This window comes from Flavobacterium sp. TMP13, from assembly GCF_050847115.1.
Lineage (GTDB): Bacteria > Bacteroidota > Bacteroidia > Flavobacteriales > Flavobacteriaceae > Flavobacterium.
Genome location: NZ_CP193656.1, coordinates 1,038,084 through 1,095,754 on the forward strand (window position 1 = coordinate 1,038,084; position 57,671 = coordinate 1,095,754).

A 57,671-nucleotide genomic window follows, 5' to 3' on the forward strand; every position below is an offset into this window, starting at 1 on the left:
TAGTATGAATCCTTATTAATTACTTGTTACTACTTACTCCTCACTCTACAAACCCAGCAAATTTTCTCTAAATAAATCCGCATATTCTTTAATGACATTTTTATCAAAATAAGGTTCTTCCTCAATTCTTCCAATGCATTTTATTTGGGTTGAATTTAAGATAATAGCTTCAGTTGCTTGACTTTCATCTCCACTGAAGACAATTCCTGCCACTTGCAAACCTCTATTTTGAAGTGCTTCAATAGTCAATAACGTATGATTGATACTTCCTAAATAGTGGCGTGAAACCACAATCACTTTATAGTTGGGTTGAATTAAATCGATAATAAAATCTTGATCATTTAAAGGAACAAACAATCCACCGGCACCTTCAATAACTAAATGGTTTTGAGTTTCGGGTTCTTTAATCTGCGCTAAATCAATTGTTACATTGTCAATTTCAGCAGCTAAATGCGGACTTGCTGCCGTGTTTAAAGCGTAACTATTGGCATGAAATTGCGATTTAGAATTGGATATCCTTGCTTGTACTTTATGCGTGTCCGAATGCGCTAAATCTCCGGCTTGGATTGGTTTCCAATAATCCGCTTCAAGCGATTCAACAACGATAGACGATACGATTGTTTTTCCCACATCGGTCGAAATTCCTGTTATAAAGATTTTCATTATTTTAATTTTTTACAAAAGTAAAAAACCGATCCTTACGATCGGCTTTAATTATTATTCTTCTTTTAATTCGTCTAAAAGTTTCCGAATCTCTTTGGCATATTTTCCATAAAAATAGTGTACCCACCATTCTAAAAGCAGACCTACTGCCAAAATCGAAATTATTATCATTGCAAACAGAGATATTAAAAGCGAATCACTTACTGTTGCTATTTGAAAATTTACTTTCTGCGACAACTGATAGTACATCATGCCAATTAGGTACAAAGTTAAAAATGGCGTAAGTGCGAAACCAAATGTTTTGTAAAGTTCCATATTGAGTCTGATGTCAAAATAGGTTTCGTATAAGCTGTCTTTTGTTTTCAATGTTATTTTTGACAACCTTTTATAAAATCGAAGCAATTTTATTAAGTAATAGGCACAAACGGGCAAAAAAATACTAAATAAGAGGTAAAAAGGAACAATTGTTTGGGAAGGGAAATCATGTATAAAAGGCACAAATCCTATAAAAAGAACCGAAAGAGTTTGATAAATTAATTCGTTTTTAAGATTCTTTTTAATCTTATCCAGAGGCGTATTTGCTGTCTGTATTTTTTCTAGATTAGTTGGAAGTTTAATCTTTTCATTGGTCTCTTTGTTCCAGGCATCTTGTACATCTTTAAAATCCATAACCTTGATCTTTTATAATTTCTTTTAATTTTTCTTTTGCTCTGTTTAATTTCACCCTCGCATTTCCTTCCGATATTCCTAAATTAGCACCTATTTCTTTATGCGAGTAACCTTCTAATTGATAGAATAGGATTGCTTTATCGATTTTCTCAAGTTTTTGTATAGCCGTGTAGAAGTGCTTCATCTGATCTTCTTTTAATTCCGAATCACTTTCGTCTTCTTTTATGTTTTCTGTAGCAATTGGATCCTTATCTACTTTGCGCTTTTCTTTTTTGAGAAAAACAATCGCGGTGTTTAATGCGACTCGATACATCCAAGTAGAGAATTGGCTTTCATTTCTAAAAGTATCGTATGACTTCCAAAGCTGACAAATAATTTCTTGAAACAAATCTTGCTGATCATCAGCATTGTCCATATACATCTTCGAAATTTTATATAAAATTCCTTTATGCACTTCCATTCGACTCAAAAACTCTTGCTCTTTTTCTCTCAAAACAATACTACTTCAATACTGGTTTAACAACATATCCTGCTTCCTTCAACAAGTTAATTAAACCAGATTTACCGGCCAAATGCGCTGCTCCAACAGCTACAAAAACACGTTGTTGTTGCATTAAAGTTGGCAATTTTGCAACCCAATTTTTATTTCTTTTATCTAACATAAATTCTTGGGTTTTCGTATTCATGAGTTTTGGATCTGTAGTTGATTCAAACAATGCAGCAATATCTTCTTCTTTATAGAGGGTCACAAATTTTTTCATATCTACATTATTTGACTCTTCCAACATCCGAATCATTTCGCTATTAGTATAAGCATTTTTCAAAGTTTCTAACTGAGAATCCATTGTTTCTAGTCCATTAACCGAAATTTTATGTTCTTTTGCTTTTTCTATAAAATCCATTTCGTAAAATTTTAAATCTGCGCAACCAAAAGCCTTTGCCACGATTAAACTCATAACAGTAACTAGACTATAGTTATCTACTTGCGCAATAGTCATTCCAGTTGTTTTATTTAAAACAGCGCTAAGACGAGACAACTCTTCGCTTGTTAACTGTCTGCTAAGTCCTTCTTTTCCCATTACTGCTTTTTGCATTGCGTCGATTTCTTTGGGATCGGTAAGATTAATTTCTAAAACCAATTGACCCGAAGACTCTAACGCCTTCTTTGTTTGATCCGTGATGAAAAAATCGGCAGCACAAATCATATGAATGGTTCCATATATAAATGATGACTTTTTTAATCCGTTCCCTGAGACTTCCCATAATAGTGACTTCTCTAATGGTATTTCCTTATTTTGTGCTTGTGTTTGAAAGTTTAAAAATAGTACAAGGACTGAAATCACTAATTTAATTGCGTTTTTCATTTTTTGATTGATTAAAGTTATTGATTGATTTATTGAAACCTCTAGTTAGTTTTGGTATCTATTTCTTTGTATTCCAGCATCCAAAAAAAGCACCCAAAAATTAAGAGTAGTGAAGTGTTTGGCTTATTTAATACAAATTGGTTGACTAAAGAATAAACTAGTTCTGCGGAGCTTAGAAAAATAAATATAATTGCCCACGTTTTTACTTTTAATGATTTTGAATATGTTTTCAAACTGCTTGTTTTTTGATTACGTGTCGTAAGTACGCAAATAATCAAAACGTTACAAAAAATGAAAGGAAATTTAAAAAACTTAAAAAAATAGACGCGTTTATAGTCACAGCCTTTTTATAAAATCAATATAAAGTACCACTTGTTAAAAAAGCAGCTTCAGTAGTAACTCTAAAATTCGAGTAATTTCTTTTTCAGAATTATAAACGTGTAAACAAAAACGAAGTCGCTCTTGTCCTTCGGGCACCGTTGGTGACAAAATAGCCTTTACATCAAAACCTTCCGCTCGCATTTTCTGCGCAACCTCTTTGACTTTTTCATTACCCGGAATTATTGCAGATTGTATAGCCGACTTGCTGCGAACAAACATCGGTTGCAAGCTCATGAGCTTTTTTTGCTGATTGAAAAAGACAATATTTTCGCGTAATTTTTTGATCGAATTTTTCTCTAAAACTAATTGTCGATAAGCCGTTAAAATAGTGGCGACCGAATGCGGCGGCAGACCTGTTGTGTAGATAAAACTTCTCGCAAAATTAACCAAATACGACTGTAGTTCTTGACTACCTAAAATAACCGCGCCGTGACAACCCAATCCTTTACCGAAAGTCATAATTCGTGCAAAAATACGCTCGTGCAATTGTATACTTTGAAGCAAACCTTCGCCGCTTTCTCCAAAAACACCCAAAGCATGTGCCTCGTCAACGACTACGTAAACTTCATGTTTTTCGCAAAGACTGACCAACTCTTCTAAGTTTGGGCAATCTCCGTCCATAGAAAAAACACTTTCTGTAACGACATAAATATTTGTACTGCTAGTTTTAAATTTTAGAAGTAAACGAGCTAAGTCTTCAAAGTCGTTGTGTTCGTATTTGTATGATTTGGCTTTGGATAAGGAAATTCCGTCCCGAATTGAAGCGTGACACAATTCATCGTACAAAATAACATCTGTACGCTGCGGCACAACGCTAAAGAACCCAACATTGGCATCGTAGCCCGAATTAAACAACAAAGCAGCCTCTGACTCATGAAACTTAGCGATTTCTACTTCTGCGATTTCATAGAGAGAATGATTGCCAGAAATTAATCGGGACCCTGTGGCGCCATTTTGAATGCAGTTGTTCTCAATTAGAAATTGATGCGCTTTATTAAAAATTGTGGCGTTCTTTGAAAAGCCAATATAATCATTAGACGAAAAATCAATTAAAGCGTTTGGTTGTGGCAATTGACGTAAGGCGTTTGTTTGCTCGCGCTGCATTAACTTTTGACTGAGATTTTCGGGTAATTTCATACTGGTAAAGTTAGTATTTAATGCCTAATTTCTGATTTAATTTTGATTTTTAGCCCAGATGGAAGCGGCATCCTATTGTGTGCGCCGCGGCGCACGCAATAGATACAGTGAACAGCTGGAATAGCTTCAAAAAAAAAGCCAAACATCACTGTCTGGCTTTTTATATAAATTGAATTATTTTAATCAACTAAAACAATTACTTTATTGTCTTTCAATTCGACTGTACCCGATTCAATAGTAATAGTATACTCTTGATCGCTTACTTTAGCGAATTTATTAAGAACCTCTTTAGTAAAAGTGAAACTTGGCGCCGCAATCTTTACTAATCCACTGCTTAAAATTGAAACAATTGGTGCGTGGTTGTTTAATATTTGAAAACTTCCGTTTACTCCTGGCAATGTAACCGAAGTTACTTGTCCTGAAAAAAGGGTTGCTTCTGGTGATACAATTTCTAAAATCATTTTCTTTTGGTTATGAGTTATAAATTATATTAAACTTCAGCTAACATTTTTTCTCCAGCTTCGATAGCTTCTTCGATGGTTCCTTTAAGGTTGAAAGCTGATTCTGGTAAGTGATCTAATTCACCATCAATAATCATGTTAAATCCTTTGATTGTATCTTTAATGTCAACTAAAACACCTTTTAATCCTGTAAATTGCTCAGCAACGTGAAACGGTTGAGACAAGAAACGTTGTACACGACGCGCTCTAGAAACAGCCAATTTATCTTCTTCAGATAATTCTTCCATACCAAGAATTGCGATAATATCTTGCAACTGTTTGTATTTCTGAAGAATTTCTTTAACTCTTTGTGCACAGTCATAATGCTCATCTCCTAATATCTGAGGAGTCAAAATTCTTGAAGTAGAATCTAACGGGTCAACCGCTGGATAAATACCTAATTCAGCAATTTTACGAGACAATACTGTTGTTGCATCTAAGTGAGCAAACGTTGTTGCTGGTGCCGGGTCAGTTAAATCATCCGCAGGAACGTAAACCGCCTGTACCGATGTAATAGATCCTTTGTTTGTAGAAGTAATACGTTCTTGCATTGCACCCATTTCTGTTGCTAATGTTGGTTGGTATCCTACTGCAGAAGGCATACGACCTAAAAGAGCCGAAACCTCTGAACCTGCTTGTGTAAAACGGAAGATGTTATCAACGAAAAACAATACGTCTTTTCCTTGATCAGTTCCAGCTCCATCACGGAAATATTCAGCGATAGAAAGTCCAGAAAGTGCTACACGAGCACGAGCTCCTGGTGGCTCATTCATTTGTCCGAAAACGAAAGTAGCTTTTGACTCTCTCATTCCTGGCATATCTACTTTAGATAAATCCCATCCTCCATTTTCCATAGAGTGCATGAAATCGTCACCGTATTTTATAATTCCTGACTCTAACATCTCACGAAGTAAGTCATTTCCTTCACGCGTTCTTTCTCCTACTCCTGCGAATACTGAAAGTCCACCGTGACCTTTTGCGATATTGTTGATCAACTCCTGAATCAATACTGTTTTACCAACTCCGGCACCACCGAACAATCCAATTTTTCCTCCTTTTGAGTAAGGCTCAATTAAATCGATTACTTTGATTCCTGTAAATAAAACTTCAGATGAAGTTGACAAATCTTCGAATTTTGGAGCTTGTCTGTGAATAGACATTCCGTTTTCACCTGTTTTTGGCAAGTTTCCTAAACCATCAATTGCATCTCCAATTACATTGAATAATCTTCCATATACGTCTGGACCGATTGGCATTTGGATAGGATTTCCTGTTCCAACTACTTCATATCCTCTGCTCAAACCATCTGTTGAGTCCATTGAGATCGTACGTACTGTATTTTCTCCGATGTGAGATTGTACTTCAAGAACTAATAATGTTCCGTCTTTTTTAGTGATTTCTAATGAATCATAAATTTTAGGAAGTTCAACATCTTTTCCGTTGAAAACAACATCAACTACTGGTCCAATGATTTGGGCAACTTTTCCGATTACTTTTGACATTACTTATGTATTTATTAAATAGCTATTTAGGTTTAACGAAAATACCTCTTTTTTCAGTGCGCAAAGATAATTTTTTAAAATCTAAAATCAATATTTTTTTTGTAAAATCTGTTAGTTTTTTTAGAACAATTTAAATTTAGCGCACGTTTCGTCTCGTATTTCTTTTAAAATTACCACAAAAAAACCACCACGCTTTACAAACGGGTGGCTTTCTTATTAATAAAATGATATTTTTTACAATTTTGCAGGATATTGAATAGGATATTCTCCTAAATCTACGGTGCGTAATGTGGCACCATATGTTGTATTAATTGCTTCGACAAATTTATTCGCAATTAAAGCATATCCTCTTGCACTAGGATGAACACCATCTAATGAAAATGCTCCACCAGTCACATAAGTTGATGAAATGGTATAATTTCCAAATTTTACTCCACCACTAGACAATTGATTCATAACGACCTTAGAGTCTACAAATGCCAAGCCTTTTTGTTTGGCGATTGCTTCTATTGTGATGTTATAGGCATCTGTTGCTTTTTTTACTTCGGCAATTTCATCTTTCGTCAAAACCCAATTATCAGCTAAAGGAACTGAAACTCCATTTATTTTTGATGGATCACTCCCAACTGTTGTTCCAATAACTGTTCTTGAAGTCAAAACTAATAAATCTTCTTTGGTTGCCATTCGGTAAGAAGGCACTCCAAATCCAGACAAATCTGTCAAATAACTGTCTACCAAAACCACAGCATTTGCGCCTGCTTTAAAAGTGACTGTTCTTCTAGTTGCCTCCTCCGCTGTAAGTAATTTATTAGTAACCATCGCTTGCAACCCTCCGTTATAAGTAGCATAGCCTGTATTTAACTGCGTTGCTGTTGCAGCATCAAGCGGAACTGGATTGTATGGAACAGTTGTAAAATAAGGTAACGTACTTACATAAGGTAAATTTACGATAACTCCTTTTGCACCTTTGCTCGTTAAATTGTCTACTACTGTTTTGTACACATTAGCAAAAACATTTGGATCTGTGATATCGTTTCCACCGTACGTAGCTGGGTTTAAATTACCTGTTTGATCTTTTCCAATTCCGCCCGAAGTAGCGTAGCCTAAAACATCGTTTCCACCAATCCATAAAGTGAAGAACGTTGGAGTTTGCGCAACCGCATCACCTAAAACAGTGGCCGATGGCGAGCTAGCAAACCTAGCATAATACGGATTTGCTGCGCCACTAGCGACACCTGCCACATTACCATAACCAGGAGCAACCAAATGATAACTTTTTGCTCCGGGAACGCCTAAGTTATTAAACGAACCTGTTAGATGTTTTGTCACTTCCGTTGTTGGCATACCACTTACTGTAACGGGCGCTTGACCATTAAAGTAAAGACGAGGAGCTGTAATTACATTTCCACCCAATAATAAACCACCTGTATTATCGTTCATGAATGGCGTTTTAAAAGTACCACCTCCAGCAGCAGCAAATTGCTGTGCCAAGATATTTACATAAGCTCCTTCTTGACCTCTTACAAACAGAGAGCCATCGCTATATCCCGCAGCAAAAGAATCTCCTAAAGCCACATAATTAGTAAAGACTGCTGAGCCAGGTGTAACTGGAACTTCTGGAACTTCGCCCGAATTATCATCACTATTACAAGCTGCAAAAGTTAATGAAACCAATAACAGCCATTTGAAATTTTTTATCATCATTTGTTGATTTTTTTTAAAAGATAAATCTTCTCACTTTTATTTTTTGAGCGAAAAGAAAACCGTTTGATTGTGTTTTTTAAAGTTCAAGTGTCCAAGCGGCAAACCATTGTTGACCGATTAGCCCTGCTCCCACCACTTGAAGATAATCTTCTCCGAACAAATTAGTTGCCCCAACTTTTAAAACTGATTTTAATTTTGTGAAAGCATAATTAACCTGCACGTCTAAAACTGTGTTTTCTGGAATGATACCATCTCCAAAAGAAGATTCCCATAAATATTCAGAATTCCAACGTACACTGACATTAAAACCTAGATCATCAGTTACTTTACTATTTCCTAACGATGCTTTGATTCTATGTTTAGGAGTGTTAAATCCTGCAACAAAACTTGGATCTTGCGTTTGGTCGAACTCAAATTCTGCATAATTATAATTAGCTCCTAATTCAAAATCTTTATATATTTTTTTTGACAATCCGATTCCATATCCAAAAGAATTAATTTCTGCTGAAGTATTGGTGTACACTTGATACACTCTACGATCACCAAACTTTAAAGCAGCATACGTTTGTTGCACATTAGGATCAGCGCTATCTGTTCCAACCTTTCCATAGTACGGAGAGATTACACGAGAGGTATTCATGAAATTAGTATACATATTGTAATAAGCATTGATATCAATAGATAAATCATTATTTACTACCGAGCGATATCCTACCTCAAAAGCCTGTACCTCTTCCGGCTTCACTAAACCAATATTGGCTACCTCTAAAACATTTGGGTTAGAAGTCGCTCCAAAAGCAGTTACCGAAGCTAATGTGTACGCATTTTTATATGCGTCTTGACCAGACAAAGTTACGGTAGCAGGTGCTCCTAAAGCTTGGCTCGCTGCACTCACATTTTTTGTTTCTACAAAGCGATCTAAATTTTCGGGTGCTGAACCAATAAGAGCAAAAGGACCTAAATCTAAACCAATGTACTGATCTTGCGTAGTTGGATTTCTAAATCCCGTTTGATACGACACTCTAAAATTATGCTGTTTTGCATTACCTGCAGAATAAACAAAGGATACTCTTGGCGAAACATTGCCATCAAAGTTTTGACTTTTATCGTAACGAATAGAACCCGTAAATTTTAAACGATCTTCTAACCATTTCTTTTGCAATTGAGCGTACGCTCCATATTCTTTATACTTCAACTCACCATCATAATCAGTAAAAATAGTTCCTTCTGAATTCATTACGTACTGTCTCCAAGAACCTCCTACTTGAATTTCAGCAAATTTTATGAGGTCTTTAAAGTTATAATTCACATCTGCATGATACAATTTTGAATGATCAATAAACTTAGCGCCTTGTGTTAAATCTGGATTATCCACTACATTCTGCAAAGCAGTATTAAACGCTGCGGAACCTGGCTCAAATCTGGCCGAACCAACTGGTGCTGGGATGAAAGAAATTGCAGCTGGCAATGTATTATAATCTGCAAACGTTCTTCCAATCGCAGCTGATTCATTTGCATTTGTTCCCATTACGGCTCCTGATAATTGGTAAGCAGTTGCATAATTAGTAAACCATTCTGTATCTGACTTTGCAGCTCTGTTTACATTCCAACCCGCAAAACGCATGTCGTAAGAATCTCCAGCATCTTCTGAAGTGTTATACACACGGGCGAAAAAATTCTTTCCTTGAACCTCTAACTTGGTTTGAGACATGCGAAAATTATTTAGCGAGTAGCGGTTGGCTCCTTGATAAATCGTTGTACCCAAACCTAATTTTTCTTGAAAGATAATTTCGGCTCCATCATCTCCCCAAGGTCTAAAATGCAAAGAAATATCGGCTTTAATGTTTTTTACTTTGTTGTCATTTAAGTCGCGTTCTTGGTATCCGGTACGACTCACTTGACCGACATTCGGAATAAAAGTCGAAATTTCGTCGCCATAAATATTTAATCCATCATAATTTTGATTAGTCGCGTGACTGTTTCCGCCAATTGTCATACTTCGTTTGTCATCTGCAATCCATTCGGTCGCACTTACGTACGTTAAATTTCCTTTTAGTGCAAAATAGTTAGTTACTGCTTTAGCCACCCTAACTCCAACATCTACATAATTATTAGACCCTGCAGCTACTTGGGTTGTTTGACCATATTTCGCATAGGCACTAACACCTTCACTAGTAAAAGGATTTTTACTATTCATAAATAATATTCCGTTGAATGCATTTGCTCCGTACAACGCAGAAGAAGCACCTGGCAACAACTCCACATTAGCTACATCAAGATCAGACACACCAATTAAGTTTCCTAGAACAAAATTTAATGCTGGCGAAGAGTTATCCATACCATCAACCAACTGCATAAATCGAGTATTAGCAACAGACGCAAAACCTCTAGTGTTTATAGATTTAAACGAAATACTACTCGTATTAAAATGCACTTCTTTTAAGTTTTCCAAACCATCATAAAACGTGGGAGCTGTGGTGCTTTTTATTTCTTTCATTCCCATTCTTTCTACAGTAACCGGCGATTCAACAATTCGCTCTGGAGTTCTAGAAGCAGAAACAACAATTTCATTTAATAAGTTTTGCTCTTCTACCAAAACAACATTAAATTTTTGATTGTTAGAAGTAATATTATACGTTTTAGTTTGAAAACCTACGGCTGAAACTTTAATTGTAAAAGGTGGTTTTGCATTTGTTTCCAAAATGAAAGACCCATCGAAGTCTGCTGAAGCACCATTTGAGCTTCCTTCAACATTAATATTTGCTCCCGGAATAGATTGCTTGCTAACATCGGTAACCGTACCCGATACTGTAGTTTGTGCGAAGGACAAGCTACAGACAAAGAATGTTAATAGAAGTAGTTTAATTTTCATTTAGAATGGTTTAGTTGGTTAATAGTACCAAAATACAAATAATTTTGATATTCGCAATAAAAGTAAAAAAATTATTGTTATTGTATAATAATTAATACTAAACATCATGTAATCAACATTTAATTTTATTAAATAAATGTTAATGAATTTGACTGAGTTGTTCTGAAATTATATGCATACATAACAATTTACAGAATAAACTGATTATTTCGCAAAAATCATAATTTTTAAAAAAACGGCAAAAAAAAAAGAGCGCAATAATAAATTGCGCTCTCTCTCTCAGTACTATATAAGTTATTTTTATTCGTTACTCAACTGTAACCGATTTGGCTAAGTTTCGTGGTTGATCTACATTGCATCCACGTAGCACAGCTATATGGTACGATAATAATTGCAACGGAATTGTAGTAATCAATGGTGATAACGCATCCGAAGTTTCAGGGATTTCGATTACAAAATCTGCTAAATCTCTAACTTGTGTATCTCCTTTGGTAACTATTGCAATGATGCGACCACTACGTGATTTAATTTCTTGAATGTTACTTACAATTTTATCATAATGTCCTTGTTTAGGAGCGATGATAATTACCGGCATTTGAGCATCAATTAAGGCGATTGGCCCGTGTTTCATCTCTGCTGCTGGATAACCCTCGGCGTGAATATATGAAATCTCTTTCAACTTCAATGCTCCTTCCAAAGCAACTGGAAAATTGTATCCTCTACCTAAATACAAACAATTTGGTGCATCCTTAAAAGTTTCGGCAATTTGTTTAGCAACTTCATTGCTTAACAATGCTTCTTGTACTTTTTCAGGAATAATTTCTAATTCTTGCAAGTAACGGTGATAATCTGTACTTGACATAGTTCCTTTCGCTTTACCTAAACGAAGCGCCAACATGGTCAATACAGTAATTTGAGTTGTAAATGCTTTTGTTGAAGCTACTCCAATTTCAGGACCAGCGTGCGTATATGCTCCAGCGTGAGTTTCTCTAGAAATAGAAGAACCAACTACGTTACATACTCCAAAAACAAATGCTCCTTTTTCCTTAGCTAGCTTAATCGCCGCCATAGTATCCGCAGTTTCTCCTGATTGAGAAATAGCGATTACAACATCATTACTATTAATGATTGGATTGCGGTATCTAAATTCTGAAGCGTATTCTACCTCCACAGGTATTCTAGCAAACTCCTCAATAATATACTCTGCAACTAGTCCAGCATGCCAAGATGTTCCGCAAGCCACAATAATGATACGCTCTGCGTTTAAAAACTTTTCCAAATTGTCTTCAACACCAGCCATCTGTATAATACCTTTGTTGGCATTTAAACGACCACGATAGGTGTCCTTAATTACACTTGGTTGCTCGTAGATTTCTTTCATCATAAAATGATCGTAACCCCCTTTTTCAATTTGCTCCAAATTCATTTGAAGTTCTTGAATATTAGGGTTTACCAACGAATCATCTTTGATTTTTCTAATTTTGATTGGTTTGTGCAAACGAATATTTGCAATTTCACCATCTTCCAGATACACTGCATTTGAAGTATACTCGATAAAAGGAGATGCATCAGAAGCAATAAAATACTCACCTTCGCCTACTCCAATAGCCAATGGACTGCCTAATCGAGCTGCCACAAGTTCATTTGGATTTTTGATGTCAAATACTGCAATTGCATATGCACCGACCACCTGATTTAAGGCTACTTGAACTGCTTTACCTAATTTTAGATTTTCTGTTTTTTGAATTTCTTCGATTAGATTTACTAAAACCTCTGTATCGGTATCCGATTTAAAAGTGTATCCTCTTTTTTTTAATTCTTCTTTAAGAGGCGAGTAGTTTTCTATAATTCCGTTATGAATTATAGCTAATTCTCCAGAATTGGATAAGTGAGGATGCGAATTTACATCATTTGGTACTCCGTGCGTCGCCCAGCGGGTGTGCCCAATACCAATTTTTCCACTTGTATTCAATTCTGATTCGGATTTTGCTTCTAGATCAGAAACTTTTCCTTTTGTTTTACAAAGCTTAATAGCATTGTCGTCATATAACATGACTCCAGCACTATCATAGCCCCTGTACTCAAGCCGCTTTAATCCCTTTATTACAATGGGATAAGCGTCTCGATGGCCTATGTACCCAACGATTCCACACATATATTTATTTAATTTGGTTTCGTATAGAAAATCTGAAGTTTTAATCTTTTTTCTACTGGAACGGCTGCAGTACCTCCGTACAAAACAGTTCCAAGAGGATTAGATACCGAAGTTCTTGGTACTTGATTACTTACTTCATTTGGAGTTCTAAGTTTAGCGAACCCCAAAACACTAGCGCTTTGACTAACCACCAATCCTAATTTGACATTAGTAGAATCGGCATTTTTTACCAGATTTCTAATATGATCTGTAATTCGAATTTTATAGGTAGTTCCTCTTTTGGTGGTTGCATCTTTAGCAATACCACCATCGTAAATTTCTGCTGAGAAAAAATCAACAATCTCACGATTATTATTCAAATCATACAAATAAATACGGCTTGGTTCTTTTGAATTTTTCATTTGATCCTCATCAATATGAAAGGTCAGATTGGCTTCATTAATCAACCAACTTTTGCTGCGAATCTCTTCTAATTCTCCTGGTTTACTAAACAAAGAGATCACAGACATTGCACCTACTCCGCCCTTTAAATACAACTTATCGTCACCTTCTACTTTATTAGGAGTAGTGGTGGCAGCAGTATAATTTGCGGTAGCGCTCGTTTCTTCTATTAAACTAATTGTGTTTGCTCTTTGAGGCAAAGTCGGACTAAAATTAATTTCTATGGACTTATCTTCTTTTACCGTATCTTCATCTGTAGTCGAAGCAGTTTTTGCCTTGTACTTTATGGTGATCTTTCCTTTTGTAAAATCCAACATTGCTAAATTACTAGCATTGCTTCCCGATTTCTCTACACCAAAATAAATACCTCTAAAATAATTTGTAAAAGCATCTGCAGAAGATAAATTTGACGCAGTCGCATTTAAGATTTTCTCTTGAAAGAAATCTTTATTTAAGTTCAAGACCATTTGAGGAGCAGTGTACTTCGTAGTTTCCTTCTCTGTATCTGGATCTTTAGTTTTGGTTACAATTTGCGCTTTGTTAAAAAAGAACTCTTCGTTTTCGTTCTTATTCTCAGAGTTATTTAACAAAGTAGTGCTTTTTAAAGCAGCTACGATATCCGTTTTTTGATCGCTGTAATATATTTGATTCTGAAAGCTAGACTCAGGATCCAAATTTCTTAAATAGTAACCTGATTCGTATACGCTCAATTTCAATTTACCCTCTGCAGGTCCAGCAATAGAATCTAATGCATATTCGCTTGATCCATCCTGATTGACCTTAGTAACATGGCTCGAATACGGAATGGTTAGCACTACACTTTCGACAACTGGCGCGTCTCCAATTGTTGGCGCGTAGCTACCCAAGAACACCTGCGTTACAAAATTTGCAGTTGTAGATCCAAAAGCAGGATCATCATAGATACCTAATCCATTTATTGCCTGGTTGTTAGTCTGAACAGCCGTTATTTTTTGATTAAACGCAGCAACATCAGAGTTGTAAGTGGAAAAATCAAAATTGTTATCACCAATTAAATCATCGCCAATAACATTATAATCTTTATCGCAAGAATATAAAAAAACAACTGCCGCTACTAGTAAAATTTTCTTAAAAAAAGAACTGTCAACCATCTGTAAAAGTAAAATTAAAATTTAAAGAACCTCGTTTTTGTAAAATTCGGTATACGCTTCTGCGAAACCATCTTTGGAGGCGAAAGGTAAAAAAGGTTTTCCTGAAGATTCTATAAATTTTGTTAAACTTGGAGAAACGTTAGGCGAAGCAACTATAACGGCATCTGAATGTAAAATACTGGCTTTCATGATGTTTTCGTAATTTGGTGTTTCCAAATCGGCAATTGCTTCTTGTGGAATTTCGTCAAATTTCACTTTATTTATCATTTCACTATTCAAAGTTTCATCAAATGATTGCCCGTAAACAGACGTCACAATTTTTGTTTCAGAGAATAATGCTTCGTTTTTGTAATAATGCTTCATGTAAATTGGTAACATTGCTGCCATCCAACCGTGAACGTGAATAATATCGGGAACCCAGTTTAATTTCTTAACAGTTTCAACCACTCCTTTTGCAAAGAAAATAGCACGTTCATCGTTATCTGGATACATCACGCCTTCTTCATCGGCAAAAGTTGCTTTGCGTTTAAAGTATTCGTCATTATCAATAAAATAAACCTGAATTCGCTCTTTAGGAATAGAAGCGACCTTGATAATCAAAGGCATATCTAAATCATTAACTACTAAATTCATACCCGAAAGACGAATAACTTCATGTAACTGATGTCTTCTTTCGTTAATATTTCCATATCTTGGCATGAAAATTCTAATTTGTCCTCCTTGGTCATTGATCATTTTGGGCACATCGTAAGACATTAGAGAAACCTCGTTTTCTGCTAAATAAGGCACCACTTCAGATGATACATATAATATCCTCTTATCTTTCATAATTGTAATTTACTTAATTCATTGGAAATAAAAACGATGCAAAATTACGAAAATTTATGCAGTTATTAAGTAAAATATTAAGTTTGCACTTAATTTAAAAAATACCCGCATGCAAATTTTTACCGGTAAAGTGGCTTTGATGGACTATTTAAAAAGTATTAGTACTCCAAACTGCACCATTGGTTTCGTTCCTACTATGGGCGCGCTACATCAAGGCCATTTGGCACTCATGCAGCGATCCTTGTCAGAAAACACAGCAACTGTTGTGAGTATTTTTGTCAATCCTACCCAATTCAATAATGCAGAAGATTTAGCGAAATATCCGAGAACTTTGACTGCAGATGTGGATAAAATGGAGGCATTAAACTCCAACATTATCGTGTATGCACCGACAGTCGAAGATATATATGAAGGAAATACCGTATCAAAATCATTCGACTTTGATGGATTAGAAAATCAAATGGAAGGACAATTTAGACCAGGCCATTTTGATGGTGTGGGAACTATTGTTAAGCGCCTGTTTGAGATTGTTCAACCAACAAACGCCTACTTTGGAGAAAAAGATTTTCAACAGCTGCAAATTGTAAAAAAACTTGTCGATAAAAACCATTTAAATGTAACAATTGTCGGTTGTCCTATTTTTAGAGAAGTAAACCAGTTGGCAATGAGCTCAAGAAATGAAAGGCTGACTGCTCAAGAACGCGATGAAGCAACCGTTATTTTTGAGACGTTGAGCGAAGTGAAAGCACGTTTTAACACCGACTCAATCGAACGCCTTAATAATTGGGTAAAAAGCGTTTTTGAAAAAAACCCAACATTTGATTTAGAATATTTTGTAATCGCAGACGAAGCCACTTTGCAAACACAAACTAACATAGAAGCAGGCAAGAATTACCGTGCATTTATTGCAGTTTATGTTAATAATATTCGTTTGATTGATACCATTTCATTAAATTAATTTACTTTTGTGCCATGCAAATTCAAGTTTTAAAATCAAAAATACATCGTGTAAAAGTAACTGGAGCCGACTTAAATTATATCGGCAGCATTACTATTGACGAAACTCTTTTAGAAGCGTCTAACATTATAGAAGGAGAAAAAGTCGCCATTGTAAACGTTAACAACGGTGAACGTTTTGAAACTTATGCCATTAAAGGCGAGCGCAATTCTGGCGAAATAACGCTGAATGGCCCTGCTGCCCGAAAAGTGCAAAAAGACGACATCATCATTATTATTGCGTACGCAACTTTGGAATTTGAAGAAGCCAAAACCTTCAAACCTTGGATTATTTTTCCAAACGAAACTAATAATTCACTTACCTAACATTACCGAAAAAGGACTGAGTTTTTGCTTGTAATCGCGATTGCAGCGCATCTTTCTATGGCAATAAATCCTCCTTCGATTGGATTATACTTCATTTTTTAGCTTCGATAATTTCATATTAAAAAAATTAAATAAAATGGTATATTGCTGCCTTATTTATTCCTTTTAATTGAAGTTACCTTGCCCATTATGAAAAAAATCTACCTACTTGTACTCCTTTTTTCGTTTTCTGCTTTTGCCCAAAAAACAGTTTTCGAAATCAATTCACTTAAATTAAAAGAAAAACGAACCATCTCGGTTGTTTTACCTCCTTCTTACGAAAAAAATACCGACAGAAAGTATCCTGTTATATACCTTTTAGATGGTGATTATTTATTAGATCCTTTTCAGGGAGCACTAACGTATGGCGCATATTGGGATGATTTACCCGAAGTAATTATTGTTGGAATATACCAAGGGAACAATCGCTACGACGATTGCACGGTAGACGGGATTCAAGGCGTTCCTTTTGAAAAAGGAGCACAATTTTTTGAATTTATTGGAACTGAAGTTGTGTCATATATTGATCAAAAATACAGAACTTCTTCTTTCCGAATAATTGCGGGACACGACATCACTGCTGGTTTTATCAATTTCTATTTATACAAAGAAAATCCTCTTTTTAATGGCTTCATAGCCTTGAGTCCAGAACTGGCTCCAAAAATGGAAATGAGAATTCCAGAACAGTTCACTAAAATAAAAACACCTATTTTTTACTACCAGTCCAGTGCCGATGGTGATATCAAAGACATTAGAGAGCCCGTTGAAAAACTGGATCAAAATATTAAATTAACATCTAACAAATTGGTTAATTACAAGTATAATTATTTTAAAAATGCTACTCATTATTCGTTAGTTTTATATTCTATTCCGAATGCCTTATACCAAATTTTTGAAGCATACAAACCAATTAATTCGGCCGAATTCAATACCAAAATAATGACTTTAGAATCTGGATATGCTGATTATTTAACTAGTAAGTATAGCTTTATGGCCACTTCTTTAGGAATTAAGATGCCCGTTCGAATGAATGATTTTAAAGCAGTCGAAACAGCAATTATGAAAAAAGAGGCTTACGACGAATTGGAACCATTAGCCGTTGTTGCCAATACCGATTATCCAACAGCAATGTTAGGCGAATACTTAATGGGAGTGATGTACGAAAAAAGAGGTGATTATAAAAGAGCCGGAAAGCGCTATCAAGTAGCATCTCAACTCGATCCAATTGACAATTTGGACAAAGATTTAATGTATGAGAAAATGGAAGAAATGAAGATCTTAAGCGATAAAAAATAATGTCAAAAGTTAAAACCTCTTTTTTTTGCCAAAACTGTGGCACACAATATTCCAAATGGCAAGGACAGTGCAATGCGTGCAAAGAATGGAACACTATTGCGGAAGAAATTATTCAGAAGCAAGAAAAAGTCGCTTGGAAAAATGAAGCACCTGCAGCCTCTAAAGCGCCCAAGCCATTGCGCATTAATGAGATCGATTCGACTCAAGAAATTCGAATGGATACTACAGACGGCGAATTAAATCGAGTATTAGGGGGCGGATTAGTTCCAGGTTCTTTAACTCTTTTAGGCGGAGAACCAGGAATTGGAAAAAGTACCTTGTTGCTGCAAATTTCGCTGCATCTGCCGTACAAAACATTATATGTTTCGGGAGAAGAAAGCCAGAAGCAAATAAAAATGCGTGCCGAGCGTATTACTCCAAATAGTGCGAATTGCTACATTCTGACCGAAACAAAAACACAAAACATCTTCAAGCAAATTGAAGCCATACAACCAGAAGTAGTAATTATTGACTCCATTCAAACACTACATACCGATTATATTGAATCTACCGCAGGAAGTATTTCTCAAATTAGAGAAACTACTGCCGAACTTATAAAATTTGCGAAGGAAACTAATATTCCAGTTATTTTAATTGGTCATATTACCAAAGATGGAAACATTGCTGGACCAAAAATTTTAGAGCACATGGTTGATACGGTTTTGCAGTTTGAAGGCGACCGAAACCATGTGTATCGTATTTTACGTTCTTTAAAAAATCGTTTTGGTTCGACAGCGGAGCTCGGTATTTACGAAATGCTAGGAAGTGGTTTGCGCGAAGTAAGCAATCCCTCTGAAATATTAATTTCACACAAAGACGAACAGCTGTCTGGAACAGCTATTGCCTCAACTTTGGAGGGAATGCGACCGTTGATGATCGAAATTCAATCGTTGGTAAGTACGGCTGTTTATGGAACACCTCAACGAAGCACCACCGGTTATAACGCCAAAAGACTCAACATGATTTTGGCAGTTTTAGAAAAAAGAGCTGGTTTTCGTTTGGGAGCAAAAGATGTTTTCTTAAATGTTACTGGCGGAATTTCTGTAGACGATCCTGCGATAGACTTAGCGGTTGTGGCAGCTATTTTATCATCTAATGAAGATATTGCAGTTCCTAAAGGATTTTGTTTTGCGGGGGAAGTAGGATTGTCGGGAGAAATTAGACCCGTAAATCGTGTTGATCAGCGCATACAAGAAGCAGAGAAATTAGGGTTTTCGACTATTTTTGTATCTAAGTACAATAAAATATCTTTAAAAAATACTGGAATCAAAATTGAATTGGTTGCTAAAATTGAAGATGTAGCGCGTTACTTATTCGAATAAATACGATCCTTATCAAATGAAAAGCAATCAGCAGAAAATTTTCTTGTTTTTAAAAATCGCAGCTCTTGTCTTGCTGATTTTAGCGAGTGGAATGTATTTTTTTAGAGAAACTTTATTGCAAAAAGCCTTGTCCAAAATAACCTCCAAAATGGAGCGTGAATACCAATGTGCTTTTTCGGTACAAGATGCTCAATTTGAAGGATTATCTGGCATTAAACTCACCGAAGTTGTTTTGGCTCCAAAAAATGCCGACACATTATTAAACATTAAAAAGATACAAACAAAAGTAGCCTTGTTTCCTTTGTTAGTAGGCGATGTTCAATTGGGAACACTGCTGATAAACGATGGTTTTATTCAGTTGACTCGAAAAGGAAAAGTTAAAAATTTTGATGCATTTTTGAAACGTGATTCTACCGAAGTTAAAACCAATACCAAGCGAGATTATGCTGATTTTGCCTACCGTATTATTTCGAAAGTGCTCAATTTGGTTCCGACAGATATGGAAGTCAAGAATTTGGTTTTTAAATTGGATGACAATGGTAAAAAAGCAACTTTAAAGATCAATCAGCTGGTTTTAGTTGATAAAGAATTGGACACGAATTTAAAAGTAGAGACTGCTACTTTTACACAACGTTGGAGCGTAAAAGGTTTCGCCGATCCGAGAAACAAAAAAGCAGATCTTCGTTTTTTTAATCTAGATTCAGGCGCCATCAAAGTGCCTTATTTAGACGAACGATATAATTTAATTGCTAGTTTTGATTCAATTCGATTGAAAATCGACAACATCGAAAAATCACTCGGCAAATTAAATATTGATGGCTTTTCATCTATTGTCAATTTAAAATTAAATCATCCTAAAATTGCCAGTAAAGATGTTGTGATCAAACATGCACGTTTTGATTATCGTTTTTTATTAGGCGAAAATTTCGTTTCCATTGACAGTTCTTCAACCATGCAATTGAATCAAATACAATTACATCCTTATCTTTCGTATCAAACCGAAAAAGATACCATTTATGTATTAAAAGTGGCAATTCCTAAAATGCCAGCGCAGCACTTCATCAATTCCTTACCCGAAGGATTATTTACCCATTTTGAAGGAATGCAAGCGACGGGAAATTTTGATTATACATTAGATTTCTTATTCAATAAGAACCGACCTAATACGTTGGTATTTGATAGTAAACTGAATAAAGAAAATTTTAAAATCACCCAGTATGGCGAAGCGAATTTAAATAAATTGAATGGTCCTTTTACGTATCGCGCTATTATTAATAATGTACCACAACGCGGTATTTTAGTTGGAAATGGAAATTCGAATTACACGCCTTTAGACCAAATTTCACCTTACTTACAAAAGTGTGTCTTAACTAGCGAAGACCCTTCGTTTTTCTCACATCGCGGTTTTATTAACGAAGCTTTTAAACAATCGATTCTAAAAAACATTCGAACTAAGAAATTCTCACGTGGCGCCAGTACGATTAGCATGCAATTGGTAAAAAATGTGTTTTTAACGAGAGAAAAAACGCTTTCGCGGAAGTTGGAAGAAATTCTTTTGGTCTATATCCTTGAGAATAACCGCGTAGCCAGCAAAGCCAGAATGCTCGAAGTCTATTTTAATATTATCGAATGGGGACCAAATGTATACGGTATTGGAGAAGCCAGTCGTTTTTATTTTCAAAAAAGTCCTGCAGAACTCAATTTAAACGAATGTTTGTTCTTGGGATCAATCATTCCGAGTCCTAAAAAATTCATGTATAAATTTAACGATCAAGGTCATTTAAGAGATTTTGCAATCAAAAACGAACAGTTCTTACAAAGAATTATGTTTGGTCGCGGTCTATTAATTTCTGAAGATACTATTGGCCACCAACCCATTTATGTTTCGGGTAATGCTCGCTCCTATTTACGGATTAAAGCACCTGATTCTTTAGCCATTGCTACAGATTCGGTCAAAGAGATTGAGGAATTTGATTTTTAATAAAAAAGAGCTTTGTTAAACGCTTAACAACGCTCTTTTTTACTGGTGTTCGAAAATACATTAATTAGGGCGCAGGATTAGAGATCACAGCATGAACACCATCAATTGCTTTAAGGATTTCTTCGGAAAGAGTTACGTTTATCGAATGAATATTTTCTTTAAGTTGCTCAAGTGTGGTAGCTCCAATAATGGTGCTGGTGACAAACGGTTTTTGATTGACATAAGCTAGAGCCATCTGCGCCAAAGTCAATCCGTTGTTTTTTGCAATGTCTTGATACATTTGAGTCGCTTTCGTGCATTGCTCGCTACTGTACCTTGAGTATTGTGGAAATAAGTTTATTCTTGAATTAGGAGCACTGCTTCCGTTTAGATATTTACCAGACAAAACACCAAATCCCATCGGCGAATAAGCCAATAGTCCAACATTCTCGCGGTAACTTACTTCTGCATTACCAACTTCATACGTCCTATTTAATAAAGAATACGGATTTTGAACGGTTTTAATTCTTGGTAAATTGTACTGTTTGCTTTCTTCTAGAAAACGCATAATTCCCCACGGTGTTTCGTTCGATAGTCCGATGTGTTTGATCTTTCCTTCTTTTACAAATCGGTCTAAAGCAAGTAATACTTCGTTTACATTGTCTTCCCAAGAATCATCTTGTTCTTTAAATCCGAGTTGTCCGAAGTAATTGGTTTTGCGTTCCGGCCAATGCAATTGATACAAATCGAGGTAATCCGTTTGCAAACGTTGCAAACTATTTTCTAAAGCGTATTGAATACTTGCGGCAGAAAAATCATTTGTATCGCGCATGTAGCCAAAATTTGGATTTGGTCCTGCAATTTTTGAACCCAATACAATTTTTTCCCGGTTTCCGGTTTTTTTAAGCCATGTTCCGATAATTCTTTCCGAGCTTCCAAATGTTTCTTCTCGCGCTGGAACCGAATACATTTCGGCTGTATCAATGAAATTAACTCCATTCTCAATTGCATAATCTAGTTGTTGATGGGCTTCGGCTTCCGTATTTTGTTCACCAAAAGTCATGGTGCCCAGATTAATTTTACTAACTTTTATATCGGTATTAGGTAGAGTAGTGTATTTCATTCTTTTGTCTTTACTTTTTTAAAAAAATATTGTAAGTGCTTTGAAGTTATAGCCGTTCAAAGGTACAAAGGTTGAAAAAGAAAAGTCATTAATCAAAAGTTAAAGGTTCTTTAGAAAAAAATTAAATAGTAAAGATTACAAAATCCCAATTTAAAAAATTAAGAATAAAAAAAGGCTCAAAAGTAAAACCTTTGAGCCTCTGTAACTTTATAACTTTCTCTAATCTATCTCCTTCAACATATCGGCGATTTCATCTAGTCTTGGTGTTAAGATAATTTCGATTCTACGGTTTTTAGCTTTTCCTTCCGGAGTAGCGTTGCTTGCCAAAGGTGAATATTCGCTACGACCAGCTGCAGTTAGCTTCTGCTTATTAATTTTAGTGTTTTCTCCCAAAATAGTAACAATTGCAGTCGCTCTTTTGGTTGATAGATCCCAGTTGTTTGCAATTGGACCAGATCCTGCGTACGGATCATTATCGGTATGACCTTCGATTAAAACCGAAAGCTCTGGATTGTCTCCTAATACTTTTCCTAATTCTACAATGGCTTTTCTACCTTCGGTTCCAACGGCCCAACTACCCGAATTGAATAGCAGTTTGTTCTCCATTGAAACATATACTTTTCCATTCTTTTGCTCTACTGTCAATCCTTTTCCTTCAAAACCATTTAATGCTTTCGACAAGGTTTCTTTTAGCGTACGCATTGCTGCTTCTTTTGCTGCAATCATCGCTTCTAATTCTTGCAAACGACTGGCTGTTTTGTCTAAACGTTGTTGCTCTGCCGCCAAGGCTTTACTTTTTGCTTCGAGTTGCTCAAGTAAATCGCGATTTTTGCCCATGTTGGTTTGCAAAGCTGCGTTGCTGTTTTTCTCTAAAGCCTCATAAGAGTCTTGCAACACTTTTAGTTTTCCTTGAGATGCCGCATATTCTGCCTTTTGTTTCTCTAGTTCTGCTCTGGTTTGGTCTAGATCTTTACCTAACCCTTCTTTATCTAAGTCTAAAAGATTTTTCTCTTGCTTTAACGCTTCGTTGGCATCGGCCATTTCGCGGTTTTCTTTTTTGAGATCAGAATATTTGGACTCTAAATCTGTGTATATTTTTTTGGACACACAAGAAGTGGTTAAGGCCACAATTAATAGTCCGATGGATGCTTTTTTTATCATAGTTTCTTAAATGGTATATATTAATAGAATAAAAATATTGGTTCTGAAATACTGAATTTCTAGCCCTGATGGAAGCGGCATCCTTTTGTCTCAATTTTTTTCGAGACAAAAGATACAGTGGACAGCAGGAAATAGCTCCTAAAAAAGAAGTACACTTCGTTCAACAAGAACAGTACCATTAATCTTCAATTTCGACTAAAACGGGGCAATGGTCTGAATGCATGGCGTCGGGAAGTATTACCGCTCTTGTAAGTTTTTCTTCGAGACTTTGACTTACCAAATTGTAATCTATGCGCCAACCTTTGTTGTTGCCTCTGGCTCCAGCACGGTAACTCCACCAAGAATACTGATGCGGTTCTTTGTTGAAATGACGGAAACTATCAATGAAACCAGACTTCATAAAACCGTCTAACCAGGCGCGTTCTTGTGGTAAAAAGCCAGAAGTATTTTTATTGCGAACGGGATCGTGAATGTCAATAGCTTGATGGCAAATGTTGTAATCACCACAGATAACCAAATTAGGAATCGTGGTTTTTAATGCGTTGATGTAGTTTTGAAAATCATCCATAAACATGAATTTATGATCTAAACGCGCAATGTTGGTGCCTGAAGGCAAGTACAAGCTCATTACAGAACAGGAATCGAAGTCGGCTCTAACGTTACGACCTTCAAAGTCCATGTGTTCAATTCCGGTTCCATAAACCACATTATTGGGTTTTGTTTTAGATAAAATGGCCACACCACTGTACCCTTTTTTGGTAGCCGAATAATAGTATTGATACGGATATCCCGCATCGGTTATAGCTTGAGTTGGAATTTGATCTTCGGTTGCTTTGATTTCTTGCAAACAAATGACATCGGGATTGGCTTGCTGCAACCAGTCGATAAATCCCTTTGCAATAGCGGCACGAATACCGTTTACGTTATACGAAATGATTTTCATTGTGTTTATTTTTGAGTTTCAAATGTAATAAAAATGCGGAAAGTTTGGATGAGAAACGACAGAAACTGCACTTTTTTGTTATCTTTGCTGACTGCTTTAATAAAACAATAATACATGGCTTTAGTTACCGCGAAAGAAGTTGCAGATGCAATAAATGTTAGTAAGTATGGCGTGTTTGGCACGTTCTCTGGCTGGTTGCTGATGAAGGTGCTAAAAATTTCTACACTCAATAAAATTTACGACCGCAACAAACATCTAGAAGATGTGACCTTTATTAGTGCGGTTTTAGATGATTTAAAAATAAAATTTGAGATTCCGGAAGAAGACTTCAAACGTTTGCCAAAAGACGGAGCTTACATTACGATTTCCAACCATCCTTTGGGTGGAGTTGACGGTTTGTTACTTTTAAAGTTAATGCTCGAAAGAGAACCTAATTTTAAGATTATTGCCAATTTTTTATTGCATCGTATTGAGCCAATGAAAAAATACATCATGCCAGTAAATCCTTTTGAAAACCATAAGGATGCTAAATCGAGTTTGATAGGAATTAAAGAAACGTTGCGCCATTTGAAAGATGGAAAGCCTTTGGGTATTTTTCCTGCTGGTGAAGTGTCAACGTATGCTGATGGAAAATTAGTAGTAGATAGACCTTGGGAAGAAGGAGCAATAAAATTGATTCGCAAAGCAAATGTTCCCGTAGTTCCTATTTATTTTCATGCAAAAAACAGCCGTTTGTTTTATATTTTATCGCGATTAAACGGTACGTTGCGTACGGCAAAGTTGCCCTCGGAGGTATTGACTCAGAAAAATAGAATTATAAAGGTTCGTGTTGGAAAACCGATTTCGGTTGCCGAACAAAACGAGATTGAAAACTTTGATGATTATTCTGAATTTTTGCGTCGCAAGACTTATATGTTGGCCAATCCTTTTGAAAAAGAACACAAACTTTTGCATGCGCCCTCATTAAAAATTCCTAGAAGCCCAAAACAAATAGTTACTGCAACGGATCAAAATAAAATTGAAGCAGAAGTTAAAACGCTTCGAGATAATGATTGTCGATTGTTGCAAAGTAAAAATTACGAAGTGTTTTTTGCCGATGCAAAAGCGATTCCGAATATCTTGCACGAAATTGGTCGATTAAGAGAAATTACTTTTAGAGAAGTTGGTGAAGGAACAAACGAATCTATTGATATTGATAAATTTGACCAATATTACCACCATATGTTTTTGTGGGATGAAGATGCTAAGAAAATAGCCGGTGCCTATCGCATGGGACTGGGTTCTGAGATTTATCCAAAATACGGAATTGCAGGATTTTATTTGAATGATTTATTTAGATTCGAACCAGAACTGAACGATATGATGCAAAATTCTATCGAAATGGGTCGCGCTTTTATCATCAAACAATACCAACAAAAGCCAATGCCCTTGTTTTTGTTGTGGAAAGGAATTATTCATACCACATTGCGTTATCCAGAGCATAAGTATTTAATTGGCGGAGTAAGTATCAGCAATCAGTTCTCGGACTTCTCGAAATCGTTGATGATTGAGTTTATGAAGTCTAATTATTACGATCCGTACATTGCCCAATACATTCATCCGAAAAAAGCCTATAAAGTTAAACTGAAGGATGCCGATAAAGATTTCATTTTTGACGAAGCAGAATCAGATCTAAATAAATTTGATAAAATTATTGATGAGCTAGAACCAGGAAATTTGCGTTTGCCTGTTTTGATTAAAAAGTACATAAAACAAAACGCACGCGTAATTGCATTTAACGTAGATCCGTTATTTAATAATGCGATCGATGGTTTAATGTATATTCGAATTGCTGATATTCCTGAAAGTACTATGAAGCCTGTAATGGAAGAATTTCAATTGGAATTGGAACGTAAACTTTCAGACAAAGAAGAATAGTCTTTTTTAATAAACATAAAAAATCCCGTTTCGATTGAAACGGGATTTTTTTATGTTTATTTACAATAGAACTATAGTACTATTTATTCTACTCCGATTTGATTCATTTCATCAAATTCATTTTTTGGATCTGCACCATATTGGTTTGATCCCTTCTCTCCTTCCGTGCAAGCTAATATTAGGCTATATATAGGAATCAAAAGAAACCAACCACTCTTTCCTACATCATGCATTCTTCTAACGCCTACTGCTATAGAAGGAATTAGAACGGCTAAACTGTAAAGGTTAGCTGCCATGCCAAGTGTAGGTGAAATAAGTCCAAGGACAAAACCCAAAATAAAACTTACAATAATGTTTGCTAGCGTGAACATCCAGAATTCTGTTCTTCTCGCTCTTCCATTAAAATTTGCGTAGTTATCAAAAACTACTTTTTTGTACCATTCAATCATAATTAAAATTAGTTAGTTAGTTAGTTAGTTAGTTACTTGTTGAAGCGACAAGATTTCAAAATTTCAGCAATTTATAAGTACTTACTTAAAATTTGTAAAAAACAATCTCATTATAGTTTAAATAAAAAATGCCGCAGCAATTGCGACGGCATTTATTTATAACTATTAGAACCAACCTTTCCTACCCACTTGGTACGTTTGGTAAAACTCTTCGTCTGATTTAGTTAGATAAATGATACCCTCAATTAATCCCATTATACTAGCAATTCCGCATGTTACTAATGTTAGTACTATTTGAATAATTCCTTCTTTAGTATATCCCAAGATAAATTTATGCACTCCAAATCCTCCTAAAAGTATCGCTAAAATTCCTGCTACCACTTTTTTGTTTTCTGGTCTTGCTACTTGCGCATTCCATTGTTCTACTGGTTTATTGTTTTCCATTTTAAAATTTAATGATTAGGGTTAAACAGCAAAAATAAAAAATTTATGGAATAATTAACCATATTTTACTGAAATATCAATATTTATAATTTTAATTGTACAATTTATTAATTTTATCCACAATTACTTGTGCCAAACGCTCGTGGCTCTCAAATGTCCAGCCGGCTATATGTGGCGTTAATAGCGAATTTTTTGCTTGTAATAAATATTTTAAGGCTTCGGGAGTTTCGCCGTCTCCAAACATGGTTTCAAAAGAAAGTTGCTCATATTCTAAAACATCCAAACCAGCACCTAGAATTTTTTGAGATTTCATAGCTTTCACTAAATCGTCAGTGACAATGTTTTTACCACGAGAGGTGTTGATGATCCAAAATGGTTTAGTAAATGAATTAATGAAAGTAGTATCAATCATTTTATTTGTTTGTGGCGTCCACGGTAAATGCAAACTTAAAACATCCACCTTTTGTTGAAATTCGGCTAATGAAACTTGCTTCGCATTCGCATCTCCTACATCTTTCAATATATCATAACACAAAACTTCTACCTCAAAACCACATAGTTTTTTAGCAAATGCTTTGCCCATATTTCCGTAACCAATTATACCAACCGTTTTTCCATCTAACTCATGTCCGCGATTGCTTTCTCTGTTCCAGAGTCCCGACTTAACTTCGTTATCGGCTTGATTTAATTTATTAAAAAGTGATAAAATCACTCCCAAGGTCTGCTCGGCAACTGCATTTCTATTGCCTTCGGGAGCAGCGATTAATTGAATGTCTTTTGATGTCGCATAGTCACAATCGATACTTTCCAATCCTGCTCCAACTCGTGCTATAAACTGCAAATTGGTGGCTTGATCCAAAAACTGCTTGTCGATTTTAAAACGACTTCGAATAACAATTCCATTATAGTCTTTTATTTTTGCTTCGATTTCTGCTTTACTTGAGGCGAAATCGGCATGGTTTTCAAAACCTGCTGCTTCCAAACCGTTCCAAAGCACCGGATTGTTACTGTCTATGTGTAAAATTTTTATTTTCATGCTGCCCTTCTTTTTGCCTATTTCAGTTAGTACGATTCATTGTATTTGTAAGAGAAGCTGCTCTTCTTATTCCTTCAGCCTCCTTTTACAAAGCTATCAAAAAAAACACGGTATTGCTTTAGGAGTGTAGCAAACCTTATTTTAAAAAATTAAAATCACAAAAAAGAAACAGTCGATAATTTATAACTCTCTTTTTTTTAACTTTGCAAATTATGCGGTTTTAGCATAGAAAACATCTACAAAACACATCCTTTTATAAATGAAATTAACAAAAACATTCAAAGTCTTTTTTGAAAATGAAAAGTCTGGTGGTATACTTTTAATTCTCGTCACTGCACTCTCTCTCTTTCTCGCCAATTCGGTGGTTTCTGCAGATTACGTCGCTTTTTGGAACACGCAAATTGGTCATCATACCGTTACTGATTGGATCAATGACGGACTTATGACCATCTTTTTTTTATTGATTGGGTTGGAATTAGAGCGCGAAATTTACAAAGGTGAATTGTCTAATATTAAAAACGCAGCATTACCAATTTTCGGTGCTTTAGGCGGAATGGTCGTTCCTGCTGGATTGTTTTTGCTATTAAATTTTGGTACCGCTACGCAAAATGGTGCAGGAATACCAATGGCTACTGATATTGCTTTTGCGATTGGCGTTTTATCTTTATTGGGGAATAGAGTACCGACTTCACTTAAAATATTTTTAACAGCGCTAGCCGTTATTGATGATTTGGGTGCCATTTTGGTCATTGCTATTTTTTACACCAAATCAATCGCTTATGATAACTTAGCAATTGCTGCGGGAATTATGGGCGTTTTATTTATTTTGAACCGAATGAAAATACAAAACTTAATTCCGTATTTAGTCGGTGGCTTCATTATGTGGTATTTTATGTTAAGTTCGGGAGTTCATGCCACCATCACCGGAGTGCTACTCGCTTTTGTGATTCCGTTTTCTGGCGGAAGTAGCAAAACCACTTCTTATAAATTACAGCATTTTTTACATAAACCTGTTGCCTTTCTTATTCTGCCACTATTTGCCATGGCCAATACGTGCATCGCGATTAATACCGATTGGCACGAAGGTTTAAGTCACCCCAATGCACTGGGAATTATTTTAGGATTAGTGGTTGGAAAACCTGTCGGAATCTTATTATTTGCTTTTTTAAGTGTGATCTTAGGAATTTGTGCTTTGCCAAGCGATGTAAAATGGAAACATATTTTAGGGGCAGGAATGTTGGGTGGAATTGGTTTTACGATGTCGATTTTTGTAACGATACTTGCCTTTACAGATCCCGAAGTAATTACGTATTCTAAAATTGCTATTTTGATCGCTTCATTGACTTCGGGAACAATTGGTTTTTTATTCCTGAATTCAATTTTAAAAAAGAAACACAAAAAGCATATTGATCACAAGCACCATTCTAACGCATAAAATTATTTCATAAAAAAAAGGACTTTCAGCAAATGCTAAAAGTCCTTTTTTTATATAGCTGATTTTGATTAGCCTTTAATCTGTTTCAAAGACGTTTTTATTCCTTTAATTAAAGACGAACTAAAACCATTGTGTTCCATCTCGTTCAGTCCAACAATTGTACAACCTTGTGGTGTTGTAACTCGATCTATTAATTGTTCGGGATGCACTCTTTCTTCTAATAACATTTTTGCCGCTCCTTTCACCGTTTGCGCAGCAATCGCCAAAGCAGTTTCCGAATCAAAACCAATTTCGATGCCCGCCTGCATGGATGCCCGTATGTAACGCAACGCGTAAGCCGTTCCGCAAGCACCTAAAACTGTCGCTGCATCCATTAATTTTTCGTCAATTACAGGAGCCGTTCCAAGATCTTGAAATAAATCTACAATTGGAAGTGCAAATTCTCTGTCCTTTTCAGGAAAAGAAATACAAGTCGCAGATTCTCCAAATTGTGCCGCAATATTTGGCATAATACGCACCACTGGATAGTCGTTATTAGTCTTCGTCTGAAGCATTTCTAAAGAAACACCACTGACCGCCGAAGCAATCGTTTTATTTTTTATTGACGGTAGAATCTCCGCCAAAACGATATCTACTTGATAGGGTTTTATGGTTAGAATTACCACGTCAGCATCTTCAATATTGTGTTTATTATCAGAAGAAACAGTAATCCCTAAATCCTGCAAATGCAAAATACTAGCCGTATTTCGGCGGGTCACAGTCACTTGATTGTTTTTTGAAAATTTAGCAATTCCTATGGCAATAGAAACTCCTAAGTTTCCTCCTCCAATAATATGTACGTTCATTGTTTAGTTTTTTATAATAGTTTGTCAATTAAAAACATTCCGGAAATAGAGAAATAGATAATTAAACCTGTAACATCTACTAAAGTAGCTACAAAAGGTGCCGATGCTGTGGCGGGATCCATGCCGAGTGCCCGCAGTACAAAAGGTACTAGCGAACCAGCAAGGGTTCCCCATAAAACGATAATCACCAGCGAACAGGAGACGCTTAAGGCGATCCAAATCCAGTATTCGCCGTAATCATAAAAACCAGCCTCCTGCCAAACGAAAATTCGAATGAAGCCAATCGTTCCTAAAATAGCTCCTAAAAATAGTCCGGAAAATAGCTCCTTTTTCATCACGTACCACCAGTCGCCCAATTGTAATTCTTTTAATGCCATGGCCCGAATAATTAAGGACGCGGCTTGTGATCCTGAATTTCCTCCACTCGAAATAATCAAGGGTACAAAAAGTGCTAACACGATTGCTTTGGAAATCTCACCATCATAATGCCCCATCGCCGAGGCGGTAAGCATTTCTCCAAAGAACAATATGATCAACCAACCGGCTCTTTTTTTAACCAACTCCAGCAACGAAGTTTTAGTGTAGGATAAATCCAATCCTTCGGTTCCACCAAACTTCTGAATATCCTCTGTATCTCGCTGTTCAATTACATCTAAAACGTCGTCAATCGTAATGCGGCCCACTAATCTGCCCAGTTCATCAACAACCGGAATTGCTTCTAAATCGTATTTCTGCATGATGCGAGCTACCTCAACATCTTCCGCATTTACGTTAACGGAATTTAATTTTTTGATGTACACCTCACTAATAGGCGTTCTTGTAGAAGTTGTCAATAAATCTTTCAGCGAAAGTCTTCCTTTCAATCTGTTATCGTCATCTACCACGTAAATGGAGTGCACTCTCGAAACATTTTCAGCTTGAACCCGCATTTCCTTCACGCAAGTCAATACATTCCAATTTTCATTGACTTTTACCAACTCTTTTCCCATCAAACCACCTGCAGAATTCTCGTCGTAACGCAGTAGGTCTACAATGTCTTTGGCGTGTTCGACGTCCATCAATTCATTGATAACTTCGGCTTTTATCTCTTGAGATAATTCTCCGATAATATCCGCTGCATCATTCGTGTCTAGCTCGTCTAGTTCTTCCGCAATTTCTTTGGGAGAAAGACGACTTAATATGTTTTCCCGCAAATCTTCTTCTAATTCTAAAAGAATTTCTGCGGTTTGATCACTATCTAAAACCTTAAAAATATACGTAGCCTCTTCAAAATCTAGTTTTCCTAAAATTTCCGCGATATCCGCATGGTGCATATCGTTTAGCATTGCCGCAAGGTCACTGTCGTTCTTTGCTACAATGTGTTTTTCTAATTGTGATACTAATGCCTTACTTACTTTAAACTCCATCTGCTTCTATTTTTAGCGTCAGTTCAATAAATTCTTCCACACTCAGTTGCTCAGGGCGTTTATCAAAAATTACGTCTTCCCGCAATCCATCTGATAAATTCAACGTTTTTAAACTGTTACGCATTGTCTTTCTGCGCTGTTGAAAAGCTGTTTTTACTACTGTAAAAAACAATTTTTCTCCGCATGGCAAACTGTAATCGTCTTTTCGCTTCATAATCATCACGCCCGATTTTACCTTGGGGGGAGGATTAAAAACGTTTTCATCTACGGTAAATAAGTATTCGGTGTGGTAAAATGCTTGCGCTAAAACAGACAAAATTCCGTAGGCTTTAGAACCCTTTTTTTCGCAGATGCGTTGGGCTACTTCTCTTTGAAACATTCCTGAAAACTCGGGAATCTGATTGCGCAACTCTAACGTTCTAAAAACAATTTGAGTCGAAATATTATAAGGGAAGTTGCCAATAATAGCAAATTGCTTTCCTTCAAAAACTTCATTTACGTCGTATCGCAAAAAATCTTTAGAGATGATTTTATCTTTTAATTTCGGATAATTGGCATCTAAATACGTAACCGATTCAGTATCGATCTCAATTACATAGGTATCTATCGGTTTTTCGAGTAAGTATTTGGTCAGCACGCCCATTCCTGGTCCAATTTCTAGAACCTGATCGTATCCTTTTAAGCTTAATGAATCGGCAATGTCTTTGGCGATACTTTCGTCTTTTAAGAAATGTTGTCCTAAATGTTTTTTGGCTTTTACTTTTTCCATGGTGCTGATTTTATCTTCTTTGCTCACATTTTTATTTGTTGGCTTTATGTTTGATTTAAATTCTCACGCAAAGTCATGCTGCTGCAAAGGTCTTTTGTATTTTCTTTATTCTTTACTCGTTCTTCTGTTGTCTTCTTAGAAATTAATGCTCGGAAATTACTTCCAATTCCGTTCGGAAAGAAAGTATTTTGTCTGCAAATAACTGCATCGCTTCTTGTTGAAATTGCGCTTGGTGTTCTTGGTAGTATTTTTCTAAGGTTTCCTTACTGTCGGCTACATATTGTACCGAATAAGTCACGCCGCCCATTTCTTCTTCAACCAAAACTTTTACAATTCGTGCTGACGAAAAAGTATTGGTTGCCAAAATTTCAGGAATGTGCTTTTGCTGCATCCAAGTCAACCATTGGTCGTGTATGCTTTCTTGTATATTGGTAGTAACGTTGTAAATTATCATTTTTTTTATATTTCAATCCTTCTGTTTTCTGAAGGTTAATTATTTCTTATCTTATTCTTTTTAATCGTATCCTATAAAATCTTCTCTTTACTTTTGCAGAATTATAAATTTGTATCACCTCTTATGGTTCGGTAGGTCTTTCTTGCTTCGACAAAATAAATACTATCTTGATGATTAAAAATGATCTTCTCGTATAATGGCTTTGCCTTTTCTGGATTTTGCAGCTTTTCATTGTAAATTTCTGCCGAAAAAAACAGCGCTTCATCTGCATAAATTCCATCACTGTGGTGGTCAATTATCAATTGAAATTGCGCCAAAGCTAAATCGTATTGTTTCAAACTTTCATGGGTTTGCCCTAATCGCAACAACGTAACAGTTTCTATTTCATTTCCTTTAAATTGATTTAAAACCAACTGAAACTGAACAATTGCTTCTTGTTTTCTGTTTTGGTATAACAAATAATCACCTTTGGCGAAGGCTTTTAAAGCCACTTGCGTAGAATCAGCAACAGTATTGTCATTGATCAATAAAAAATATTCTAACGCATCATTTGCAATCAATTGTGTACTGGCCGACTTTAGGGTTTTAAATTGTTTTAATGCCCAAACAAAATCCGTTTTAAAATAGCTCGTTTTTGCAGCTTTTAAACTCGCTTCGTGCGCTACAACATCATTTTTTAAATCCAATTCGATTTGCGAATAATACAGTAAAGCTTGATTGAATTTCTCTTCGAAAAGTAAGATATCTGCCAGTTCCATTTTAGCTTCTGCTATCTGATAATTGTTTAAAGGCAGATCCATCGCATTTTTAATAATGGTTCTAGCTTCTTCGGGTTTCTTCAAGTTAAATGCAACAAAATGTGCCTGAATCAGCTGCAAAGATAAGGTAAACGGACTAATTTCAAATTTAGAAAGCAGTCCCGTTAATTCTGCATCAATCGCAGGAAATTCTTTGTCCGTAGCCTCTTCAATTTTAATCTCCATTAATTTAGTATTGGCTTGTACCAAAACATCCAAATCCTTGGAATTTGCGATTACAAAAGTCAAAATTTCGCGTGCTACTTCTTCATCGTCTTCATCTAAAGCAAATTGGGCTAAATTGATAATACTTGCCAACGATTCGGGTTCGCGTTTATAAATTGCTTTTTCTTGAATAAATGCCTTCGAGAATTCTTGCTGCTGCACATAAAACCAACTCAAATAGTGGTTCCAATATACATCTTGGTCTTTTTGGGTGCGCAAAATTAATGCTTTTCGCAAGGCATCTCTAAAACCAGTCTCAATATCATCGCTCATAAAGCGCGCCAATTGACTCTGAATCAAATTGCTGTTTTGCTGGCTTTGAAAGGATTCAGTCAACAAGGTTTCAATCATCAAATCCGTTTTCCCCAATTGCCCGTATAAAAGACCAATTTGAAAATTAAAATTATAATTGGGCTGAACTTTAGAGGCAGTTTGATAGGCTTGCAAGGCATAATCCAACAATACTTTTTTCTCAAATGAATTGGCGATTCCAAAAACTTCATTCGGCTTCTGGGTAATTTTCTCTAAAGCTTGATTGTAGTAACTGTTGGCTTTCTTCTCGTCTTTTTGCAGTTGGTAATTGTAACCCAATTCGATCAACAAAGTTCCCTGTTTGTATCTGCTGTATCTAGATTGAATGGTTTTCTCAGCCAAGTCGTACTGCTGCAATTGTTGGTAACAGTCGACAGTTCTAAGAAAATATTGAGTATTAGAAGGACTATTTGCCAGCAACTCTTCATAACTAAGTTTAGCTTTTTCAAAATCGCCTCTTTCGTAATAATATTGAGCGAGCTGCTCGTTTTGAGCGAAGGAAAGTGTAGACCACAACAAAACGATATAGATAAAAATGTTTTTCATATTCGGTTTTTAAAATGTTGTGGCTTAAAAAAACCTAACCGATTTTGAAGTCTGTTAGGTTTTGCTATAAAGTTAGTCTATAATGTCAAATCCGCAGTACGGACGCAATACTTCTGGAATTACAATTCCTTCAGGCGTTTGGTAATTTTCTAGAATTCCAGCCAAAACTCGTGGTAATGCTAATGAACTTCCGTTCAATGTATGCGCCAATTGGTTTTTACCGTCTTTGTCTTTAAAACGCAATTTCAGACGATTTGCTTGAAATGTTTCAAAGTTAGAAACCGAACTAATTTCTAACCAACGTTCTTGCGCTGTAGAAAACAATTCAAAATCGTAAGTCAATGCTGCCGTGAAACCCATATCGCCACCGCACAAACGTAAAATTCGGTACGGCAATTTTAGCTCTTGTAAAATTCCTTGTACATGTTCAACCATTCCGTCTAATGCTTTGTAAGAGTTATCAGGATGTTCGATACGTACAAGTTCGACCTTATCAAATTGGTGCAAACGATTCAGTCCACGAACGTGCGCTCCGTAAGAACCTGCTTCACGACGGAAACAAGGCGTATAAGCCGTATTTAAAATTGGCAAATCACTTTCGTTTATAATTACGTCGCGGTACATATTAGTCACCGGAACTTCCGCAGTCGGAATCAAATATAAATCGTCTACAGTCGAGTGGTACATTTGCCCTTCTTTGTCTGGCAATTGTCCTGTACCGTAACCTGAAGCTTCGTTTACTAACAGTGGCACTTGCACTTCGGTATAACCTGCTTCTGTATTTTTATCTAAAAAATAATTGATCAACGCCCTTTGCAAACGCGCTCCTTTTCCTTTATAAACTGGGAAACCAGCGCCTGTAATTTTTGTTCCTAATTCGAAATCGATGATGTCGTATTTTTTTACCAATTCCCAATGTGGCATCGCTCCTTCATGCAAAACAGGAATTTCTCCTTGTTGATACACATTTAGGTTCTCCTCGGGTGTTTTTCCTTCGGGAACAATTTCGGCCGGGAGGTTGGGTAACGTATATAATTTTTGAGTTAATGCAAAAGCCAACGCCTCCGCTTTATCTGATAAATCTTTACTTTTTTCTTTTAAAACAACCGTTTTCTCTTTTAAAATTGCCGCTTTGGCTTTTTCTCCAGATTTCATCAATTCGCCAATGTCTTTGGACAATCTATTAGATTCGGATAAAACAGTGTCTAATTCTACTTGCGTAGCACGACGCTTTTCGTCCAATTGAACCACTTCTTCAACAACACTTTGGGCATCGAAATTTCGTTTTGCCAAAGCCTTGATTACTTGCTCTTGATTTTCTCTAATAAATGTAATTTGTAACATAGTGTATTTTTTATAACGGTAGCAAATTTAAGGAAATGTTTGGTACTTACGAGATAAAGTTGTTGTAAAAAAAGATTTCACTGAGACTCTCAAAAGTTACTCAGAGATTCGCGAAAACGTATCCAAAACTCAGCGTAAATTTGCGCTTTTTTCTTTGCACCTCTTTGCGAAACAACTCCTAGTGTATAACTATTCTCTCTTAATTTCGTGTCCCACAAATTCTTCTAAAGCCGCGAACATTTCATCTACTGAAAGTATTTCGGTATCGGGATGATTTAAAAGAAAAGCGGCATTTAGGGCAACTAAATTTTCTGCTAACTCAAAATAAGTGTCGCTGTTCATTGCATCTCGAATCGGATTAACACCTTCTAATTTTCCTTTGAAGAATTTATCGCGTTTCACGCTGCTCATCAATTGGACTTTTTTGCATTGCGCTTGAAACAATTCCAAGTGTTTTTCGGCACCAATTAAGGCCAATCCTTCTTCGATAAGTTCGTTTAATTCAGTGTTCCATTGCGAATTATAAACAAATTGCGCAAAATTACCTTCTGTATAGTTGGACGCGTAATAATCTAAATAATAACTCGTCAAGGAATCTTCGTGAATCAAATCGTCATCAATTTTTTCTTCGCGCATTAAGTTGATTACCGAAATATTGGAGTTCACCACATCTTGCGGATTTTCACTTGCTGCTGCTGTTTCTGAAATAATGATGCTTCCGAATTCCATTTGAATTTGTTTTAAAGAGTTGATTGCAAATTTCGGAGAAATAATTGGAGAAATAAAATGTTTTATGCTGTAGATTACTCAGATTAAAACACCTGTTTTTTTTACGCAGATTAGTGCCAATTTTTTTGGAATTACTTTAGTGATAAAAATGATTTTTAACAGCTAATTACTCAGATCAGCACAAAATCTTTACGTTTTAGTACATAGAAAACACGTTCCAATTTATTTGTTTTCCGCTTCGTCAGTATTCTTTTGCTGATTCATTTTTGCCACTAAGGCTTTCAATTGTTGCGCTCTCGCTTTTTTATCTGCTTGAATTTTAGCGTTTTTTCGATTGAGTAATTTGGTATGTAACGCCTTATTTTTAGTGTTTTTTTCGGGTCCTTTTGCCATGATTTACAATCTTGTTGAGTTACAATTGCAAAGATAAATGAATAGTTAGAGCAGACATAAAAAAAGCCACATTTCTAGGGAATGCAGCTTATAATTTATTTGATAAGAAATCAAACGTTCTTATTTGGTTTTTAATGGTGGCAATTCAAATGCAACTGCATCGTGCTCAAAACCATTTCGGTGTGATCCGTCGCAAAAAGGTTTGTTTGCAGATAATCCGCAACGACATAGACCTAAAGCTTTTCTTCCTTGCAAGTTGTAAACATTTCCGTTGGCATCGGTAATTTCGAAATCACCGTCTATTTTTATAGATCCGTTTTTATTGATCGTCAGTTTTGTTGTGCTCATAATATATTGGTGTTTTAAACAAAGATTGAAAATATATCACGAAGAATGTAAAAGCAGCAGTAGTTTAAAATAATTCTAATTTAAAGTTGTCGTTTTGCGTTTCTTTCGCAGAGTTGCTAAAAGATTTGACAAAGAATTCCGCAGTTACTTTTGAAATCTGAATGCACTAAATTAAACACACACTGGAACTATAGAAAAAAACTTTGGTGAAGCTCTGTGTTAACTTTGCCGCGCTGTGTTTTATGTAAAGCGTTTTTCACAACAATAATAAGCAATTCCTCCCGAAAAATATAAAAAGACGTCAATCCAATCTGCGGTATATCTTGAATTAATCTGGGGAAGATAATACTCGAAATAAAATGCATAAAAGCAAGTCATTACAATAACAAAACTAAAAGAAAGCGTAAATAAAGGATCTTTTTTCAGGCGTCGAATCGCGAATGTAATCGCTCCTAAGACTAGCGGAAGGCAAAGCAAATCGTTGACATAATTATTGATCAATGCTGGCAAAACTATACCTTGTTTTTGCAGTACATAAATTATTAATGCGATAAGTGCCATTGCCAAATATGCACTTCTACCATAGTTGGGAAAATTAGATTTTTTTGTAAAAGTTGCAACTTTTGAATTTTTTTCAAGCATTTTTATTTTACTTTAACCCGCTGCAGCAGCAATGATTGCTGCAATGAATCCACCAAAAACCATGGCAAAGAACGTCCAAATTGCATCGGCAGTTTGAAACACAGAACGTACGAATCCGTTTTTGTGTGTTGCTCCTTTTTTTAGAAATAAACTAATTCGGCTTGGTTCTTCTTTTTCCTTTTCCGCTATTTTTTGCTGAATTTTCTTTTCGTTTTCGATTTTGCGCTTCAGAACCAAATCTAATATAGCGCCGCAATTGCTGCAATACTCCTTATTTAAATTAATGGTATTGCACTCCAAACATTTGATATACGATTTACTCATAAATTATGTATTCTAAATTCTTTTAAATGTTTTTTTGCAACAGCCGACAGTCGCAATTTAAATGAGATTCAATCTTTTTTTTGAACTACATTCAAAGTTAGGCAATAATACTCGTTTGACGAGAGCGGATCAGGAATTGCTGGATTTTTATGAGCAAGAGAATGCCGAGTTTTATCGAAAACCGTATCTTTTCTAGTTCAGAAAAAGGTGTTATTAAAGAAAATTTGAGAAAATGGACGAGTAACCCTAGCCCAGATAGAAGTGAAAATCCTTTTGTGGCGGGGTTCGCTACAAAAGATTGTAGCGGATAGCTGGAATAGCTCCTTAAAAAACTTTAAAACTCTCGTTTCTATTGCTTATTTTTGCAGCGATTTCTGGATATATTTCAGAATTAAAATTTATTTTATGATACAAAATCCGACCCGAGGCAACGCCGAATCGAGCGAAGCTAAAAGATATACCATTACTGCTGCTTTACCATATACGAACGGGCCGATTCATATTGGGCATTTGGCAGGCGTTTACGTGCCAGCCGATATTTATTCGCGCTATTTGCGTTTGCAAGGAAAAGATGTTGCGTTCATTTGCGGAAGCGATGAACACGGTGTGGCTATTTCGATGAAAGCTAAAAAAGAGGGCATTACGCCACAGCAAGTTATTGATAAATACGACGGTATTATTAGAAAATCGTTTATTGACTTCGGAATTTCATTTGATAATTATTCGAGAACTTCGGCTAAAATTCATCATGATACGGCTCAGGAATTTTTTAAAAAATTATACGATAACGGTGATTTCATAGAAGAAGTTACGGAACAATTGTATGATGCTAAAGCAGATCAGTTTTTGGCAGATCGTTTTGTGGTAGGAACTTGTCCAAAATGTGGCAACGAAGAAGCATACGGCGACCAATGTGAAAAATGTGGTTCGTCTCTGAATGCGACTGATTTAATCAATCCGAAATCGACGATTACAGGTGAAACGCCAGTTATGAAATCGACTAAACATTGGTTTTTACCTTTGAATGAATACGATTCTTTTTTGAGAGAATGGATTTTGGAAGGTCATAAAAACGATTGGAAACCTAACGTTTACGGTCAAGTGAAATCGTGGATTGACGGTGGTTTAGAGCCTCGCGCAGTAACGCGTGACTTAGATTGGGGAATTGATGTTCCTGTAGCAGGTGCTGAAGGAAAAAAATTATACGTTTGGTTTGATGCGCCAATTGGCTACATTTCATCAACTAAAGAATGGGCAGCTCGCGAAGGAAAAGATTGGGAGCCGTACTGGAAAAATGAAGATACGAAATTGGTTCATTTTATCGGAAAAGACAATATTGTATTTCATTGCATTATTTTTCCTGCGATGCTGAAAGCCGAGGGAAGTTATATTTTGCCAGACAATGTGCCTGCAAATGAATTTTTAAACTTAGAAGGAAATAAATTATCGACTTCTAAAAACTGGGCAGTTTGGTTGCACGAATATTTAGAAGAGTTTCCAGACAAGCAAGATGTATTGCGTTATTCGTTAACTTCAAATGCACCTGAATCAAAGGATAATGATTTTACTTGGAAGGATTTTCAAGCCAGAAATAATAACGAATTGGTGGCTATTCTTGGGAATTTTATCAATCGTGTGGTAGTTCTAACCAATAAATATTACGACGGATTTATTCCAACTCCAAACGAATTAACGGAAGTAGATGAAACAGTTTTAGCAGAATTAAAAGCCTATCCTGCCGTGATTTCTAGTTCTATCGAACGCTACCGTTTTCGTGAAGCGTTGGGTGAATTTATGAATGTCGCGCGTATTGGAAATAAATATTTGGCCGATGAAGAGCCTTGGAAAGTCATGAAAGACAATCCAGAGCGGGTAAAAACTCAAATGTATATTGCTTTGCAAATTGCTGCAGCTTTGAGTGTTTTGGCTGAACCATTTTTGCCATTTACTGCTACAAAATTGAACAAAATATTAAACAACCAAGGGAAATTGACTTGGACAAATGTTAGCGAATTCGACGAATTGATTCCTTCTGGACATCAAATTGGTGAAGCAGAATTGCTTTTCGCTAAAATTGAAGACGAGGAAATTCAGAAACAAATTGATAAATTGGAAGCAACAAAAACAGCCAACATAGCCGAGAATAAAAAAGCGGAACCACAAAAAGAATTAATTCAGTTTGAAGATTTTTCTAAAATGGATTTGCGTGTAGGAACAATATTAGAAGCCGAAAAAATGCCAAAAGCAAACAAATTGTTGGTATTGAAAGTAGATACTGGAATTGATGTTCGTACCATTGTTTCGGGAATTGCCGAAAGTTTTAAACCCGAAGATATTATTGGCAAAAAAGTAACCGTTCTAGTGAACCTTGCGCCAAGAGCGTTGCGCGGTGTAGAAAGTCAGGGAATGATTTTGATGACTACCAATGCCGAAGGGAAACTGGTTTTTGTGAATCCAGATACGGATGGCGCTGACAATGGCGAAACAATAAATTAAATTTTATAGTTTTTAAATAAAATAAGCAACAGTCGTTTCATACCATTTGAAGCGACTGTTTCGTTTTAAACGCATAGCAATATCGGCTATAGAAAAACTATAGTAATTTAAGTAAAAATGAATTTTCAATTTATTAGAACCTGAAACTACGTAATGTAAAAAATAATGACAAACTCGAAACCAAGAGCAGCGCTGGCCATTGGCATCCTTTGCATCTCCATTTTTCCAACATTGGTCAAATTGAATTTAACGCCTGGATTAATTTCGGCTTTTTACAGAATGACCTTTTCAATCTTGCTGCTGTTGCCATATGTGCTGTTGACCAAAAAACTCAATATGCCTTCAGTAAAAATGATTGTATTGTCGGTTTTGTGCGGAATAATTTTTGCTTCGGATGTGGCAGTTTGGAATATTGCTATTCAAGAATCTAGTGCCACTCAAGCCTCTTTATTAACCAACTTATCTCCCGTTTGGGTGGGAATAGGTTCCTTTTTATTCTTGACCAACAAACCCAAACGCAACTTTTGGCTCGGAACCTTAGTTGCAATTTTTGGGATGGTCACTTTTGTGGGTTTTCATTTTTTTGCCAATCTCGATTTTGACCGTGCTTTTCTTTTGGCCGTTTTATCTGGAATGTTATATGCTGTTTATTTATTGGTCAGCAAAAATGTTTTGTCTGAAGTGGATGTACTCTCGTTTATGACGTTGAGTTTAATAGCATCTTCCATTTATTTGGGATTTGTCTGTTGGATTGCCAACGAACCTTTTAGCGGGTTTTCTAATGCGGGTTGGGGCGTTCTGGTTATTCAAGCGGTGGTTTGTCAATTGGCTGCTTGGTTGTTGATCAGTTACGCGACACAAAATATGCGTGCCACAAGAGTTTCTTTAAGTTTGTTGGGACAAGCTATTTTGACGGCTATTTTGGCGTGGTTGTTTCTGGATGAACAAATTACCCTTCAAATGATTGTCGGCGGAATTATTTTACTTTTCGGAATTCGAATCACCTTTTTTGAAGCACCAATTTCTTTAAAAAATATTTTTTCGAAGAAGGATTAAGCTTGCGAAGGTTACGCTCATTTTACTCCGTTTTATCAAACAAATAGAAACGTAGAGTATGTGTAAAAAAGAATCTAATTAGAGAAATATATTTCTTTAACATAGATTACTATGCACCTTTTAAAAATATGAAACACCTAAAACTAGCATAACAAAAGCTATGTCCCTAATGTTAGAAATAAGCTCTAAAGCAAACTCTCTTATTCCACTTAAAATAATGTGAAAGTCACTTTCTAATTCGTTTGTTTTAATTCATTTTCTTACTTTAGATAAAAATCAAAAATCCCACCTTTATATATGACAGCTAGAATTCCAAATTTAAAAGTAATTGCTTTTGATGCCGACGATACTTTATTTGTAAATGAACCTTATTTTCAACAAACCGAAGAAAAATTTTGTGCTTTGATGGAAGATTATTTGTCGCATCAAGGTCTGTCGCAAGAATTGTTTAGAACAGAAATTGCAAATTTACCTTTGTATGGTTACGGTATTAAAGGGTATATTCTATCGATGATCGAAGCGGCGATTAGTATTTCTAACAGTACGATTCCCATTGAAGTGGTCTCTAAAATCATGCAGTACGGCAAAGAATTGCTAGACAAACCTATCGAATTATTAGAAGGTGTCGAAGAAACATTGCAAGCATTACATGGAAAATACAAGTTGGTTGTAGCGACCAAAGGCGACCTCAAAGACCAACACAGTAAATTACACCGTTCTGGTTTGGGCGCCTATTTTCACCATATCGAAGTAATGTCGGACAAAAAAGAGATGGATTACGAGAAGTTACTTAAACGTCTTGATATCCAACCAAATGAATTTTTAATGATTGGCAATTCGCTAAAATCAGATGTTTTACCTGTTTTAGAAATTGGAGGTTCGGCAGTTCACATTCCTTTTCATACCACTTGGGAGCACGAAAAAATAAATCATAAAGTGGTGCATGAAAATTTCAAAACATTACCTAATGTAACAGCCGTTTTATCTTTATTTGCATAAATAGTAAAGTATCGCAACTTTTAAAAATTAAATTTTTAAAAGTTAAAGTTTATTTAGAATGCATAAAAATAAGATTAATTATTTTATATTTGCCTTATAATTAAAGCAATAGATTTTGAGCAAGAAAGAAAAATCAAAAGACAAGGATAAATCGTCCGACAAGAAAAAAGAAAAGAAAAAGGATAAAAAGACAGAACTTCTTGGCGAGATGAAAAAATCCGATAAATGCAAATCGACTTGTTGTGAAAAATATAAAAAGAGCGAAAAAAAGCGCTGTTCAAGATGCCCGATGTTCGATTTAATCGAGAAAGTAGCGTAATAAAACATAAGTACATTAAAAAGTCCGCACTATTGGTGCGGACTTTTTTGTTCTGGAAATCTTTAAAAGCAAAAAACCTCGAAATCAAAAGATTACGAGGTTTTTAAGTACCCGGAGCCGGAGTCGAACCGGCACGGTTTCCCACAGGTGTTTGAGACCAGCGCGTCTACCAATTCCGCCATCCGGGCTTAGCAGACAGAGATAAAAACAATTATCTCAACGCAATAAAATTATTATTATGATCGAAATCAACAATAATTCCTTTAACACGGTGCAAATGTAAATAATAATTTTAAATCTCCCACTAAAAATACTTAATTTTTTTCTTTCAGTCTCCGATAAATTTTATAAATTTGCACCTCGTTAAAACAACACACACTAAGTCACTACTAAACAACAAATTATAATGTCACACCTAGAGCCAGAAGCAAAAATATTTGCATGTTCACAAAGTGTTTATTTAGCCGAGAAAATTGCCGAACAATATGGTATTCCGTTAGGTAAAGTAACGATGTCTACGTACAGCGATGGTGAATTTCAACCGTCTTACGAAGAGTCTATCAGAGGGTTACGTGTGTTTATTGTTTGTTCTACATTTCCAACCGCAGACAATTTAATGGAATTGTTATTGATGATTGATGCCGCAAAACGCGCATCTGCAAGACATATTACAGCAGTTATGCCTTACTTTGGTTGGGCTAGACAAGATCGTAAAGACAAACCAAGAGTTCCGATTGGAGCAAAATTAGTAGCTAATTTATTAGATGCTGCTGGAGCAACAAGAGTAATGACAATGGATTTACATGCCGATCAAATACAAGGTTTCTTTGAAAAACCAGTAGATCATCTTTTTGCCTCTACTATTTTCTTACCTTACGTAGAAAGTTTAAAATTAGAAAATTTAACGATTGCTTCGCCAGATATGGGCGGTTCAAAAAGAGCTTACGCCTATTCAAAGTTCTTGCAATCAGATGTGGTTATTTGTTACAAACAACGCAAGCAAGCCAACGTTATCGACACCATGGAACTAATTGGTGACGTAAAAGGACGCAATGTTATATTGGTAGACGACATGATCGATACTGGTGGCACATTAGCTAAAGCAGCCGATTTAATGATGGAAAAAGGAGCATTAAGTGTTCGTGCTATTTGTACACATGCAATTCTATCTGGTGATGCTTACGAAAAAATAGAAAAATCACAATTATTAGAATTAATAGTGACCGATTCAATTCCGTTAAAGAAAGAATCGAATAAAATCAGAGTGTTAAGTTGCGCGTCACTTTTTGCAGAAGTAATGCACATGGTACACCACAACAATTCCATCAGTGGAAAATTCATCATGTAAATAAAAACCTTTTCCTATTAGCTTTACGCTAGTAGTAAATGACTTATCTACCAAGTGCCAAAAGCCAATTGCTGCAAGCACCCAACAAGTATATTATTAATAACTATATATTTTTACAATGAAATCGATTACAATTAAAGGATCAGAAAGAGAAAGCGTGGGCAAAGTAGCTACTAAAGCCTTACGTAATGCTGGAGAGGTTCCTTGCGTATTATACGGAGGAGATCAACCAGTACATTTTTCAGCAATAGTTGCTGCATTCAAAAACTTGGTTTACACTCCAAACGCTCACACAGTTGTGATTGAACTTGGAAAAGGAAAATCTTTCAATGCAATTTTGCAAGATATTCAAGTGCACCCAGTATCAGACAAAATTTTACATATTGACTTCTTTCAATTATTTGATGATAAAGAAATCACTATGGAAGTTCCAGTAAAAGTTGTAGGTACATCAAAAGGTGTTCTTGCAGGTGGAGTTTTACGTTTAAACAACCGTAAATTAAAGGTTAAAGCATTACCAGCAAACCTTCCAGATTTTATTGAGGCTGATATTACACCTCTTGAAATGGGTAACAAATTATACGTTACTACAGTTTCAAAACCAGAGTACAAAATTATGCACCCAGAGAACACAGTTGTTGCTCAAGTAAGAATTTCTCGTGCTGCGATGAAAGCTGCTCAAGAAGCTGCAAAAGCTGCAAAAGGAGCTCCTGCAAAAGGAAAGAAAAAATAATATTTTTTCACCACTTATATCAAACGCCAGTTTTACGACTGGCGTTTTTTTGTACTTACATTTTTGGGGAGCAGTTGGTTTACATCTTTAATCGCCTTATCTCCTGCCATACACTGTATCTTTTGCCCCAAAAAGAATTGGGACAAAAGGATGTCGCTGCTGTCAGGGCTAAATCTCCATTATATTTCTTACAGCTAATACAGTAAAAAAAAGTAGCGTGTAAGTTATCCTACTATTGATCAAAATCTACATTATCATCATTCTGACAAAAAAGGGAATCTACCAAACTACCTTTCACTCCTAGCAGATTTTTGAAACCTGTTAGATCTTCTCCAAAAAATTAATAGATAAAACAGCTCACTTTTAATTTGGACCACAAATTATCAGCCTTTCTAATTGCCTACTTCTGTAATTGCACTATTTTTGCAACTATGATACAATGGATCAAAAATTGGTTTGCATCAACAGCAAAAGCAGACAACACAGATAATATGAAGAAATTTTTAATCGTCGGTCTCGGAAACATTGGCGCCGAATATGTTAATACACGCCACAACATCGGTTTTAAAGTGGTTGATTTTTTAGCTCGAAAAGAAGGAATCGATTTTAAAACCGTAAAATTAGGAAGCCTAGCCGAATACAAATTTAAAGGAAGAACATTTTTCCTGTTGAAACCGAATACCTACATGAACTTAAGCGGTAAAGCTGTTCAGTATTGGATGGAAAAGGAAAACATTTCATTAGAAAACATTTTAGTTATTACTGATGATCTCAATCTATCTTTTGGTACCATTCGCATTAAACCCAAAGGAAGCGACGGCGGACACAATGGATTGAAAAATATAAATCTGGTTTTGAACACACAAAACTACACCCGTTTTCGATTCGGAATAAGTGATGAATTTAAGAAAGGAAAGCAAATCGATTACGTGTTAGGTGATTGGGACGAAACTGAAAAAGAAAAATTACCGGAACGTTTAGAAACGGCCTCCGAAATCATAAAATCTTTCGGTACCGCTGGTCTAGAAAACACGATGACAGCCTTTAACGGAAAATAAATTCGGCTCTGTAAAGCACTAAAAATGAAGCTATTTACCTAATTTTAATTTAATTATAACAAATTAGCCCTTTCAATTCTCAACTAAAATGACTAAATTTGAGAGGAAAATAGTATAGTATAAATTAAATAAAAAAAGATATCATGGCTTTTGAATTACCACAATTACCTTATGCATACGATGCATTAGAACCAAATATTGATGCTAAAACTATGGAAATTCACCATACAAAACATCATAACGCTTACACTACCAACCTAAATGCTGCTATTGCAGGTACTGATTTAGAAGGTAAAACGATCGAAAATATCTTAATCAATTTAGATAAAAAAAATGCTGCTGTACGTAATAACGGTGGTGGTTTCTACAATCATAATTTGTTTTGGACTGTAATGTCTCCAGACGGTGGTGGATTACCAACAGGTGATTTAGCTGCTGCTATCGATGCTTCTTTTGGAAGTTTTGAGGAGTTTAAAGCAAAATTTGCTAAGGCTGGCGCAACACAATTCGGTTCAGGATGGGCGTGGTTGTGCGTTCAAAAAGGTGGAAAATTAGACGTTTGTGGAACACCAAACCAAGACAATCCATTAATGCCAGAAGTAGGATGCGAGGGAACTCCAATTTTAGGAATGGATGTTTGGGAGCATGCGTATTACTTACATTACCAAAACAGAAGACCAGATTATATTGAAGCTTTTTTCAATGTAATTAACTGGACTGAAGTTTCAAGAAGATTTGCTTCAGAAAAATAAGCGAAAAATCAATATACAAAAAAACCCGATGCGTTCTGAGAAAGAATGCATCGGGTTTCTTATTTTCAAAAACTTTAGTAAATAAAAAAGGTGGATTGCTCCACCTTTTTTGCCCCAAATCTACCATAACTCAACCTACTATCGTTAATGGTTATTCAAATATAGCAGCACATTTCTAATTAATAAAATCTTTTAGACTAACGGTAAAAATACCTGTTAAAGTGCTACTAGTCAATATTTTACTACTAATAAACAAAAAAGGGTAGAATTGCTTCTACCCTTTTTGCCCCAAATCTACTATAAATTTAACCTACTAATATTATAGTGTCGCAAATATAAAGTTAGACCATTGATCTAAAAAATAAAATAGTTATACGACTAAAAAACTCGATGAAGCGCAACATCTTCTATCGTGCATCACATAATCAAACTTGCGAAAGTTTCCCTACGAGGATTTGTACTTTAAAACTGTTCGTTAAAAGGTTATAAACTGTTTACTAGAAGAGAAGTCAGCTAAAAATTGTAATTTTGCAAAAAATAGTGAAGATGGTCAAGATTGGCAACATAGAATTACCCGAATTTCCTTTATTACTCGCACCCATGGAAGATGTGAGTGATCCCCCTTTTCGTAGATTGTGTAAAGCGCATGGAGCTGACATGATGTATTCAGAATTTATTTCGTCCGAAGGGTTGATTCGTGATGCGATTAAAAGCAGAATGAAACTAGATATTTTTGATTACGAGCGTCCAGTCGGAATTCAGATTTTTGGTGGTGATGAAGAAGCCATGGCTTTATCTTCCAAAATTGTTACCACAGTAAAACCCGATCTAGTTGATATTAATTTTGGCTGTCCGGTAAAAAAAGTCGTCTGCAAAGGTGCCGGAGCAGGAGTTTTAAAAGACGTTGATTTGATGATTCGATTAACCGAAGCCGTGATTCGCAGTACTAATTTGCCTGTAACAGTAAAAACACGCTTGGGTTGGGACGACAATTCGATTAATATTGATGAAGTTGCCGAACGCTTGCAAGATATTGGTGTACAAGCTTTGACTATTCACGCCCGAACTCGAGCGCAAATGTACAAAGGACATGCCGATTGGTCGCACATTGCTCGCGTCAAAAATAATCCTAGAATTACGATGCCTATTTTTGGAAATGGAGATGTTGACAGTCCAGAAAAAGCATTAAAATATAAAAATGAATACGGTATAGACGGAATTATGATTGGTCGTGCTGCCATCGGTTACCCTTGGATTTTTAATGAAATAAAGCATTATTTTGAAACTGGAGAACACTTACCTGCTCCAACCGTACTTGATCGCGTAGATGCTGCTCGAAATCATTTGCAATGGTCTATGGATTGGAAAGGTGAACGATTGGGAATTGTAGAAATGCGCCGCCACTATACTAATTATTTTAAAGGAATTCATTCATTTAAAGAGTACAAGCAAAAATTAGTTACTACTGATGCTCCCGAAGATCTATTTGGCGTTCTCGAACAAATAAAAGAGGTATATGCTGATTATCAATTTGCATAAAATATAAAATCCGATAGCTTAAAAAACTATCGGATTTTTTTGTTAATTAGTCGTCCTAATACTTGTCACGATTGAGACCTATTCTGATATACAAATCTAAATGAAATCACTTTCCCAAATTATCTCTATTATATTTCTTTCTTTGTCGAGCACAATTACTTTTGCTCAAAAACAAAAGGACTACTCCACCAAAATTGACAGTTTAGTTAATACCACTAGTCCGAGAATTTTTAACGGTGTTATTTTTGTCACAAAAAATGGTAAAGGGATTTATTCAAAAGTCTACGGTTATTCCAATTTTGATAGTAAAGTTCCTCTTCAATTAAACAGTACATTTAAAATTATGTCTAACAGCAAGCAAATTACTGCGGTTCTACTTTTAAAACAAGTTGAGAAAGGAACAGTAAACTTGCAAGCACCAATCAAAAAGTATTTACCATACTTAAATCAAACTTGGGCAGACACAGTTACGGTACATCAATTACTAAATCATACTCATGGAATTATAGACCTAGAAAAACAATTAGCCTTTGAACCTGGTTCTAATTTTAAATACGGAAATTTATCCAATCAATTACTCGGGAAAATTATTGAGTTTTCTTCAAAAAAATCATATGCCGAAATGGCTACGATACTTTTTAAGCAATTAAAAATGACGCGCACTTTTTGCTATTCAAATAAAAACAAGCATTCTGCAGTTTCTGGGTATGTAAATAATAAAAACTCATTTAAAATCGTAACGCATTCGCAAATTACACAGGAATCAATAGCAGCCGATGGTATTATTTCAACTGTAAATGACTTAGCTATTTGGAATGACAATTTACACCAGGGAAAAATATTGAAGGCAGAAACCTATCAATTGATGACAACGTATACTACAGCATCACAACATGATGTTTTCGATACCGTAAAAATTGGTTACGGTTACGGCATCAGAATTAACGATCAGGCAGATCCGAAATTTATAGGGCACACTGGACTTGGTGATGGCTTTGCATCAATGAATTTGTATTTTCCGGAAAGTGATGTTTCAGTAGTTGTTTTAGAAAATCAAACGAATGAAATCTTTGAATTAAATTATTACTTTGAAAAAGAGATACGAAAAATAGTAAGCGAAAGCAGTTTAACTAAAATAGCTGCTCCTTAAGATTTTATTACTTTTTCAGATTTTAATTTCTAAATTCTATTACTCCAATAACTTCTTGCTAACTCTACTGCTCGCTATCAGCGAAGCTAAAAAGCCAAGCGAAAGAATAGTTCCTAAAACAATCAAGACATTTTCGAAGTTAAAAACGACAGGATAGGCCAAAGTTGGTGTGATCATCACCAATTCGAATTGCTGTTGCAAAACCACTAAACCAATTCCTAACATCAAACCAATTAACCCTCCAAAGAAACTCAACAAGACTCCTTGCAATAAAAATATCTGACGCAAGTGTTTGATCTCAGAACCGAGATTAAATAACGTTTTAAGGTTGTGCTTTTTATCTAAAATCATCATAATTAGAGCGCCAATAAGATTAAAAAGAGCCACGATTATAACCAAAGTAAAAATTAAATAAACCGCAATATTTTCGGTATTGAGCATCTTGTACAAAGAAGCGTTAAGTTGCGCTCTATTTTTAACTGTAATTTTATTCTTAAAAATTTCTTGTAACTGCTTTGTTACTGTCTCTTCATTCGCTTCCGATTTCAAATCAAACTCAATCGAGGAGATCTGATTGGGTTTGTATTGTAGTAATTCTTGTGTCAATTGCAAATCTGCAAAAACATATTTAGAATCTAAGTCTTCGCTAATCGAATAAATTCCAACAGGCAACACATCAATTTTGCTAAAAGCTTCTTCGGGATTGTTTATTGTTCCTTTCCCTGGTTTAGGAGCTAGAATTTGCAATTGATTCTGAAAATCGAGTATTCCCATAGAAAAATCACGAGAAATTCCGTAACCAACCACAACTTGAAATGTTTCTGGTTTGAGCCAAGTTCCATTAAAAAGACGAGATTTAATGTTGCTTACTTTATCGTAATTGGCATCAACTCCTTTTAGATAAGTAACTTGTTGCTTATTATTAAAAACAAACAAAACGCGCTCTTCGATCACTTTAGTGTACGACGCGATACCTTGAATGTTCTTAATTTTTTTATCCTCTTCTCCCGTAATTAGAAATGATTTACCTAGCGTACTTTCAATTTTTAAATCTGGATCAATTTCATTAGTAAACGACAAACTAAACTCGCGCAAACCACTAAATACAGATAAAACTACAAACAAAGCCAAAGTACCAACGACAATGCCAAGACTGGCAATGCGATTAATTATATTAATTGCGTTGTTGAAACTGCTACTAAAAATGTAACGCTTGGCTATGTAAAGTGGAAACTTCAAATTATGATCTTCTTCGTTTTTCTAACAAATCACGGTTTTCGATAGGATTTTCTTTTGTTGACAAAGCATTGTCAATCTTTTCGATGTAATCTAACGAGTCATCAATAAAAAACACCAAATTAGGAACACGACGCAATTGCAGACGTACACGTTGCGATAAATCATGCTTAATTATCTTACTGTTGCTTTTTATAGCTTCTAATGTTTCTTTGGCCTTATCTTGAGGAAAGATGCTTAAGTGCACCGTTGCTACCGATAAATCGGAAGTTACAACTACTTTAGATACTGAAATTATCAAATTGGGAATTCCATTTTTTCTCACTTCACCTTGCAAAATATCCACCAAATCTTTTTGGATGACACCGCCTATTTTTTTCTGTCTGTTTGTTTCCATCCTGCAAAAATACTACTTTTATGTTGTATAGTACTATTTTCAAATACACATTGAAATTATTTTAAAAACTACAAACAAATCATAATAAAAAAGGAGCCTTTACAGCTCCTTTTTTATTATTTATTTTGCAACCATCCTTGCGGATTATTGTAGGTCGTATTTTGCAAGATCGAAAACTTTATTGTCGTTTTACCTGTATCTCCGCTCGTTCTAATTTTACCTATTTCTTGCTTAAAAGAAACTTTATCTCCTTTACTCACAAAAACGGAACTTAAGTTTTGGTACACCGTAAAATAATCTCCATGCTGAATCATTACTGCTTTATTGACTGGAGAAAGCACAATCACGCTGGTAACCTCGCCCGCAAAAACCGCTCGCGCACTAGATCCTTGCTCTGTAGTTATTTCGACACCACTATTGTGAATGGTCAGTGTATTGTATATTGGGTGTGGCTGGTCACCAAATCCTTGTGAAATAAAACCGCGCTCTACAGGCCAAGGCAACTTACCGCGATTGGCTCTAAAATCAGCAGCTAAAATTTTAGCTTCAGGCGTTAACTCAATTTTTGTGCTAGAAGCTGTTGAAGTTGGTGCTTTGGTGCCTGCCTCTTTTGCTTTCTCTAATGCTGCCTTTCTGTTAGCTTCAGCAATTGCTTCACGAATTAAACGATCAATCGAACGGTCAATGTTTTTCGTTTCTGTTTGTTTCTTCTTAATATCTTTTACGATACTGTTTTTATCTTTTTTAATAGCGTTTACTAGCTTTTGCTGCTCCTTTTTTTCTTCTTCCAAAGTCAAGCGCTGCTTAATATTCTCTGCTATAAATTTCTTTTTGGTTTCACGTTGTCCTTGTAGCTTTTGGTTGGCAGCTTCTAACTGGGTCGTTTTTGAGCCAATTTCTTCTCCTTGATTTTTTCTGAAACTGGTGTACTGCTTCATGTATTGCGCACGCTTATAGGCTTGCAAAAAGTTTTCTGAAGATAAAATAAACATCGCGCGACTTTGCTCTGACCTACTTTTATATGATTTTAAAATCATCTTTGAATAATCTTCCTTCAAAACCTTTAGATCTCGATTGAGTTGATTGATCTTTAGTTGATTTAAATACATATCATTACTCAACAATTTTGTTTGCTTTTCAGTGGTATGGATCAGTTTTTCTTTTAGTTTTATTTTATTGGTTTGAATGTAATATTCATCCAAAGCCGATTTCTCTTTCTTTTTAACAGATTGCAACATCTTTTCGTTAGCCTTAATTTCTTGTTGAATTTGAGCTTTACGTTGTTCTAGTTTTTCTTGTTGCGTGTCTTGTCCCCACATCAATGAAGAAACACAAATCAATAATACGCTAAGGAGAAATTTTGGCATCTTAAAAATATCTTTTTGCAAATTTACTTAATTATAACTCTTTTATAACCATCTGGAATACTATATGGAAAAGAAATTTCTTCATTGAATGAAATTGAATTGTAATTCAGATTAATATCAGTTTTTCCTTTAGATTGAATGGTATTGATCACAATGCTTGTCGGTAAAATTCCCTGCTCGAACGTTTTGTGATCGGCATAGGCCACTTGTATCATAACATTTTCGGCTGTTTGGGTAATTTGTTCTTTTTGAAGCAAGAATTTTTCAGCATCAAAATAATACGATTGTTTCAAGTTAGATTCTTTTTGATCATCTAAACGATACAGTTGATCGACAATCGATTCTTTGTACTTGCCTTTTTTTAAATTATCTAGCGCTTCGCCTACCAACAAATTTTGAACTTTTTCAAAATTTAAATCAGTTCCCAGCCATTTACTCAAGCTTGTAAAATCTCCGTCGTAATACGTTCCTTTTATCTTCTCGTAGTAGCTAACAGAAGTTGGTGTAATCAAGGCCTTTGCCATTGTGATTCCTAAAAAACGAATGCTTACCAAAATTTGTTCGTCTTTTTTAATACGTATTTCAGTCGTAACATTCTGATTTTGTTTTGCATCACTATATTTAGCAGTCGCTTTTATGTAAAGTGTCGTAAAATTAAGAGTATTGGAGTAATGCTTGTCTATTATTTTTTTAGACGAAACAGTATTCAAATCTTCCGTTTCAGTCGCGATGTCTTTTTTGGCTTTACAACCAACCAAAAGTACCAAGACTAGAAAAACTATATATTTTTTCATTTTAAATTTTATTTTTTTTGCAATAACAAATTGGCTTTATCAAGGTGTTCTTGCTTCTTTTTAGCATTTCCTAAACCGTTAAATGCTTCAGCAAGTTGTTCATTAAAATTAATTTCGGCCGTGGCGTCATCTACAACATAATCCATGCCCATTTCTAAAACGTCTTTTGCTTTTTTAAATTGTTTCAATTGATTATTGGCTAATCCATTGTAAAAGTAAAACTCAGGTTGCGATGGAAAAGTATCGATCATCTCTGCTGATTGTTTGACCATTTTGTCAAATTCCTTTGTTTCAGTATAAACTTGCATTAATAATAAGTTCGTTTCTACATCTGCTGAACTACTTGCTTTGTTGGCTTCTTCGTAATACTGAGCTGCCTTGCTATATTGCTTTTTATTGTGAAAGAACTTGCCGACTTCTTTTGGAACATCAACAGTTGAATCTCCTTTTAAATAAGGAATTGCCTTTTCTATCTCCACCTCGTACTCTGGATTCTTTGCCGCAAAAATCAAAAACTCATTAAAAACGCGGTGTTTTATTTTGATATCAACATTAGAACTTCCTAAAACCGTAAACAAGGCAGGAATGGCTTTTTTTAGTTGATTTTGGTCTAAGTAACTTTTGAACAAACTTACTTGGGCCCACTCTGATTCCGGTAGTTCTTTTTCTAATTGTTTGGCTACAGCAATAACTTTATCCAATTCATTTCGATTCGCGTACAAGTTGATTAAAGCAAGGTAATTAGACTCAACTTTGGGATTGGAATTAATATTATTGATTAACGTATCAACTTCTTCCTCTTCATGATTTCCTGTTGTGTAAATTCTTCTTTTAAACGATTCTCTTTCTGAAGTTTTACCATACTTATCATCCATTTCCTTGATCAGCGGCAATGCTCTGTCTTGCTGCTCTGTTGCCATATAAAGCGAAATCAAATCGTCTTTATATTCCTCATCAAATGGGATGATTTTTTGAATGGTATTGATCGCCAAAGGAAAATCTTTTGTTTGAAAACTCACATCGTAAATTCCGAGCAAGTACCATTTATTCTTGGGATTAAGCGCTACGGCTTTTTCAAAACTAATTTTTGCATTGTTGTAATCCTTCAACGCTAAGTAATTTTTTCCTAATTCGAAATAACTGACATCGTCATTGGGCTGAATTTTTAAACATTTTTCTAACGCTACGATCGCTTTATCATAATTTTCAATACCTTTTTGAAGCAGAGATTCATAAAAAGAGTCTTGATAAGCATCACTAGCCACGGCAACATCTTCAGGTTCACCCTGAGCTACTGCGGTTGTTACATTGCCTAAAAAGGCAAAAGCAAGTGCTATAAAAACTCTTTTTTTAATCATTATATTATATTAGCTTTTTAGCTATTCCAAAACCGAATAATCACCAATGCTAATGCTTGTAAAATTACCATCAAAACTTACGTGATTTCCAATCATCGCATTGTCTAAGTTAGCATTTTTAATGTCGACATTCGATTGAATCAAACTATTTTTTAAAGTGCTATCTGTTACTTTAGCATTGTCTCCCAAAGAAACATTGGGTCCAACTGTTGTGTTTTTTAAAACTACATTTTTACCAATGTAGCATGGCGGTACAATTGTAGCGTTTTCTAAAACAACATTTGCATCTACCATGTTTTCACCATCGTCTTTAAGAAATCCCAACATTCTAGAATTGGTTTGTACCGTCACATTTTTGTTTCCACAGTCCATCCATTCGTCTACACTTCCTGTTTTAAAGACTTTCCCGTTAGACATCATGGCTTTGATACCGTCATTAATTTGATATTCGCCACCGTTCTGAATGTTATTATCCAAGACATTCTGAAGTTCATCTTTTAAATCTCCAATTTCTTTAAAATAATAAATACCGATAACCGCTAAATCGCTCACAAACTGCTCGGGCTTTTCAACCAATTCAACAATTTCGCTATTTTCGTTTAATTTTACTACTCCATAAGCTTCGGGCGCCTCCACTTGTTTAACCCAGATCACCGCATCTGCTTCTGGATCTAAGTCAAAATTAGCTCTAATTAGCGTATCTGCATAAGCTACAACTGCTGGTCCCGATAAAGAATCTTTGGCGCACATAATTGCGTGCCCCGTTCCTAATGGTAAATCTTGACGATAAATCGATGCTTTAGCTCCTAAGCTTTTTGCTAATTGCTGCAAATTAGCAACAACATCAGCTCCAAAAAAAGCTTCATCTCCTAAAATAAACGCAATTTCTTCTATTGGTTCTTTTAGAATTTTGGCTATATCTTCGACTAATCGATTAACTATTGGTTTTCCAGCAACTGGAATTAAAGGTTTAGGAACTGTTAAAGAATGAGGTCTCAATCTTGATCCTCTTCCTGCCATTGGTACAATTATCTTCATTATATATCGAATACTTAGAATTAAAAAACTAAAAGAATTGAACTCTTTTAAATTTTTTAATCCTAAAATTATTTAAATTTTATTTTACTCCAGTACTCCCAAAACCACCATCTCCGCGATCAGTTTCTGTTAATACTTTAACTTGATTCCACTCTGCTCGTTCATGCTTTGCAATTATCAACTGGGCAATACGCTCTCCATTTTCAATAGTAAAAACTTCGTTGGATAAGTTAATTAGAATGACACCCACTTCTCCTCTATAATCAGCATCAATTGTTCCTGGCGCATTTAAAACTGTAATTCCGCTTTTAGCTGCCAAGCCACTTCTAGGTCGTACTTGTGCTTCGTAACCAATTGGCAATTCTAAAAAAAGTCCCGTTTTTACGATTGCTCTACCCATCGGCTCTAAAGTAACTTTTTCAGTTAAGTTCGCTCGCAAATCCATACCTGCTGACGCTATGGTTTCATAATTAGGCAAGTCGTGTTGCGATTTATTAATGATGTTTATTGTCATATTTAAATTTTAAAAGTAAAATAAAAGAGTTTACTTTTTATTCATAATTGCTTTAATAGTATCTTTTTCATTGTAATAAATGAAATACATAAATAATAGTAATAAAGGAATTCCGACGAAATAATTTTCTCTAAATCCGTAAAAGTAAACGGCTGAAAATCCAATTGATATTCCGAGATATGCGCCAATTTTATGCATATCATATGGAATGGGATAATACTTATTACCAAGGAAATAAGAAATCACCATCATACTACCATAGGCGGAAATCGTAGCAATAGCCGAACCGTAATAACTGTATTTCGGAATCAAATAATAATTAAGTGCAAGAGTTACAATCGCACCTAAAATCGAGATATACGCTCCAATTTTAGTTTTATCCGTCAACTTATACCAAACAGATAAATTATTGTAAATCCCGAGAAAGAAGTTTGCTAGAATAATTAGTGGTACTACTTTCATTGCTTCCCAATAGGCTTTATTATCGAGTAAAAGGACTTTAAAAATATCTGCAAAAACAATAACGCTCAATAGAATTAGCGAACCTAGG

Annotated in this window: 54 protein-coding genes and 1 tRNA gene (1 of these 55 only partly in view); 17 read left to right on the plus strand and 38 right to left on the minus strand. The window is 35.5% G+C overall.

Annotated features, from left to right (window positions below; translation table 11 throughout):
• Positions 1–45: 45 nt before the first annotated feature.
• From bioD to ACRASX_RS04570, 12 genes are all read right to left on the minus strand, one after another.
• Positions 46–663: a dethiobiotin synthase gene (gene bioD, locus ACRASX_RS04515; RefSeq protein ID WP_432222568.1), complete on the minus strand. Its 618-nt coding sequence runs from the start codon at positions 661–663 to the stop codon at positions 46–48.
• A gap of 54 nt (positions 664–717) precedes the next feature.
• Positions 718–1,332, minus strand: a complete 615-nt coding sequence (locus tag ACRASX_RS04520) for a hypothetical protein (RefSeq protein ID WP_432222569.1) — start codon at positions 1,330–1,332, stop codon at positions 718–720.
• Positions 1,322–1,825: an RNA polymerase sigma factor gene (locus tag ACRASX_RS04525; protein WP_432222570.1), complete on the minus strand. Its 504-nt coding sequence runs from the start codon at positions 1,823–1,825 to the stop codon at positions 1,322–1,324. Before ACRASX_RS04525 ends, ACRASX_RS04520 begins: the two co-directional genes overlap by 11 nt.
• A 7-nt stretch (positions 1,826–1,832) precedes the next feature.
• Complete coding sequence (locus tag ACRASX_RS04530; protein WP_432222571.1) at positions 1,833–2,696, minus strand: TraB/GumN family protein; 864 nt, start codon at positions 2,694–2,696, stop codon at positions 1,833–1,835.
• A 375-nt stretch (positions 2,697–3,071) separates the two neighbouring features.
• Entirely contained in the window at positions 3,072–4,214 is a 1,143-nt protein-coding gene (locus ACRASX_RS04535; RefSeq protein WP_432222572.1) for an aminotransferase class I/II-fold pyridoxal phosphate-dependent enzyme, read from the minus strand.
• Between the two features lie 179 nt (positions 4,215–4,393).
• The gene (locus ACRASX_RS04540) at positions 4,394–4,675 is read right to left on the minus strand and encodes a F0F1 ATP synthase subunit epsilon (RefSeq protein WP_066311873.1); all 282 of its coding nucleotides are present in this window, start codon (positions 4,673–4,675) and stop codon (positions 4,394–4,396) included.
• Between the two features lie 29 nt (positions 4,676–4,704).
• Entirely contained in the window at positions 4,705–6,216 is a 1,512-nt protein-coding gene (atpD, locus tag ACRASX_RS04545; RefSeq protein ID WP_066311874.1) for a F0F1 ATP synthase subunit beta, read from the minus strand.
• A gap of 234 nt (positions 6,217–6,450) precedes the next feature.
• Positions 6,451–7,917 (minus strand): SGNH/GDSL hydrolase family protein, encoded by a 1,467-nt coding sequence (locus ACRASX_RS04550; protein ID WP_432223067.1) that lies wholly within the window; start codon positions 7,915–7,917, stop codon positions 6,451–6,453.
• A 79-nt stretch (positions 7,918–7,996) separates the two neighbouring features.
• Positions 7,997–10,792: a TonB-dependent receptor gene (locus ACRASX_RS04555; RefSeq protein WP_432222573.1), complete on the minus strand. Its 2,796-nt coding sequence runs from the start codon at positions 10,790–10,792 to the stop codon at positions 7,997–7,999.
• 307 nt (positions 10,793–11,099) lie between these two features.
• Entirely contained in the window at positions 11,100–12,947 is a 1,848-nt protein-coding gene (gene glmS / locus ACRASX_RS04560) for a glutamine--fructose-6-phosphate transaminase (isomerizing) (protein WP_432222574.1), read from the minus strand.
• Positions 12,948–12,955: 8 nt separating this feature from the next.
• Complete coding sequence (locus ACRASX_RS04565; RefSeq protein WP_066311893.1) at positions 12,956–14,518, minus strand: DUF4270 domain-containing protein; 1,563 nt, start codon at positions 14,516–14,518, stop codon at positions 12,956–12,958.
• 21 nt (positions 14,519–14,539) lie between these two features.
• A complete protein-coding gene (locus ACRASX_RS04570; RefSeq protein WP_066311896.1) occupies positions 14,540–15,346 on the minus strand; it encodes a glycogen/starch synthase in 807 nt (268 codons plus the stop codon).
• Positions 15,347–15,455: 109 nt separating this feature from the next.
• Here ACRASX_RS04570 and panC point away from each other — a divergent pair, with 109 nt between their 5' ends.
• From panC to ACRASX_RS04595, 5 genes are all read left to right on the plus strand, one after another.
• Entirely contained in the window at positions 15,456–16,304 is an 849-nt protein-coding gene (gene panC / locus ACRASX_RS04575; RefSeq protein ID WP_432222575.1) for a pantoate--beta-alanine ligase, read from the plus strand.
• A 14-nt stretch (positions 16,305–16,318) separates the two neighbouring features.
• Positions 16,319–16,669, plus strand: coding sequence for an aspartate 1-decarboxylase (gene panD, locus ACRASX_RS04580; protein ID WP_066311900.1), 351 nt, complete (start codon positions 16,319–16,321; stop codon positions 16,667–16,669).
• Positions 16,670–16,858: 189 nt separating this feature from the next.
• Positions 16,859–18,004, plus strand: coding sequence for an alpha/beta hydrolase (locus ACRASX_RS04585; RefSeq protein WP_066311902.1), 1,146 nt, complete (start codon positions 16,859–16,861; stop codon positions 18,002–18,004).
• On the plus strand, positions 18,004–19,365 hold the full coding sequence (gene radA / locus ACRASX_RS04590) for a DNA repair protein RadA (RefSeq protein WP_066311909.1): 1,362 nt from the start codon (positions 18,004–18,006) through the stop codon (positions 19,363–19,365). The genes ACRASX_RS04585 and radA overlap by 1 nt, the downstream gene beginning before the upstream one ends.
• A gap of 16 nt (positions 19,366–19,381) precedes the next feature.
• Positions 19,382–21,346, plus strand: a complete 1,965-nt coding sequence (locus ACRASX_RS04595; RefSeq protein WP_432222576.1) for a transglycosylase domain-containing protein — start codon at positions 19,382–19,384, stop codon at positions 21,344–21,346.
• A 64-nt stretch (positions 21,347–21,410) separates the two neighbouring features.
• Here the strand turns inward: ACRASX_RS04595 and ACRASX_RS04600 are convergent, their stop codons facing one another.
• The 3 genes from ACRASX_RS04600 to ACRASX_RS04610 all read right to left on the minus strand — a co-directional run bounded on the left by ACRASX_RS04600 (position 21,411) and on the right by ACRASX_RS04610 (position 24,552).
• Entirely contained in the window at positions 21,411–22,448 is a 1,038-nt protein-coding gene (locus ACRASX_RS04600) for an NADP(H)-dependent aldo-keto reductase (RefSeq protein WP_432222577.1), read from the minus strand.
• 219 nt (positions 22,449–22,667) lie between these two features.
• Entirely contained in the window at positions 22,668–23,609 is a 942-nt protein-coding gene (locus ACRASX_RS04605) for an OmpA family protein (RefSeq protein WP_432222578.1), read from the minus strand.
• A 178-nt stretch (positions 23,610–23,787) separates the two neighbouring features.
• The gene (locus ACRASX_RS04610; protein WP_066311923.1) at positions 23,788–24,552 is read right to left on the minus strand and encodes an exodeoxyribonuclease III; all 765 of its coding nucleotides are present in this window, start codon (positions 24,550–24,552) and stop codon (positions 23,788–23,790) included.
• Positions 24,553–24,666: 114 nt separating this feature from the next.
• Between ACRASX_RS04610 and ACRASX_RS04615 the strand changes: the two genes are divergently transcribed.
• Positions 24,667–26,469, plus strand: a complete 1,803-nt coding sequence (locus ACRASX_RS04615) for a GNAT family N-acyltransferase (RefSeq protein WP_432222579.1) — start codon at positions 24,667–24,669, stop codon at positions 26,467–26,469.
• 83 nt (positions 26,470–26,552) lie between these two features.
• Here the strand turns inward: ACRASX_RS04615 and ACRASX_RS04620 are convergent, their stop codons facing one another.
• The 3 genes from ACRASX_RS04620 to ACRASX_RS04630 all read right to left on the minus strand — a co-directional run bounded on the left by ACRASX_RS04620 (position 26,553) and on the right by ACRASX_RS04630 (position 28,398).
• The gene (locus tag ACRASX_RS04620; RefSeq protein WP_197413407.1) at positions 26,553–26,918 is read right to left on the minus strand and encodes a DUF805 domain-containing protein; all 366 of its coding nucleotides are present in this window, start codon (positions 26,916–26,918) and stop codon (positions 26,553–26,555) included.
• A 165-nt stretch (positions 26,919–27,083) separates the two neighbouring features.
• Positions 27,084–27,362 carry a TM2 domain-containing protein gene (locus ACRASX_RS04625; protein ID WP_066311927.1) on the minus strand — a complete coding sequence of 93 codons (279 nt, stop codon included), beginning with the start codon at positions 27,360–27,362 and terminating at the stop codon, positions 27,084–27,086.
• 91 nt (positions 27,363–27,453) lie between these two features.
• Positions 27,454–28,398 (minus strand): 2-hydroxyacid dehydrogenase, encoded by a 945-nt coding sequence (locus ACRASX_RS04630; protein ID WP_066311929.1) that lies wholly within the window; start codon positions 28,396–28,398, stop codon positions 27,454–27,456.
• Positions 28,399–28,657: 259 nt separating this feature from the next.
• Between ACRASX_RS04630 and nhaA the strand changes: the two genes are divergently transcribed.
• Positions 28,658–29,833, plus strand: a complete 1,176-nt coding sequence (gene nhaA / locus ACRASX_RS04635; protein ID WP_432222580.1) for a Na+/H+ antiporter NhaA — start codon at positions 28,658–28,660, stop codon at positions 29,831–29,833.
• A 68-nt stretch (positions 29,834–29,901) separates the two neighbouring features.
• Here the strand turns inward: nhaA and proC are convergent, their stop codons facing one another.
• From proC to ACRASX_RS04690, 11 genes are all read right to left on the minus strand, one after another.
• Positions 29,902–30,678 (minus strand): pyrroline-5-carboxylate reductase, encoded by a 777-nt coding sequence (gene proC, locus ACRASX_RS04640; protein WP_066311939.1) that lies wholly within the window; start codon positions 30,676–30,678, stop codon positions 29,902–29,904.
• Positions 30,679–30,689: 11 nt separating this feature from the next.
• Positions 30,690–32,084 carry a magnesium transporter gene (gene mgtE, locus ACRASX_RS04645; RefSeq protein WP_066311941.1) on the minus strand — a complete coding sequence of 465 codons (1,395 nt, stop codon included), beginning with the start codon at positions 32,082–32,084 and terminating at the stop codon, positions 30,690–30,692.
• The gene (gene rsmA, locus ACRASX_RS04650) at positions 32,074–32,853 is read right to left on the minus strand and encodes a 16S rRNA (adenine(1518)-N(6)/adenine(1519)-N(6))-dimethyltransferase RsmA (RefSeq protein WP_432222581.1); all 780 of its coding nucleotides are present in this window, start codon (positions 32,851–32,853) and stop codon (positions 32,074–32,076) included. Before rsmA ends, mgtE begins: the two co-directional genes overlap by 11 nt.
• Before the next feature lie 142 nt (positions 32,854–32,995).
• The gene (locus tag ACRASX_RS04655) at positions 32,996–33,307 is read right to left on the minus strand and encodes a DUF4286 family protein (protein WP_066311955.1); all 312 of its coding nucleotides are present in this window, start codon (positions 33,305–33,307) and stop codon (positions 32,996–32,998) included.
• A gap of 101 nt (positions 33,308–33,408) precedes the next feature.
• On the minus strand, positions 33,409–35,187 hold the full coding sequence (locus ACRASX_RS04660) for a tetratricopeptide repeat protein (protein WP_432222582.1): 1,779 nt from the start codon (positions 35,185–35,187) through the stop codon (positions 33,409–33,411).
• Between the two features lie 72 nt (positions 35,188–35,259).
• The gene (gene serS, locus ACRASX_RS04665) at positions 35,260–36,531 is read right to left on the minus strand and encodes a serine--tRNA ligase (protein WP_432222583.1); all 1,272 of its coding nucleotides are present in this window, start codon (positions 36,529–36,531) and stop codon (positions 35,260–35,262) included.
• A gap of 189 nt (positions 36,532–36,720) precedes the next feature.
• Positions 36,721–37,260 carry a DMP19 family protein gene (locus tag ACRASX_RS04670; protein ID WP_432222584.1) on the minus strand — a complete coding sequence of 180 codons (540 nt, stop codon included), beginning with the start codon at positions 37,258–37,260 and terminating at the stop codon, positions 36,721–36,723.
• A gap of 222 nt (positions 37,261–37,482) precedes the next feature.
• Complete coding sequence (locus tag ACRASX_RS04675) at positions 37,483–37,653, minus strand: hypothetical protein (protein ID WP_432222585.1); 171 nt, start codon at positions 37,651–37,653, stop codon at positions 37,483–37,485.
• Positions 37,654–37,773: 120 nt separating this feature from the next.
• Positions 37,774–38,001: a CDGSH iron-sulfur domain-containing protein gene (locus tag ACRASX_RS04680; RefSeq protein ID WP_066311961.1), complete on the minus strand. Its 228-nt coding sequence runs from the start codon at positions 37,999–38,001 to the stop codon at positions 37,774–37,776.
• Between the two features lie 240 nt (positions 38,002–38,241).
• Entirely contained in the window at positions 38,242–38,643 is a 402-nt protein-coding gene (locus tag ACRASX_RS04685) for a hypothetical protein (RefSeq protein ID WP_432222586.1), read from the minus strand.
• 12 nt (positions 38,644–38,655) lie between these two features.
• A complete protein-coding gene (locus ACRASX_RS04690) occupies positions 38,656–38,967 on the minus strand; it encodes a hypothetical protein (RefSeq protein ID WP_432222587.1) in 312 nt (103 codons plus the stop codon).
• 405 nt (positions 38,968–39,372) lie between these two features.
• On the opposite strand from ACRASX_RS04690, the gene metG reads away from it, so the two are divergent.
• From metG to ACRASX_RS04710, 4 genes are all read left to right on the plus strand, one after another.
• Positions 39,373–41,463 (plus strand): methionine--tRNA ligase, encoded by a 2,091-nt coding sequence (gene metG, locus ACRASX_RS04695; protein WP_432222588.1) that lies wholly within the window; start codon positions 39,373–39,375, stop codon positions 41,461–41,463.
• A 165-nt stretch (positions 41,464–41,628) separates the two neighbouring features.
• A complete protein-coding gene (locus ACRASX_RS04700) occupies positions 41,629–42,519 on the plus strand; it encodes a DMT family transporter (protein ID WP_432222589.1) in 891 nt (296 codons plus the stop codon).
• Positions 42,520–42,816: 297 nt separating this feature from the next.
• A complete protein-coding gene (locus tag ACRASX_RS04705; RefSeq protein ID WP_432222590.1) occupies positions 42,817–43,518 on the plus strand; it encodes an HAD family hydrolase in 702 nt (233 codons plus the stop codon).
• A 115-nt stretch (positions 43,519–43,633) separates the two neighbouring features.
• Complete coding sequence (locus tag ACRASX_RS04710) at positions 43,634–43,837, plus strand: hypothetical protein (RefSeq protein WP_066311972.1); 204 nt, start codon at positions 43,634–43,636, stop codon at positions 43,835–43,837.
• Positions 43,838–43,945: 108 nt separating this feature from the next.
• On the opposite strand, the gene ACRASX_RS04715 is transcribed toward ACRASX_RS04710, so the two are convergent.
• Positions 43,946–44,025, minus strand: a tRNA-Leu gene (locus ACRASX_RS04715).
• A gap of 218 nt (positions 44,026–44,243) precedes the next feature.
• On the opposite strand from ACRASX_RS04715, the gene ACRASX_RS04720 reads away from it, so the two are divergent.
• The 6 genes from ACRASX_RS04720 to ACRASX_RS04745 all read left to right on the plus strand — a co-directional run bounded on the left by ACRASX_RS04720 (position 44,244) and on the right by ACRASX_RS04745 (position 50,417).
• On the plus strand, positions 44,244–45,185 hold the full coding sequence (locus ACRASX_RS04720) for a ribose-phosphate pyrophosphokinase (RefSeq protein WP_432222591.1): 942 nt from the start codon (positions 44,244–44,246) through the stop codon (positions 45,183–45,185).
• A 118-nt stretch (positions 45,186–45,303) separates the two neighbouring features.
• Positions 45,304–45,918 carry a 50S ribosomal protein L25/general stress protein Ctc gene (locus ACRASX_RS04725; RefSeq protein WP_066312014.1) on the plus strand — a complete coding sequence of 205 codons (615 nt, stop codon included), beginning with the start codon at positions 45,304–45,306 and terminating at the stop codon, positions 45,916–45,918.
• A gap of 431 nt (positions 45,919–46,349) precedes the next feature.
• Positions 46,350–46,976: an aminoacyl-tRNA hydrolase gene (gene pth, locus ACRASX_RS04730; protein WP_066312017.1), complete on the plus strand. Its 627-nt coding sequence runs from the start codon at positions 46,350–46,352 to the stop codon at positions 46,974–46,976.
• A gap of 143 nt (positions 46,977–47,119) precedes the next feature.
• Positions 47,120–47,728 (plus strand): superoxide dismutase, encoded by a 609-nt coding sequence (locus ACRASX_RS04735; RefSeq protein WP_432222592.1) that lies wholly within the window; start codon positions 47,120–47,122, stop codon positions 47,726–47,728.
• Between the two features lie 546 nt (positions 47,729–48,274).
• Positions 48,275–49,267, plus strand: coding sequence for a tRNA dihydrouridine synthase DusB (dusB, locus tag ACRASX_RS04740; RefSeq protein ID WP_432222593.1), 993 nt, complete (start codon positions 48,275–48,277; stop codon positions 49,265–49,267).
• 100 nt (positions 49,268–49,367) lie between these two features.
• Positions 49,368–50,417, plus strand: coding sequence for a serine hydrolase domain-containing protein (locus ACRASX_RS04745; protein ID WP_432222594.1), 1,050 nt, complete (start codon positions 49,368–49,370; stop codon positions 50,415–50,417).
• Positions 50,418–50,456: 39 nt separating this feature from the next.
• Here ACRASX_RS04745 and ACRASX_RS04750 read toward each other — a convergent pair whose 3' ends face one another.
• From ACRASX_RS04750 to ACRASX_RS04785, 8 genes are all read right to left on the minus strand, one after another.
• A complete protein-coding gene (locus ACRASX_RS04750; RefSeq protein WP_432222595.1) occupies positions 50,457–51,656 on the minus strand; it encodes an ABC transporter permease in 1,200 nt (399 codons plus the stop codon).
• A gap of 1 nt (position 51,657) precedes the next feature.
• Positions 51,658–52,050, minus strand: a complete 393-nt coding sequence (gene rbfA / locus ACRASX_RS04755) for a 30S ribosome-binding factor RbfA (RefSeq protein WP_066312035.1) — start codon at positions 52,048–52,050, stop codon at positions 51,658–51,660.
• A gap of 116 nt (positions 52,051–52,166) precedes the next feature.
• A complete protein-coding gene (locus ACRASX_RS04760) occupies positions 52,167–53,417 on the minus strand; it encodes a murein hydrolase activator EnvC family protein (RefSeq protein WP_066312038.1) in 1,251 nt (416 codons plus the stop codon).
• A 23-nt stretch (positions 53,418–53,440) separates the two neighbouring features.
• The gene (locus ACRASX_RS04765; RefSeq protein WP_432222596.1) at positions 53,441–54,211 is read right to left on the minus strand and encodes a DUF4292 domain-containing protein; all 771 of its coding nucleotides are present in this window, start codon (positions 54,209–54,211) and stop codon (positions 53,441–53,443) included.
• A gap of 8 nt (positions 54,212–54,219) precedes the next feature.
• A complete protein-coding gene (locus ACRASX_RS04770; protein ID WP_432222597.1) occupies positions 54,220–55,569 on the minus strand; it encodes a tetratricopeptide repeat protein in 1,350 nt (449 codons plus the stop codon).
• 21 nt (positions 55,570–55,590) lie between these two features.
• Positions 55,591–56,607 (minus strand): sugar phosphate nucleotidyltransferase, encoded by a 1,017-nt coding sequence (locus tag ACRASX_RS04775; RefSeq protein WP_432222598.1) that lies wholly within the window; start codon positions 56,605–56,607, stop codon positions 55,591–55,593.
• A 79-nt stretch (positions 56,608–56,686) separates the two neighbouring features.
• Positions 56,687–57,121, minus strand: coding sequence for a dUTP diphosphatase (dut, locus tag ACRASX_RS04780; protein ID WP_432222599.1), 435 nt, complete (start codon positions 57,119–57,121; stop codon positions 56,687–56,689).
• 30 nt (positions 57,122–57,151) lie between these two features.
• Positions 57,152–57,671, minus strand: the end of a protein-coding gene (locus tag ACRASX_RS04785) for a lipopolysaccharide biosynthesis protein (RefSeq protein ID WP_432223068.1). It continues 941 nt past the right edge of the window; the window shows 520 of its 1,461 coding nt (coding positions 942–1,461); the start codon falls outside the window, past its right edge — the gene reads right to left on this strand; its stop codon occupies positions 57,152–57,154.

Coding starts and splice junctions, on each gene's coding strand:
- ACRASX_RS04670 (WP_432222584.1), bottom strand. CDS start 37,260: ATGGAATTCGGAAGCATCATTATTTCAGAAACAGCAGCAGCAAGTGAA.
- ACRASX_RS04540 (WP_066311873.1), bottom strand. CDS start 4,675: ATGATTTTAGAAATTGTATCACCAGAAGCAACCCTTTTTTCAGGACAA.
- ACRASX_RS04625 (WP_066311927.1), bottom strand. CDS start 27,362: ATGGAAAACAATAAACCAGTAGAACAATGGAATGCGCAAGTAGCAAGA.
- ACRASX_RS04700 (WP_432222589.1), top strand. CDS start 41,629: ATGACAAACTCGAAACCAAGAGCAGCGCTGGCCATTGGCATCCTTTGC.
- ACRASX_RS04655 (WP_066311955.1), bottom strand. CDS start 33,307: ATGATAATTTACAACGTTACTACCAATATACAAGAAAGCATACACGAC.
- ACRASX_RS04690 (WP_432222587.1), bottom strand. CDS start 38,967: ATGAGTAAATCGTATATCAAATGTTTGGAGTGCAATACCATTAATTTA.
- radA (WP_066311909.1), top strand. CDS start 18,004: ATGTCAAAAGTTAAAACCTCTTTTTTTTGCCAAAACTGTGGCACACAA.
- ACRASX_RS04595 (WP_432222576.1), top strand. CDS start 19,382: ATGAAAAGCAATCAGCAGAAAATTTTCTTGTTTTTAAAAATCGCAGCT.
- ACRASX_RS04775 (WP_432222598.1), bottom strand. CDS start 56,607: ATGAAGATAATTGTACCAATGGCAGGAAGAGGATCAAGATTGAGACCT.
- ACRASX_RS04565 (WP_066311893.1), bottom strand. CDS start 14,518: ATGGTTGACAGTTCTTTTTTTAAGAAAATTTTACTAGTAGCGGCAGTT.
- proC (WP_066311939.1), bottom strand. CDS start 30,678: ATGAACGTACATATTATTGGAGGAGGAAACTTAGGAGTTTCTATTGCC.
- ACRASX_RS04555 (WP_432222573.1), bottom strand. CDS start 10,792: ATGAAAATTAAACTACTTCTATTAACATTCTTTGTCTGTAGCTTGTCC.
- bioD (WP_432222568.1), bottom strand. CDS start 663: ATGAAAATCTTTATAACAGGAATTTCGACCGATGTGGGAAAAACAATC.
- ACRASX_RS04770 (WP_432222597.1), bottom strand. CDS start 55,569: ATGATTAAAAAAAGAGTTTTTATAGCACTTGCTTTTGCCTTTTTAGGC.
- ACRASX_RS04685 (WP_432222586.1), bottom strand. CDS start 38,643: ATGCTTGAAAAAAATTCAAAAGTTGCAACTTTTACAAAAAAATCTAAT.
- pth (WP_066312017.1), top strand. CDS start 46,350: ATGATACAATGGATCAAAAATTGGTTTGCATCAACAGCAAAAGCAGAC.
- dusB (WP_432222593.1), top strand. CDS start 48,275: ATGGTCAAGATTGGCAACATAGAATTACCCGAATTTCCTTTATTACTC.
- metG (WP_432222588.1), top strand. CDS start 39,373: ATGATACAAAATCCGACCCGAGGCAACGCCGAATCGAGCGAAGCTAAA.
- ACRASX_RS04615 (WP_432222579.1), top strand. CDS start 24,667: ATGGCTTTAGTTACCGCGAAAGAAGTTGCAGATGCAATAAATGTTAGT.
- ACRASX_RS04705 (WP_432222590.1), top strand. CDS start 42,817: ATGACAGCTAGAATTCCAAATTTAAAAGTAATTGCTTTTGATGCCGAC.
- ACRASX_RS04725 (WP_066312014.1), top strand. CDS start 45,304: ATGAAATCGATTACAATTAAAGGATCAGAAAGAGAAAGCGTGGGCAAA.
- atpD (WP_066311874.1), bottom strand. CDS start 6,216: ATGTCAAAAGTAATCGGAAAAGTTGCCCAAATCATTGGACCAGTAGTT.
- serS (WP_432222583.1), bottom strand. CDS start 36,531: ATGTTACAAATTACATTTATTAGAGAAAATCAAGAGCAAGTAATCAAG.
- ACRASX_RS04675 (WP_432222585.1), bottom strand. CDS start 37,653: ATGGCAAAAGGACCCGAAAAAAACACTAAAAATAAGGCGTTACATACC.
- ACRASX_RS04760 (WP_066312038.1), bottom strand. CDS start 53,417: ATGCCAAAATTTCTCCTTAGCGTATTATTGATTTGTGTTTCTTCATTG.
- glmS (WP_432222574.1), bottom strand. CDS start 12,947: ATGTGTGGAATCGTTGGGTACATAGGCCATCGAGACGCTTATCCCATT.
- ACRASX_RS04610 (WP_066311923.1), bottom strand. CDS start 24,552: ATGAAAATCATTTCGTATAACGTAAACGGTATTCGTGCCGCTATTGCA.
- ACRASX_RS04660 (WP_432222582.1), bottom strand. CDS start 35,187: ATGAAAAACATTTTTATCTATATCGTTTTGTTGTGGTCTACACTTTCC.
- ACRASX_RS04530 (WP_432222571.1), bottom strand. CDS start 2,696: ATGAAAAACGCAATTAAATTAGTGATTTCAGTCCTTGTACTATTTTTA.
- ACRASX_RS04680 (WP_066311961.1), bottom strand. CDS start 38,001: ATGAGCACAACAAAACTGACGATCAATAAAAACGGATCTATAAAAATA.
- panC (WP_432222575.1), top strand. CDS start 15,456: ATGCAAATTTTTACCGGTAAAGTGGCTTTGATGGACTATTTAAAAAGT.
- ACRASX_RS04630 (WP_066311929.1), bottom strand. CDS start 28,398: ATGAAAATAAAAATTTTACACATAGACAGTAACAATCCGGTGCTTTGG.
- ACRASX_RS04765 (WP_432222596.1), bottom strand. CDS start 54,211: ATGAAAAAATATATAGTTTTTCTAGTCTTGGTACTTTTGGTTGGTTGT.
- ACRASX_RS04550 (WP_432223067.1), bottom strand. CDS start 7,917: ATGATAAAAAATTTCAAATGGCTGTTATTGGTTTCATTAACTTTTGCA.
- ACRASX_RS04520 (WP_432222569.1), bottom strand. CDS start 1,332: ATGGATTTTAAAGATGTACAAGATGCCTGGAACAAAGAGACCAATGAA.
- ACRASX_RS04745 (WP_432222594.1), top strand. CDS start 49,368: ATGAAATCACTTTCCCAAATTATCTCTATTATATTTCTTTCTTTGTCG.
- panD (WP_066311900.1), top strand. CDS start 16,319: ATGCAAATTCAAGTTTTAAAATCAAAAATACATCGTGTAAAAGTAACT.
- ACRASX_RS04585 (WP_066311902.1), top strand. CDS start 16,859: ATGAAAAAAATCTACCTACTTGTACTCCTTTTTTCGTTTTCTGCTTTT.
- ACRASX_RS04620 (WP_197413407.1), bottom strand. CDS start 26,918: ATGATTGAATGGTACAAAAAAGTAGTTTTTGATAACTACGCAAATTTT.
- dut (WP_432222599.1), bottom strand. CDS start 57,121: ATGACAATAAACATCATTAATAAATCGCAACACGACTTGCCTAATTAT.
- rbfA (WP_066312035.1), bottom strand. CDS start 52,050: ATGGAAACAAACAGACAGAAAAAAATAGGCGGTGTCATCCAAAAAGAT.
- nhaA (WP_432222580.1), top strand. CDS start 28,658: ATGAAATTAACAAAAACATTCAAAGTCTTTTTTGAAAATGAAAAGTCT.
- ACRASX_RS04720 (WP_432222591.1), top strand. CDS start 44,244: ATGTCACACCTAGAGCCAGAAGCAAAAATATTTGCATGTTCACAAAGT.
- ACRASX_RS04605 (WP_432222578.1), bottom strand. CDS start 23,609: ATGATAAAAAAAGCATCCATCGGACTATTAATTGTGGCCTTAACCACT.
- mgtE (WP_066311941.1), bottom strand. CDS start 32,084: ATGGAGTTTAAAGTAAGTAAGGCATTAGTATCACAATTAGAAAAACAC.
- ACRASX_RS04535 (WP_432222572.1), bottom strand. CDS start 4,214: ATGAAATTACCCGAAAATCTCAGTCAAAAGTTAATGCAGCGCGAGCAA.
- rsmA (WP_432222581.1), bottom strand. CDS start 32,853: ATGGAAAAAGTAAAAGCCAAAAAACATTTAGGACAACATTTCTTAAAA.
- ACRASX_RS04570 (WP_066311896.1), bottom strand. CDS start 15,346: ATGAAAGATAAGAGGATATTATATGTATCATCTGAAGTGGTGCCTTAT.
- ACRASX_RS04735 (WP_432222592.1), top strand. CDS start 47,120: ATGGCTTTTGAATTACCACAATTACCTTATGCATACGATGCATTAGAA.
- ACRASX_RS04600 (WP_432222577.1), bottom strand. CDS start 22,448: ATGAAATACACTACTCTACCTAATACCGATATAAAAGTTAGTAAAATT.